This is a genomic window from Rhizobium sophoriradicis, assembly GCF_025200795.1.
GTDB classification, from domain to species: Bacteria; Pseudomonadota; Alphaproteobacteria; order Rhizobiales; family Rhizobiaceae; genus Rhizobium; species Rhizobium sophoriradicis.
Genome location: NZ_CP104152.1, coordinates 338,396 through 396,066 on the forward strand (window position 1 = coordinate 338,396; position 57,671 = coordinate 396,066).

Here is a 57,671-nt window from a genome sequence, read left to right on the forward strand (position 1 = left end):
GCACGCCCTTGGATGCGGCGGCGCGCAGGCGTTCCAGATAGCGCTCGCGGTTTGGCTTGGAGCGTTCGACGATGCGATCGGTGATCGCAGATATGCGTGCGTGAGCGGACATGGAAAATCCCTGCCTTGTTCGTTGTTCTATCTGTTTCGCGGCTCTCGCCTGAATCTCGCCGGATCCGAGCTCGATCAGGGAGCCCAGTAGATCTCGACCGGGGAAGTGGCCCGGCGCAGAACGGCGCGGATCGGCATGTCTGCCTCGTCACCGCTGCCTTCCGCCTTGGCGAGAACGTCTTTTTTGCCTTCGCCCTCGATATGGAGAACCAGGAGTGCGGCATCCTGAAGACTGGAGAAGGTGAAGGTCAGCCGCGGCTCGCCGGCTCCTTCCGCCTCCATGGTGATGACGCCGCGCGGCGTCGAGGCATCGAGCGCCTCGGCAAGATTGCTGCCGCCGGGAAAGAACGACGCCGTGTGGCCGTCGCCGCCCATGCCGAGGATGACCACATCGAAGGGGATGCCGATCTCGGCGCTTTTTTCCGTCGCCAGCCTTGCCGCCTCCTCGACCGAGGCTGCCGGCTGGTACAGCGGCACGAACCGCGCCGCCGTCGCCTTGTTCTGCAAGAGGTTGGCATCGACCAGCAGATGGTTCGAGCGCGGATTGTCGGCCGGCACGAAACGTTCGTCGACCAGCGTGATCGTCACCTTGTCCCAGGCGATGTCGCGTGTCGAAAGCGCCTGGAAGAAGGCCTTCGGCGTCGAGCCACCGGAAACGGCGATGGAGGCGGCGCCGCGGGCGGCGATCGCCGCCGAGAGCCTGTCGGCGACCTTGTCGGCGAGGCTGCCTGCGAGGTCTGCGGCACTGGCGAAGGAATGCAGGGTCGATGCCATCGATGTCGTCCTAGATATCGTCATGCCAGGTGCGGCCGTCGCGCTCGATCAGCGCGATGGCCTGGCTCGGGCCCCAGGTGCCGGCCGTATAGCCCTGCACCTGCTGGCCGGTGGTTTCCCAACCTTTCAGTATCGGGTCGACCCATCTCCATGCTGCCTCGACTTCGTCGCGGCGCATGAACAATGTCTGGTTGGAGCGGATCACGTCCATCAGCAGGCGTTCATAGGCGTCGGGATTGCGAACGTTGAAGGCCTGGGCGAAGCTCATGTCGAGCGAAACGTTGCGCAGGCGCATGCCGCCCGGACCCGGGTCCTTGATCATCAGCGACTGCTTGACGCCCTCGTCCGGCTGCAGGCGGATGATCAGCTGGTTCTGGCTGATGCGGCCGGCGGCCTGATCGAAGATCGCATGCGGGATCGACTTGAAGGTGATGACGATCTCGGACATGCGCCCGGTAAGCCGCTTGCCGGTTCTGATGTAGAAGGGAACGCTGGCCCAGCGCCAATTGTTGATCTCGGCCTTGATGGCGACGAAGGTCTCGGTGTTGGAGACGCCGCCTTCGAGCTCTTCGAGATAGCCCTTGACCGGGCCGCTGCCCGAGGCGCCGGCGCGATACTGGCCGCGCACCGTCGCCTGCTCGACATTCGAGGCATCGAGCGGCTTCAGCGCCCGCAGCACCTTCAGCTTCTCGTCGCGAACGGCTTCCGAATCCATCGACGAGGGCACTTCCATCGCCGTCAGGCAGAGCAGCTGCAGAATGTGGTTCTGCACCATGTCGCGCAGCGCGCCCGCCGTATCGTAATAGCCTGCGCGGCCCTCGAGGCCGACCGATTCGGCCACAGTGATCTGCACGTGATCGATGTAGTTGGCATTCCACAGCGGCTCGTAGAGCGCATTGGCAAAGCGCAGCGCCATCAGGTTCTGCACCGTTTCCTTGCCGAGATAGTGGTCGATGCGGAAGATCTGCTCTTCCTTGAAGGCCCGGCCGATCATGTCGTTGAGCTGCAGCGCCGAGGCGAGGTCGCGGCCGATCGGCTTTTCGACGACGATGCGGGTCGATTTGGTAATCAGCTTATGGTCGGAGATCTTCTGCGAAATGTCGCCGAAGATGCCGGGTGCGACCGCCAAATAGAAGGCGCGCACCCGATCCTTGCTTTCGTCGAGCAGCTTCTTCAGCTGATCCCAGCCGCTGTCGGAGCGGGCATCCACCGAGACGTAATAGAGGCGGGCGCAGAACTTCTCGACTTCATTCTCGTCATATTCGCCCTTCTTCAGGTGTTCCTGCAGCGCGTCGCGGGCGAATTTGCGGTATTCCTCGTGCGTCAGCGGGCTGCGCGAAGCGCCGATCACCCTGGTCGGTTCGCCGAACTGGCCTTCGATCTGGCGGTGATAGAGGGCCGGCAGCAACTTGCGTTCGGCAAGGTCGCCGCTGCCGCCGAAGACGACGTAATCAAAAGGCTCAACGGGAATGATCTGGCTGCTCATGAGCTTGGTCTCTCAATCAGGCTGGTTGGCGGCCCTTTTAATCTAATCGATTTAAAAAAGCCAGTGTGCAGTGCAATGAATCTGTCAGGCACCGGTTTTAAAGCGAATTTCCATGAGAGGAAATCCGCAATCGGACTAAAACTTGTCGCGAAGCGCAAACCACGACAAGGCGAGGAAAAGCAGCGGCGCTCGCATACGGGCTCCACCGGGAAAGGCCGGAATATCGAGCGATTTGAACAGATCCAGATCGCCGGATTTGCCAACAACCATTTCCGCATAGAGCTTGCCACAGTAGTTTGACAGCATGACGCCATGGCCGGAATAACCGCCGATCGAGGTGACGCCGGGCATCACCTCGCGCACGAAGAGCTGGCGTGGCATGGTGATGCCGACGCTGCCGCCCCAGGCATGGGTGATTTCGATGTCTTTCAGGGCGGGATAGATTTCGCCGATCTGTCGGCGGATATGCTGCGAAATGTCTCGCGGATTGTCGGCCGTATAGGCCTCGCGTCCGCCGAACAGCAGACGGCCTTCGAATCGGCGGAAATAACGCACGACGAAGCGCGAATCGGCGACGGCCTCGCCGCCCGGCAGCACTTCGGGATGTTTATCGAGCGGGGCGGTGGCGCCGATGAAGGAGCGGATCGGCATGACATGGCTTGCCGTCACCGGTTCGAGGCCGTCGATATGCCCGTCGCAGGCAATCAGCGCCCGATCGGCGGTGATCGTGCCCCTTTCGGTTTCGACCGTCACCTTGCCGCCGCCCTGGCGGATCGCCTTTGCCGGCGTCATCTCGAAGATGGCAGCCCCCGCATCGGCGGCCACCCGCGCCAGCCCGACGAGCAGTTTCAGCGGATGGATGTGGCCGGTGCCGACATCGCGCACACCGCAATAAAAACGCTTCGAGCCGAGCCGCTCCTGTGTCTCTTTCTTGTCCATAAAGCTGATGTGCGGATAGTCGTACCGCCGCGCGGCGATTTCGGCATTCTCGCGATAGTCGCGTTCATAGCTTGCCTTGTGCGCGACGTTGAGCTGGCCGGGCACATAATCGATCTCGATCCGATGGTCCCGAGCGAAATCGAGAAGATGGTGCTTGGCCGCCTCGGCAACGTTAAACAGCGCCTTCGAGCGTTCATAGCCGATCTTTTCCTCCAGCTCTTCCGGCCACCATCGCTGGCCGGTACCGAGCTGTCCGCCATTGCGCCCGGACGCCCCGTCGCCGAAGCGCCAGGCCTCGATCAGCACCACAGAAACGCCTGACTTGGCCAAGTGATAGGCGGCCTGCAGGCCGGTATAGCCACCGCCGATGATGGCGACGTCGCATGTTCTCGAGCCGTCGAGAGCGGCATAGGTCGGCCGCTCGCCGACGGAGGCCTGATACCAGGATAGCCCGGGCGCGATCGGGCTTTGCCACATCTCATCAGATGCCATCCTATCCCTCACACGTTGAGCAGAAGGAATTCCCGCTCCCAGGGGCTGATCACCTGCATGAAGGTCTCGAACTCGCCGCGCTTGACGCCGGCATAAAGGCCGATGAACTGCTTGCCGAACACCTCTTCGAAGGCGGGCTCATCCTCCATCAGCGCCACCGCTTCCAAGAGGCCGCGCGGCAGGTCGATCGAGCCCTCATTGGCAGAATCCTCCGTCGGCGCCGTCGGCTCGATCTGCTTCATGATGCCGAGCAGGCCGGAAGCGAGCGAGGCGGCGAGCGCCAGATAGGGATTGGCGTCCGAACTCGGCAGTCGGTTTTCCACCCGCCGTGCCTGCGGATCGGACACCGGGACACGGAAGGCGGTGGTCCGGTTGTCGTAGCCCCAGGCATTGTTGACAGGGCAGGACATGTCCGGCTGCAGGCGCCGGTAGGAATTCACGTAAGGGGCAAGCATCGCCAGCGCGCTCGGCACGAATTTCTGCATACCGCCGATGAAGTGGAAGAATTCCTTCGATGCCGATCCATCCGCATTGGAGAAGACGTTCCGGCCCGTCTCGATATTGACCACCGACTGGTGGATATGCATTGCCGACCCCGGCTGGCCCTGCATCGGCTTGGCCATGAAGGTCGCATAGATGTCGTGTTTTAAGGCCGCCTCGCGGATCGTGCGCTTGAACAGGAACACCTGGTCGGCAAGCTCGATCGGATTGCCGTGGCGCAGGTTGATTTCGAGCTGGGCCGGTCCCTCTTCATGGATCAGCGTGTCGATCTCCAGCCCCTGTTTCTCCGAGAAATGGTAGATGTCGTCGATCAATTCGTCGAATTCGTTGATGCCGGCGATCGAATAACCCTGGCCGCCGAGGATCGAGCGGCCGGAGCGGCCCTTCGGCGGATGCAGCGGATAGTCGGGGTCGTCATTCTTGGCGACCAGGTAGAATTCGATCTCGGGCGCAACGATCGGCTTCCAGCCGCGGTCGTGATAAAGGCTCATGATCCGCTTCAGCACGTTGCGCGGCGTATAGGGCACTTCGCCGCCGTCCGAATCGACGATGTCGCAGATCACCTGCGCCGTCGGGTCACTCTCCCAGGGCACGACCGAAAGCGTCGAAAGATCGGGCATCAGCTTCAGGTCGCTGTCGCGCGGCTCGTAGCGGAAGCTCTCCGTCTCTTCCGGGTACTCGCCGGAAATCGTGTGCCGGTAGATCGCGGAAGGCAGCGCCAGCGAGGTGTTGGAGGTGAATTTCGAACTCGGCATCATCTTGCCGCGCGGCACGCCGGCAAGGTCGGGCGTGATGCATTCGATGTCTTCGATGCCCCTGGCTCTCAGCCACTGCGCCGCTTCCTTCCAGTTCGCAACGCCGCGCAGGGATCCGGGTTCCGGGGGAGTTTTCGTCGAGGCGGGTACGGTTCTGGCAGGCTTCAGCGTCGTCTTTTTTGGGGACATGACACACCGGTTTGGTTGATCTTGGCGCCATCATAGCCGGACTTTGCCAATTGGCGAGAGGTCGAGAACGTTGACTTTCGCTCTTCGATGGAAAAGAAGACGCCGGATTTGATTAAGGAAACGGGTTTGCAGCGCAAAAGCGACGTCATCGTCATCGGCGCCGGGGCGGCGGGCATGATGGCGGCCATCCGCGCGGGAAAACGCGGTCGCTCGGTCTTGGTTCTCGACCATGCGCGAGCGCCCGGCGAGAAGATCCGCATCTCCGGCGGCGGCCGCTGCAATTTCACCAATATCCATGCCGGGCCGAAGAATTTTCTGTCCGCCAATCCGCATTTCTGCAAGTCGGCGCTTGCCCGTTTCACGCCTGCCGATTTCATCGCCATGGTCGAGCGGCACGGCATTGCCTGGCATGAAAAGACGCTCGGCCAGCTTTTCTGCGACGACAGCGCCAAGGACATCATCCGCATGCTCTTGGACGAGATGCGCGCCGTCGGCGCGGTGCTGCAGCTCGGCACCGATATATCGGCCGTCGAAAGGCTGGAGACGGGTTTCCGCGTCTCGACCGGCGACGGGGTTTACGAAGCCGCATCTGTGATCGTCGCCACCGGCGGCAAATCGATCCCGAAGATGGGAGCCACCGGCTTTGCCTATCGCCTTGCCGAGCAGTTCGGCCTGGCCGTGCTCGAAACCCGCCCGGCCCTGGTGCCGCTGACGCTCGATCCGGGCCTGCTCGCAAGCATTGCGCCGCTTGCCGGCATTTCCGCTCCGGCCGAAATCCGCCATGGCAAGACAGCCTTCCGCGAAGCACTGCTGTTTACCCATCGCGGCTTGAGCGGACCTGCCATCCTGCAGATCTCCTCCTATTGGCGCGAAGGCGACGAGATCGTCCTTGCCATCGAACCGGATATCGACATCGCCGCGCAGCTGAAGAGGGCAAAGCAGCTGAACGGCCGCCAGTCGGCCCAGACCGCGCTTGGCGAGATCCTGCCGAAGCGGCTGGCGCAGTTTCTCGTCGAGCGCGAAAAGATCTCAGGCAATATGGCCGACCTAGCCGACAAGGCGCTGCTGCGTCTTGCCGCGAGCGCCCAGAACTTTGCGGTCAAGCCTTCCGGTTCTGAAGGCTATCGCACCGCCGAAGTGACGCTCGGGGGCATCGATACGGCTGCGCTCGACTCACGCAGCATGGAGGCCAAGGCCGTGCCCGGCCTCTATTTCATCGGCGAATGCGTCGACGTCACCGGCTGGCTCGGCGGCTATAATTTCCAATGGGCCTGGGCCTCGGGATTTGCCGCGGGCGAATGCGCCTGAAGCTTTCGCTGCCTGCATATCGGCGGAACTGCTGCCGCATATATTAGCAATACGATTCAAGACTTCTTAAGAGAGGTGCGCCATCCTGTCTCAATTGGCGGTTTGCAAAGCTCTTCCTAGATTAAGCTTTACCCGCAAGCCGTTTTGTTGGATTGTTGTGTCAGAAGAGTGAGGTTCGAGCATGACCAGAAACGCACGACGCGCCCGCGCCATCGCAATCACCCAGGCAAAGCCTGACATCAGGATGGCCGTCCTGCGATATTTGATGCTCGCAGCCGGCGCCACAGCCGCCAGCCTGGCGCTGTTGCTCGCGCACCTCCTCTGACCTGTCCTCGCATCTGAAAGTAACCTTGGCGCCTTCCGATCGCGGCATCGCGGTCCTGTGGCGCCTAAATTGCAACTATTTCACCGTCTTGGCGGAACCCGCCGTCACCGCTTATCCGAAAATTAATACCTAAGCTGACACAATTGCCCGCGTTATTTGGGCATCTCCAACTTGCTTGGGCATGAACCGGCAATGACTGCCGCCTGGCTTCCGGGTCCCCCGATGTAAAAAGAATAGCTCGATGTGCACTCGGCTGGCGCGCCTGATGGCTGCCCGCGGGAGGAGTTGTGTATGAAAGGCCCGGAACGCCATGTTGATTGACAAGATTCTTTCCCGCTTCAGGATCAAGACGAAGGTTCTGATCTTCGTTCTGCCCTTCGTTGTGACCATTTCGGCGGTGGGCCTGACGGGCCTTTATGCTTCCGGACTTCTGCAGGGCCGCATGGAAATCTCCAACAGCGTGCTGCAGTCGCTGAGCGGGTTCAAGGATCTCTACGGTTCGATGGACGATTTCCTGCGCATTACCAGTCAGCAGGCGCGCGACAAGCTGCTCACCGATCTGAAGACTCAGCAGGGCGTGCTCGACCAGACGCTGAACCAGGTGGGCGAAGAGGCTGCCGGCCGCGACAGCCTTGCGGAAGCCTCGAGCCGTACCAAGGATATATCGGGCGTCGTCGACAAGCTCTGGGCCCTGCATGAGCAGGAAGTCGCGCTGCACGAGCAGATCGACGCAGCGCAGAAGAGCCTGATCAGCACCCGCTTCACGGTCTCCTACCAGGCCGAGGAATTGCAGACCGCGCTCCAGCGCGATGAGAGTGCTGCCACCGTCACTCTTCGCACCGCCGACCGCCTGCTGAAGGGCGGCGATTTCCTCGGCACAGTCGCCAGCGGCTTCAGCAAGCCGCAGACGCCGCAGGACAAGATCGCCTTCATCAACGAGCAGATGCCGGAGATCATCAAGGCCCAGCGTCTGATCGCCATTTCGGTCCCAACCAACCAGAAGAACGTCATCGACGCCCTGGCGGCGACGATCGACAGCATCAAGGCGATTGCCCAGATGCCCGCGCCGACCGACGAGAACGTCGCCGAACTCGGCCGTCTCGTCTCCCGCTTCCGCCAGACCTCGACCTATACGCAGCTCACCGCGACGCAGAAGATGCGCGAGGCAACCCAGCGCTTCGCCGAGCTCGAGGGCCGCATCGCCCAGACCAACTCCGTCCTTCAGGACACGCGGCGCCTGGAAAATTCCGTCTATGCGCTGCAGATCGTGCTGTCCGACTTCCTCTCCAATTCGAGCAAGGATAATCTCGTGCGCCTGCAGCAGCAGGCCGGCACGCTCGGCAAGGACATGCAGGTTCTGACCACCAGCGCCAAGGGCATGGGCTTTGCCGAAGGCATCTCCGGCGCGATCCAGCCGGCGCTGGACGCCATTTCCGGCGGTGGCTCGAAGATCGTCGATACGATCGGTGAGCGCGTCTCGGCCTATGCCGCCGCCCGCCAGGAACTCGACCAGATCTGGACGAAGCTGACCGATTTCGCCGAGCTGCAGAAACAGACGGCCGGCACCGAGCGCACCCAGGCAAACAGCATCTCGGTGCTCACCACCGGTCTCGGCATCTTGCTGTCGATCCTCGGCGGCATCGCCCTGGTGCTGACGCTGCAGCGCCCGATCAGCCAGATCACGGCCGCCATGCGCCGCATCGCCGAAGGGTCGCTGGATACCAGGATTTCAGGCGAGCAGCGCTACGACGAAATCGGCGACATGGCCCGCGCGCTCGGCATCTTCAAGGAGAATGCCATCTCGAAGATCCGCATCGAGGAGCAGAGCGACGAGGAACGCGCCGCCGCCGAACACGAGCGCCAGCGCAACGACGCCGAAAAGCGCGAGATGGACCGGCAGATCGAATTTGCCGTCAACGCGCTTGCCGCCGGCCTCGAACGCATGTCGCAGGGCGATATCTCGACGACGATCGAAACGCCCTTCATCGGCCGCCTCGAACAGTTGCGTCAGGACTTCAACGGTTCGATGCTGCGCCTGCAGGCAACGATGAGCCAGATCCGCGACAATGTCGAACTGATCCAGGGCAACGGCAACCAGATGGCCCAGTCGGCCGAGGATCTCTCCAAGCGCACCGAACAACAGGCGGCTTCGCTCGAAGAGACGGCGGCTGCCGTCGATCAGATCACCGTCACGGTGCGCTCGTCGGCCGAACGCGCCAAGGATGCCGACCAGATCGTCCGGCAGGCCAAGCGCAGCGCCGACGATTCCGCCGTCGTCGTCAGCAATGCGATCGACGCAATGGGCCGCATCGAGGATGCCGCGCGCCAGATCGAGCAGATCATCGGCGTCATCGACGAGATCGCCTTCCAGACCAACTTGCTGGCGCTCAACGCCGGCATCGAGGCGGCGCGCGCAGGCGAGGCCGGCAAGGGTTTCGCCGTCGTCGCCATGGAAGTCCGGGAACTCGCCCAGCGCTCCGCCGCCGCGGCGCAGGAGATCAAGGGACTGATTAACAAGTCGACCAACGAGGTCAGCTCCGGCTCACAATTCGTGCAGGAGACCGGCACGGTGCTCGCCAAGATCAGCGCCCAAATCGTCACGATCAGCCAGCATGTCGAGATGATCGCCCGCGCCAGCCACGACCAGTCCAACGCGTTGCAGAGCGTCAACTCGACCGTCAACCAGATGGACCAGATGACGCAGAAGAACGCCGCCATGGTCGAGGAGACGACCGCCGCCAGCCGCGAACTGGCCGACGAGGCCGATGCGCTGCGCCGCCTCATCCAGCAGTTCAAGATCGACGGCGGGGTGGGTGAAGCGCGGGTCTACCGCGCCGCCTGATCAGCGCTTGATTTCCATTGTTTCGACGGCCCCGGTTTTCCGGGGCCGTTTGCGTATTGGTAAGGCACGATCGGCCGCCTTGGCAGGCCGATCGGAATGTCCGAAAACGGGGCGGTTATTATCCCGGCCAATTCAGATTTACGGAAAATTTTCCTTAACGCTTTTCCTCTAATTTAGCCCTTGTTGTGTCGCCGGGGGTTTTGATGCCGCGCCTTTTCTCTACATCCATCGTCCGCCAGATCGTTGCGATCACGCTGTTTCTGCTGGCGATCAGCACGGCGGCGATTGTCGGCGTGACCTATTACAATCTGAGTGGCCATGTGATGGATGGCGCCGTCTCCGACGCCAGGGACGCCGCCCGCGCCATGGCCGTCCTCTACGGCGCGGCCGATCAGGCCGCCAAGGTCGAGGTCAAGGACAACAAGCTCTCTGCCGTCACCGAAGAGGCCATTCCGGCCCTTGCCGATCATTCGCTGGTCGACCGCACCGCTCAGTCGATTGCCGGCGTTGCGACGATCTTCCAGAAGCAGGGCGGCGACTACGTCCGCATATCCACCAACGTCAAGAAGGAAAACGGCGACCGCGCCGTCGGCACCAAGCTTGCAGCCGAGCACCCGGCTCAGAAGGTCCTGGCGCGGGGCGAAGCCTATTTCGGCCCGGCCCAACTGTTCGGCCGCGAATTCATGACCGGTTACTTCCCGATCAAGAACGCATCGAATGCCAATGTCGGCATTCTCTTCATCGGCATTCCGATGGAATTCTATTATCAGCGCATGAATGAGCTGCTGATCCTGGTTCTCGGCATCGGCGCCGTCGTCATGCTCATCGTCGGTGTTCTCGCCTTCTATGCGATCCGCTGGTCGGTTAAGCCTTTGCAGACGCTGACCGCGAGCGTCCACTCAATCTCCTCGGGCAATCTCGAAGGGGCGATCCCCTGTCTCGAGAAGAAGAACGAGTTCGGCGAGATCGGCCGCGCCCTCTCGCTCTTCCGCGACAGCGCCCGCGCCCGCCGCGACCTGGAAACCGAGGCGGCCGAACAGCGCGCGCTCAGCGATGCCGAGCGCGCCAGGAACGATGCCGACAAGCGTTCGCTCGACGGCCAGATCGACTTTGCCGTCAACCAGCTTGCCGCCGGCCTTGGGCGTCTATCGCAGGGTGATGTCTCGCAAACGATCGGCACGCCTTTCGTCGGCCGGCTGGAGCAGCTGCGCGTCGATTTCAACGCCTCGCTGCTGCGGCTGCAGGATACGCTCTCCGGCATCCGCGACAGTGCCTCGACGATCCAGCGCAACAGCGGCGCCGTCTCGGCTTCCGCCGATGAGCTTTCGAAACGCACCGAAGCGCAGGCGGCAAACCTCGAGGAGACCGCCGCCGCAGTCGAAGAGATCACCGTCACGGTTCGCTCTTCCGCCGAGCGCGCCCGTGAAGCCAACAGCGTCGTCGCCGCGACCAAGAAGACGGCCGACAATTCCGGCGCCGTCGTCGGCGATGCCGTCGCTGCCATGGGGCGCATCGAAGAGGCTTCGCAGCGGATTGAACAGATCATCGAAGTGATCGACGATATCGCCTTCCAGACCAATCTTCTGGCGCTCAATGCCGGCATCGAGGCGGCGCGGGCCGGCGAGGCCGGCAAGGGTTTTGCCGTCGTCGCCCAGGAGGTTCGTGAGCTTGCCCAGCGTTCGGCCGATGCGGCGCGCGAGATCAAGTCGCTGATCGAGACATCCAGCCGCGAAGTGACGGCCGGCTCCGAGCTGGTCCAGAAGACCGGCAGCGTTCTTGCCTCGATCAGCCAGGAAATCATCGCGATCAGCGGCCATGTCGAGACCATCGCCACCGCCAGCCGCGACCAGTCAGCGGCGCTGCAGGAGGTCAACGGTTCGGTAAACGCCATGGACCAGATGACCCAGAAGAACGCCTCGATGGTTGCCGAGACGACGCAGGCAAGCCGCCTGCTCGCCGGCGAAGCCGATACGCTGATGACACTGATCGAGCGTTTCCGCATCGGCGCAGAACCGGCGGCCGCTCACCTCGGCGCAAGGAAAGTTGCCTGAGGAACGCGGCCGTGACGGCCGCAGGATTGCGCCGCAACGCTGCGGCGCCTTCCGTTCGATGCGACCCCCCTTAACATCAGGTCGAGCGAGGTAATCCAGGCGGCGAAGCGAACGATGCTGCTGTCTCCGAACTCGGCATAGAACCGCTCTTCATCCGCCTTGGAACCGCTTGGCTTGCAGGAATGCCGGTATCCGTGGACGCCGGCGATGGTGATCATGTCGAACATGGCGATGTCCTTTCTGTTAGACATCACGTCATTTAGGCCTCAAAATTCTCTTCATAAACAGAGAAAATCCCGCTATGTTTTTCATCAATGAAAAACGCGAATTGGGATTCCTATCAGCTTTTCCTGCAGGTCGCCCGGCTCGGCGGCCTGACGGGAGCAAGCGCTGCCAGCGGGCTCAGTCCCGCGACCGTTGGCCGGCGCATGCTCGATCTCGAGCAGGAGGTCGGCCGCGCCTTGTTTTCGCGCAGCCAGACCGGTTATCGGCTGACGCAGGATGGCCAGGCGCTGCTCGATCATCTTCAGGAAATGGAAGCTGCTGCCCGCAAGGTGGAGGCCTGGCGCCAATCCGGTGAGGGCGGCACGACGGTCAGGATCACCGCCGGCACCTGGCTCGCCTGGCTGCTGACCGAAAATTTCGCCGCAATCCGCATGCCGGGCGATGCCTTCGCGATTTCGCTGTCCATCGGCGAGGCGCGGGCGAGCCTTGCCTATCGTGAGAGCGATATCGGCATTCGCGCCTTCGAGCCGGAGGAGGCCAACCTGGCCGCCCGCCTGCTCGGGGAGGTGGCCTATGCCGTCTATGCCAGACGCAACGCCGCCGAGACCGACGAGCGCTGGATCGCCGTCGGCGAGGAGGAGGCGATCTCGGCCTATCTGCGCTGGCCGCACGCCCATGCCGCATCCGGGATCGTTGCCACCGTCAATCGGCCGCGTTCGCTGCCGGATCTGGTGCGTGCCGGCGCCGGCAAGACCGTGCTTCCCTGTTTCGTCGGCGATCTCCACCCGGAATTGCAGCGCCAGGGCGGCGAGTTGCCGGAATTGCGCCACCGCCAATGGATCGTCATGAATGCCGAGGACCGTCATCGCCCCGAAATCCGCACGGTTGCCGACCGAATGACCAAGCTCATCCGAAGTTATGCCGATCTCTTCGCCGGAAAACGGCCGAGCCGCGGCTGATCGTCAAGGCATTTTATGTTTACGGCAAAGCGCCCGCACACTCATCGAATGCGCGGGCGCTTTGGTTGAAAGTCGGGCCGCGTCGGCCGTCCCGGTCAATGCCGGTTGGTGACGACGACCGGAATGAGCAGGTCGCCCCAGTTGCCGTCGCCGCCGTGATGACGGGCCGAGCGTACCAGTTCGACCGAGACGCCGGCCTCGACGGCTTTCATGACCGACTGGTTCAGCCGGTGCAGGTCGTTGGCGAGCATGCGGATCGTCGTCTGCTGATCCTCGCTCATGCTGGTCGTCTGCTCTTCGGCCCGTTCCCGGACGCGTGAAATGGATGCCATGGTCTTGCCCTCCTCTTCGGGTTATTCCGCAGCCGGTTTGAACTGCGCATGTTCGGTTGAATTGTGCATGGCGGTGGTCGACGACCGGCCGCCGGTGATGGCGAGCGACACGGCGTCGAAATAGCCGGTGCCGACCTCGCGCTGATGTTTGGTGGCGGTATAGCCGTAGTCCTCTGCGGCGAATTCCGCCTCCTGCAGCTCGGAATAAGCCGACATCTGTCGCTGCCGGTAGCCGCGCGCCAGTTCGTACATGCCGTAGTTCAACTGGTGGAAGCCGGCGAGCGTGATGAACTGGAACTTGTAGCCCATCGCCCCGAGTTCGCGCTGGAACTTGGCGATCGTCGCCTCGTCGAGGTTCTTCTTCCAATTGAACGAAGGCGAGCAATTATAGGCGAGCAGCTTGCCGGGATGGACCTTGTGCACGCCCTCGGCAAAGCTGCGCGCCTGCTCGAGATCCGGCTTGGAGGTCTCGCACCAGATCAGATCGCAATGCGGCGCGTAGGCGACTGCCCGGGCGATGCACGGCTCGATGCCGCTTCTGACCTGGTAGAAGCCTTCGACCGTGCGCCCGGCATCGTAATCGACGAAGGGCTGGTCGCGCTCGTCGATATCCGAGGTCAAGAGCTTTGCCGCTTCCGCGTCGGTGCGGGCGATCACCAGCGTTGCCACGCCCATGACGTCGGCGGCAAGCCGGGCGGCGTCGAGATTGCGGATATGGGCGGCCGTCGGGATCAGCACCTTGCCGCCGAGATGGCCGCATTTCTTCTCCGAGGCGAGCTGGTCCTCGAAATGCACGCCGGCAGCACCTGCCTCGATATAGGCCTTCGTGATCTCGAAGGCGTTGAGCGGTCCGCCGAAGCCGGCTTCCGCATCGGCAACGATCGGCGCGAACCAGGTGTCGACGGAAAGCCCGTTGCCTTCCGAGGTCTCGATCTGATCGGCGCGCTGCAGCGTGCGGTTGATGCGCTTGGCAAGCTCGGGCCCGGCATTGGCGGGATAGAGCGATTGATCGGGATACATCGCCGATGCCGTATTGGCGTCGGCCGCCACCTGCCAGCCAGAGAGATAGATCGCCTTCAGCCCGGCCCGTACCATCTGCATCGCCTGGTTGCCGGAAAGGGCACCGAGCGCATTGACGAAATCCTCCTGGCGCAGCAGCCGCCACAACCGGTCCGCCCCCATTTCGGCCAGCGTGTGGGTCAGCGCCACCGAGCCTCTGAGCCGCTGCACGTCATCGGCCGAATAGGGCCTTTCGATGCCATCGAAGCGGCCCGCCGGCGCATTGGGAACAAGTTTGTAAAAATCGGTCATGCTGATCTCCTCACTACAAAACCTTTATCAGGGGTATTGATGACAAGATTGACAACATCGTGCGGGATGGCCAGAAAAACCTTTGATTTCCTGGCCAGAAAGAGGTTAAGATGACGAGGATTGACAGAGTGGCGCTGTGAATTTGTAAAATTTTGTAAACGTTGGCGCCGCTTGCTTGTCAAAGGGTGTGACAATGGCGGAACGGAAGATATTCGCAGGCCCGAAATTGCGGCGCATCCGCAATGCGTTGGCGCTGACGCAGACCGCCATGGCCGAGGCGCTCGAAATATCACCCTCTTACCTGAACCTGATCGAGCGCAACCAAAGGCCGTTGACGGTGCAGCTGCTCTTGAAGCTCGCGGCCGTCTACAGGGTCGATCTGGAGGAGTTGCGCGGGCAGACCGGCGGCAGCCTCGGTCAGCTCAAGGAGGTCTTCGCCGACCCGCTGCTTTCGGGTGAACTGCCCGGCGACCAGGAACTGGTGGAAGTGGCCGAGGCCGCACCCAATGCCGCGGCCGGCATGATCAAGCTCTATCGCGCCTATCGCGAACAGGCCGCCCGGCTCTCGGACCTGACGGCGCTGATGGCCGCTGAGGGACATGCACCCGTTGCCGCCGGCCGGTTGCCGCTCGACGAGCTGCGCGAGGCGCTGGAGCGCAGATCGGCCTATTTCGAACGGATCGAGACGGCGGCGGAAGCCTTTGCCGCGACGCTTCCCGGTGGCGCCGATCTTGCCGCCGGGCTGAAGGACTGGCTGCGCGCCGAGCGCGGCATTGCGGTGCGCGTCCTGCCGGTGCACGTCATGCCGGATCTGCGCCGCCGTTTCGATCGTCATTCGATGCGGCTGTTCATTTCCGAGCGGCTGTCGCCGGCCGACCGTGCGCATGAGATCGCAATCGAGGCGGCCAACCTGGCTTTGCTGCCGGCCATCGATGCCGAGCTCGACGATCTCTCGCTCTCCTCTGCCGAGGCGCGCCGCATTGGCCGTTTCGAGCTGGCCCGCATCGCGGCCCTAGCGCTCGCCATGCCCTATGAGGCCTTTCTGTCGGCGGCCAAGGCGACGCGCTATGACATCGATATTCTTCGTGCCCGCTTCGGCGTGTCCTTCGGCCATGCCGCCACGCGTCTGACCATGCTGCAGCGTCCTGGGGCGGCGGCCATCCCCTTCTTCCTGATGGAGATCGATGCCGCCGGCCACCGGCTGCGGCGAGGCGGCGCCCAGGGCTTTCCGCAGGCCCGTTTCGGCGGCGGCTGTCCGAAGCTCAATATCCACGCCGCCTTCCTGCAGCCGGGCCAGATTCTTGCCGAGACGGTGGTTATGCCGGATGGAGCATCCTTCCTGACGGTTGCCCGCACGCTCGAGGGGCCGAGCGTCGAATTCGGCGAAAGGGTCAGGCGCACGGCGATGCTGATCGGCTGTGACGCCGCCCTTGCAGACAGCCTGGCCTACGGGCAGATGACGGCGGTCGATCCGGTCGCGATCGGCCCGGCCTGTCGCCTCTGCGAGCGGCGCGGCTGCCTTTCCCGCGCCGAGCCGCCGGTGACGAGACCGCTCGGGCTCGACGAGATGGTGGCGGGGCTCAGCGCCTTCGACTTCCAGTGATTGTGAAATCGTCGACAGCGCAGTTTTTGCGCTTGTGGGCTTAGAAATTCCTTCTTAGTCTGCGGGCAAACCAGAGGGAAAAGACGTCCGGGAATGCGGACGCTTTGAACAAACAGGAGAAGTCATGAGGTCAACCATCGCAAATGTGACGGCCGCCGCCATTGCCGCGCTCTTTGCCGCCGCTCCGGCCTTCGCCCAGGAGCGCGTGGTCAATGTCTACAACTGGTCGGATTATATCGACGACAGCATCCTGACCGACTTCACCAAGGAAACCGGCATCAAAGTCGTCTACGACACCTTCGATTCGAACGAGACCGTCGAAACCAAGCTGCTTGCCGGCGGCACCGGTTATGACGTCGTCGTTCCCACCGCCGACTTCCTGCAGCGCCAGATCCAGGCCGGCGTCTTCCAGAAGCTCGACAAGTCGAAGCTGCCGAACCTGTCCAACATGTGGGACGTGATCCTGCAGCGCACCGCTGCCTACGATCCGGGCAACGAATATGCGGTCGATTACATGTGGGGGACCGACGGTATCGGCTACAACGTCAAGAAGGTCGCGGAAATCCTCGGGCCCGACGTCAAACCCGGCCTCGAAGTGATCTTCGATCCGAAGGTCGCCGAAAAGTTCAAGGACTGCGGCATCTACGTGCTCGACACGCCGAAGGACGTCATGACCACGGCGCTGCGCTATCTCGGCCTCGATCCGAACTCCACCAAGGCCGAAGATTTCAAGAAGGTCGAGGAACTGCTGACGGCGGTCCGCCCCCATATCCGCAAGTTCCATTCGTCCGAATATATCAATGCCCTTGCCAACGGCGATATCTGCATCGCCTTCGGCTATTCCGGCGACATGCTGCAGGCCCGCGACCGCGCCGCCGAAGCCAAGAATGGCGTCGAGGTCAACTATTCGATCCCCGCACAGGGCGCCCAGATGTGGTTCGATATGATGGCGATCCCCGCCGATGCCAAGCATGTGGCCGAAGCGCATGAGTTCCTGAACTACATGATGAGGCCCGAGGTGATCGCCAAGGCGAGCGACCACACTTTCTATGCGAACGGCAACAAGGCTTCGCAGCAGTTCATCAGCAAGGAAGTGCTGGAGGATCCGGCTGTCTATCCGACCGAAGAGGTGATGAAGAACCTGTTCACCGTCAAGCCGTGGGACCCGAAGACCCAGCGCACGGCGACGCGGATCTGGACGAAGGTCGTCACCGGCCAGTAAGTCAATGCCAGGCCCGGACGGCAACGTCCGGGCCTTTCAATTGGCGGCCGAATACGCATATTTTTCGGGGAATAATATGAAATCCTTAGGCAATATCCGCCGCGCTTTCGCGCCCTGGACCGATCCGTCCGCAAAACCTTTCATTGCCTTCAAGAATGTCACCAAGCGCTTCGGCGATTTCACCGCCGTCAATGATCTGTCGCTTGATATCTATCACCGCGAGTTCTTCGCACTGCTCGGCGCGTCCGGCTGCGGCAAGTCGACGCTTCTGCGCATGCTCGCCGGCTTCGAACAGCCGACATCGGGCGAAATCGTTCTCGATGGCACCGACCTCGCCGGCACGCCGCCCTACAAGCGGCCGGTCAATATGATGTTTCAATCCTACGCGCTTTTCCCGCATATGACCGTCGAGAAGAACATCGCCTTCGGCTTGAAGCAGGACGGCATGCCGAAGGACGAAATGGCCGAGCGCGTCGCGCAGATGCTGAAGCTCGTCAAGCTCGAGCAGTTTGCGTCGCGCAAGCCGAACCAGCTCTCCGGCGGCCAGCGCCAGCGCGTGGCGCTCGCCCGTTCGCTCGCCAAGCGCCCGAAAGTGCTGCTGCTCGACGAACCGCTCGGCGCGCTCGACAAGAAGCTGCGCGAGGAAACCCAGTTCGAGCTGATGGACCTGCAGCAGAGCCTCGGCCTCACCTTCGTCGTCGTCACCCACGACCAGGAAGAGGCGATGACCATGGCCGACCGCATCGCCGTCATGAGCCACGGCAAGGTGGTGCAGGTGGCTACGCCGGCCGAAATCTACGAGGCGCCGAATTCCCGCTTCGTCGCCGATTTCATCGGGGACGTGAACATCTTCGACGGCAAGGTGACGACATCGGGGAACGGCGCAACCGAGATATCAGTCGACAGCGGATTCACCATCCGCATCACCGCGCCCGACGCTCCGGCGATCGGCAGCACGGCCGGGTTTGCCATCCGCCCCGAGAAGATCCGCGTCAGCCGCGCGGCGCCGGCGAACGCCGCGGTCAACGCGGCCAAGGGCGAGATCTGGGATATCGGCTATCTCGGCGACATGACCGTCTTCCATATCAAGCTGGCGAGCGGCCAGTTCGTCAGAGCCTCTTTGCTCAATGCACAGCGCTCCGTCGAAGACCCCTTCACCTATGATCAGGACGTCTGGGTCTCCTTCGATGAGGATGCCGGCGTGCTGCTGAAGGATTGAGATCATGGGAACGCTGGCCTCACGCTTCTATAACCGCCTCGTCATCGTCATTCCCTATGCCTGGCTGCTGCTCTTCTTTCTGGCGCCATTCTTCATCGTCTTCCGCATCTCACTGTCGACGACGGCGATTGCCATACCGCCCTATGAGCCGGTCTTCTCCCTTGCCGATGGCTGGGCCGGCTTCTGGAGCAAGGTCGCGACCTTCTCCTTCGACAATTACGGTTATCTCACCGACGATCCGCTCTACTTCAACGCCTATCTGTCGAGCGTCATCATCGCTGGCATCTCGACCTTGCTGATGTTGTTGATCGCCTATCCGATCGCCTATGGCATGGCGCAGGCGCCGCGCACCATCCGCCCGACGCTGCTGATGCTCGTCATCCTGCCGTTCTGGACGAGCTTCCTGATCCGCGTCTATGCCTGGATTGCCATTCTGAAGCCCGAAGGCCTGCTGAACCAGCTTCTCCTGTCGCTGCATGTCATCGACACCCCGCTGATCATTCTCAACACCCCGACGGCCGTCTATATCGGCATCGTCTATTCCTACCTGCCCTTCATGGTGCTGCCGCTCTATTCGGCGCTCGAAAAGATGGACGGCACGCTGATCGAAGTGGCCCAGGATCTCGGCTGCACGCCGATCCGGGCCTTCTGGCGCGTCACTTTCCCGCTGTCGATCCCAGGCGTGGTGGCGGGCTGCATGCTGGTCTTCATCCCAGCCGTCGGCGAATTCGTCATCCCCGATCTTCTCGGCGGTTCGCAGACGCTGATGATCGGCAAGACGCTCTGGAACGAGTTCAATGCCAATCGCGACTGGCCGGTTTCCTCGGCGGTCGCAACCATCCTGCTGATGATCCTGGTGATCCCGATCGTCTTCTTCCAGAATGCACAGGCCAAGGCCGAAGAGCGGGGGAGATAGACCATGCTGCGATGGACCCGTTTCAACATCATCTCCGTCGTGCTCGGCTTTGCCTTCCTCTATCTGCCGATCGTGCTGCTGGTAATCTTTTCCTTCAACGAGTCGAAGCTCGTTACCGTCTGGGGCGGCTTCTCCACCAAATGGTACGTCTCGCTGCTGTCGAACCAGGCTTTGCTCGATGCCGCCTGGGTGACGATCCGCGTCGGTCTGCTGTCGGCCACCTTCGCCACCATCCTCGGCACCATGGCGGCGCTGACGCTGGTGCGTTACACCCGCTTTCGCGGCCGCATGCTGTTCTCCGGCATGGTCTATGCGCCGCTCGTCATGCCCGAGGTCATCACCGGCCTGTCGCTGCTGCTGCTTTTCGTGGCGATCGGCTTCGACCGCGGCTTCTGGACGATCACACTGGCGCACACGACGCTGACCATGTGCTTCGTCGCCGTCGTCGTGCAGTCACGGCTTTTAAGCTTCGATCAGTCGATCGAGGAAGCGGCGCAGGATCTGGGGGCGCCGCCGGTGCGCACCTTCTTCGAAATTACCCTGCCGATCATCTCGCCGGCAGTGTTTTCCGGGTGGATCCTGGCGTTCACGCTGTCGCTGGATGATCTCGTGATCGCAAGCTTCACCTCAGGCCCGGGCGCAACCACGCTGCCGATGAAGATCTACAGTCAGGTGCGCCTGGGGGTGACGCCGGAGATCAATGCGATCTGCACCATCCTGATCGGCATCGTCGCGGTCGGCGTCATCTGCGCCTCGATCATTACCAAGCGCCGCGAAATCCAGCGGGACCGGGACGAGCGGGCGGCTGCCGCCGCGGCCTGATTTACTGCGCGTGAGGGCTGTTGCCGAAAAGCGGGACCGGCGAAATGACAGGGTTTGGCCAGGAGCCACCGATGAAGAACGGCAGAAGCGGCAGCTCGGCCGCCTTTGCCGGATCGGTTGCCTCCAGCGATCCGGAAAGCGCCAGCCCGTTCGACTGATAGGTGATGACACCGGAGAGCGTCAGCGTCTGTGCTGGCCCGGTGATATGAGCGTCGTGGATCTCGGCCGAACCATTGGCGAAATCGGCCTGAAGGTCCAGCCGGCCGAAGGCAAAGGCGCCGCCTGCCGCCGCACTTAGCGGGAAGAACTGCTTTTCGGCCGCCTGGCTCCGCAGTGCTGCGGCGTCGATGCCGGGGAGCGTGCCCTCTTTCGTCCAGAAGTGCAGCCTGCCGGTAACGTCGGCAAGGCCGGTCGTCCAGATCGCCTTCGGCGACTGCAGGTCGAGATCGAGGGATCCCGTCGCAAGCGGCAGCGGCCCTTTGAGCTGCAGGCGCTCGGCAAGGGCTGCGAAGTCGGCGTCGCGGATCGACAGCTGCAATTTGCCGCCGCCGTCGAAATCACGCTGCGTCGCCTCCAGATGGGCGGTCATCTCACCGCCTTCGAAGGCGCTGTCGCCGATATCGAATTTCGCCTCGCCACCGGTCACGATCATGCTGGCGCCGACGTCGGAAAGCTCGAAGAGGCCCATCTGCGCGCGTCGCGCCGAAAGCCTGACGTCGATGTCGAGCAGTTGCAGCGGTTCGCGCATGCCCGAGATTTCCTCCGCCTCGCCGGCGGCAAGTCTCAGCGCAAAGGCGTCGAGGAATGGCTTGAGGTTCATCTGGTCGAAGGCAAGCGTGCCGCCGATCTTCGGACGTTTGCCGGGTTGGGTCGAAAGATCCATGACGCCGGTGGCGCTTGCCTCGTTCAGCGACAGGCTGAGGTCGTTGAAACGCAGGCCGCTGCCCGACGACACAATGTCGGATTCCAGCGACGCGCTCTTCAGTGTCCCGATGCCGGGGATCGACCTGCCCGACCATGTGAGAAGCGCCGGCACATCGGGAATGCTGGCGGCGATATTGCCGGAAAGGGCTGAAAGGCTGGCGATGCTGGCAATCCCCCGGAAACGCGCGGTCAGCAGGTTTGACGTCAGCGATGTCCGCATCTCGGCGCTCTTGCCGGCAAAGGCGAGCAGCGGCTGGCGCGAGGCGAAATCGACCTTCAGGTCCTCGCCGTCGCTGCGGGCGATGACGACAGCCGAGATCGCGTCCGAGAGCCGCGGCCAGGCAATATCGGCCGTGATGCTGTCGAAACGGTAGGTCTTGGCGCTCATGATGTCGGTGACGGCAAGCGTGCCGTCTTCGACGGTCACCGCGCCGATCTCGGCGTCGAGAGCGGGATCGAGCACCTCCGCTCCGTTTTCGTAACGCACGCCGTTGATCGCACGGGCAAGCAGGCCGGCATAACTCCAGTCGATCAGCCCCTTTTCGTCACGCGTCAACGCCAGGTTCGGCCGCACCAGATGGAATTCGTGGAAACTGGTTCGGCCTCTCAGCGCATCGATGAGGCTGAAATCGGCCGAGAGGCTTTCAATGCTGCCGAGCAGCTTGTCGCCGCTTTCGCGCGGCTGGCGGATAGTGACCTCGTTCAGTATGATGCGTGGCGTCGGCCAGAATTCGAGAACCGGATCACCTTTGATCTCGGCCTGATAGCCCGTCCATTTCGACAGCGCGTCCTCGATGCCGGAGCGCACGAAACCGGTCGTGATGAGATAGGGCGCGGCCACCCTCAGCGCCACGAAAAGCCCAAGCGCAATCAGCAGCAGCACGGTCGAAACACGCGCAAAAGTCGGCAGCCAGCGCGAAACGGGTCCGATCTTCCTGCGCCACCTGCGATGTCTTGACGTACCCATGATCTCCGCCGGTCATTCAGCCGGTTAAGCCGTTAAGCGCTGATTTCGCCGGATATAGGAAATATCGGGCAGATGCAAATCCCTCCAGCGGCGCGTGTGCGCGGGTATTTTGGTTCGACGCTGAGATGGGATGCGCTTTCCGCCCTGTTCGCCGGGCGTCGGATGCGCTCGGGTTCCGCCCTTTATAATGCAATGCAGCATGATATAAAGGCGAGATTGGGGAGGAGGATTGAATGCAGGACAACAGACCACTTTGGGTGCCATCGGACGAAGCCGTCGCAAAAAGCCCGATCCATGACTTCATGGAGCGCTGCAATAGAGACTTCGGGCTATCGCTTTCAGGCTTTGAGGACCTGCATGCATGGTCTGTCGCCGAGCGGGAGAAATTCTGGTCGACCGTCTGGGATTTCTGCGGCGTGAAGGGAAAACGCGGCCCCGAAGTGCTGATCGACGGCGACAGCATGCTCGGCGCCCGCTTCTTTCCCGAGGCGACGCTGAACTTCGCCGAAAACCTGCTGCCCGGCCGCGGTGAGGGCGATGCCATCCTCTTCCGCGGCGAGGATAAGGCCAGCGATCGCTGGTCGTGGGATCGGCTGCGCGCGCTGGTCTCGAGGCTGCAGCAGGCCCTCAAGGCGCAGGGTATCGGCGAAGGCGACCGCATCGCCGCGATGATGCCGAACATGCCGGAGACCGTCGCCGCCATGCTGGCGGCCGCCTCGATCGGTGCCATCTGGTCGTCCTGCTCCCCCGATTTCGGCGAACAGGGCGTGCTCGACCGTTTCGGCCAGATCGGCCCGAAGCTCTTCATCGCCTGCGATGCCTATTGGTATTCGGGTAAGCTGCAGGATGTCGGCGTCAAGGTCGCCGCGGTGGCGAAAAGCTTGGGCGTGCCGACGATCGTCGTCCACTATGCCGGCGATGCCGAGGCGGTGGCGCGCGTAACGCCTGGCGCTTCGACGCTGGAGACCTTCATTGCGCCCTATGAGGCGAGCGAAATCGAATTCACCCAACTCGCCTTCGCCCATCCGCTCTACATCCTCTTTTCCTCCGGCACGACGGGCGTGCCGAAATGCATCGTCCATTCGGCCGGCGGCACGCTGTTGCAGCACCTGAAGGAGCAGCGGCTGCATTGCGGCCTCGAGGCCGGCGAGAAGCTCTTCTATTTCACCACCTGCGGCTGGATGATGTGGAACTGGCTGGTCAGCGGTCTTGCCAGCGGCGCCACGCTGTGCCTGTTCGACGGATCGCCATTTGCGCCCGACGGCAATGTGCTGTTCGACTATGCCGAGGCCGAGAAATTCGCAATCTTCGGCACGTCGGCGAAATATATCGATGCGGTGCGCAAAAGCGGCCTGACGCCGCGCCAAAGCCACGATCTCTCCAGCCTGCGGCTGATGACCTCGACCGGCTCGCCGTTGTCGCCCGAAGGATTCACCTTCGTCTATGAGGGCATCAAGGCAGATGTGCAGCTCGCCTCGATCTCCGGCGGCACCGATATCGTCTCCTGTTTCGTGCTCGGCAATCCGCTGCAACCGGTCTGGCGCGGCGAGATCCAGGGGCCGGGCCTCGGCCTTGCCGTCGACGTCTGGAATGATGACGGCAAGCCGGTGCGCGGCGAGAAGGGCGAACTCGTCTGCACCAAGGCCTTCCCCTCGATGCCTATCATGTTCTGGAACGATCCCGACGGCGCCAAATATCGCGCCGCCTATTTCGACCGGTTCGACAATGTCTGGTGCCACGGCGATTTCGCCGAATGGACGGGGCATGGCGGCTTGATCATCCACGGCCGCTCGGATGCGACGCTCAATCCCGGCGGCGTGCGCATCGGCACGGCCGAGATCTACAACCAGGTCGAGCAGATGGCGGAGGTGGTCGAGGCGCTGTGCATCGGGCAGGAATGGGACGACGACGTGCGCGTCATCCTTTTCGTTCGCCTGGCAGCGGGCGTGACGCTGACCGAGGATCTGGTCAAGGCGATCAAGACACGGATACGCACCGGCGCCTCGCCTCGCCATGTTCCGGCGAAGATCATCGCGGTTGCCGATATTCCCCGCACCAAGTCAGGCAAGATCGTCGAGCTTGCCGTGCGCGAGGTCGTGCATGGCCGGCCGGTGAAAAATCAGGAAGCGCTCGCCAATCCCGAGGCGCTACAGCTCTTTGCGGGCTTGAGCGAACTCAAGGATTGATAAGGAATGGTAAACCACAAGCTTTCACCATTCAGCAATCCCCTGTCATGGAAACCTTTCGTTAAGAAAGGTTAGGCAAAGGTTGGAGCAACTTGGGGCCGCACATGAACGAGGTGGCCCAAAGCTTTCCGGCTTTCGAAACATGACGTTGATCGACTGAGCTCTTGTTGAACAGCACCAAATTTAAAGGCAGCCTCTGGCTGCCCTTTTTTTTCGCTGCGCCAGAGATTGAGGATCAGCCAGCCAGCACGCGCTGCGACGGGAAGGTGATTTCGACGAGCGTGCCTTCGTTCGGCGCCGAATTGATCGAGAATGTCGCCCGGTTGGCATCGACCATCGCCTTGGTCAGCGGCAGGCCGAGCCCGGTGCCGTCGCCGCGATGACGCGCCTGAGTCGAGGAGACCTGCCGGAACGGCTTCATCGCATGGTCGAGCTCGGCGCGCGTCATGCCGATGCCGGTATCGCGGACCCGCAACACCACGCTGCCATTCGCCTCATAGGAGGTGGAGACGACGATCTGCCCGCCCGAGGGGGTGAAGCGGATGGCGTTCGACAGGATGTTGAGCGCGATCTGCTTGATCGAGCGCAGATCGGCCACGACATCGGGCACCGCGTGCGACAGCGCTGTGCGGATGATAACGCGCTGGCCGTTTGCCTGCGGCTGCACCAGGGCCACCGCCTCCGAGACCGCTTCGTTGAGGCCGACGGCGGCAAAATCGAGATCCATCTCGCCCGCCTCGATCTTCGAAATGTCGAGCAGGTCGTTGACGATATCGAGGACATGCCGGCCGGAGCGGCCGATATCATTGGCATATTCGATATAACGGGGATGGCCGATCGGACCGAAGCGCTCGCCGGCCATCATATCGGAAAAGCCGATAATGGCGTTGAGCGGCGTGCGGATTTCGTGGCTGACGCGGGCGAGGAAATCGGTCTTGTGGGCATTGGCGGTTTCGGCCGCCCCCTTGGCGTTGCGCAACTCGTCCTCGGTGCGTTTCCACTGGGTGATATCGCGGATGACGGCGCAATAGCCGTTCGAGGAGGTAAGCCGGCCCATCGTCATAAACAGCGGCACGAAGCCGCCGGCGGCTTCGCGGCCGATCACTTCGCGCCCGTCATTCAGGACACTGGCGACGCCATGGCCGGAGAGGCCGTTCAGATAGTCGAGAACGGCTTTCTGGCTCTCATGGGCAAACAGCATGACGAAGGGTTTGCCGCGCGTCTCCTGCTCATCGTAATTGAAGAGCGCGCTCGCCGACCGGTTCATCGAGCGGATGTCGCCCTCTGTGCCGATGACGACGACGCCATCGGTCGCCGTTTCCAGGATCGAGCGCAATTCCTCCACTTCGACCTGAAGCTTGGCGACCTTCTCGACCATCCGTTCCGGGCGCGCTTCCGACCGGCCCGCTTCGGCGCGGGCGTCTTCCTTGCGTTCCACCGGCATCAGCGCCAGCATCAGGGCGTTGGCATCTTCCCATCGCACCGATTGTAGCCGCGCGGTCACCGGCGTCAGCGTGTCGTCGGCCTTGACCAGCATCATGGTGCCGGAGCCGGTCGCGTTCTCCTCCAGGTCGCGGCGCTGCAGCAGGGCCTCGATGCCGCCCACCTCGCGCAGCGCATCGAGGGACGCGTAGCCCGTCAGCCGCATGAATTCGGGGTTGGCATGGAGCAGCGCATCGCCGACATGGATGAGCACCGCGACGGGCAGCTGATCGACCGTTCCGGCCGACAGCCCGTCAGTCATCTTGACCCGCGGCGGAATAAAGCTCGTGAGAACCTCGATCTGGCTCACTGTCTCCTCGAGCCCTTCCGTCACCTGGTCCTCTTCTATGGCGGCGGGCTCTTCAGCCTCTTCTCGCAGCACTTCGGCCGCGCTCTCGAAAATTGCTTCCTGCGGCGCCATTTCCTCGGCCGAAGCGATGTCGGCCGCATCGCCGACGGGCGTTTCGTCCGTGAAGGTTTCCGGGTTCGAGCTTTCTTCGTAAGCCGCCGTTTCCGTGGCGCCGGCGTCGCTCGGCGCTGGAGCGGCAGGATCTTCGCTGCGGGCGCCGAAGGCTTCCAGGCGCTTGGCGATCTCGCGGAAATTCGCCTGTTCGGCGGCCGTCAACGCGGCGCCCGTGCTGTGAAGCTGAACGACCTTGTCGGTGAAACGGCGGTTGGGTGTTTCGACGATGCGAAGCGCCGGCGGTTCGTCTGCGGCATTTTCCTGGGCTGATGTCTCGAGGGTCGTCTCTTCGCCGGACACTGCTTCCGCGGCCGTCTCTTCGGCCTGCGGCGCGGCTGCTGCCCGCGTCTCATTCCTGGTCTCAATCCCGTTCTCGTCCGCCGCAGTCGGTTCCGCTGCGGCCTCCCCGGATGTGGCTTCCATGTCAGGCGCCGGGTCGGCGACAGGCTCGGCGATCGGGCCGAGGCTTGCCGCATCATGGCCGACGCCATCCGGGCCGAGCGTCAGGCCAAGCGCCAGCGGATCCTCCTGCGCGTCGGAGAGCCTGACGACGCCGAAGCCGCGGAAACCGTCGAAGTCACGGTTGCGGGTATAGGTCGGCAGTGCCGCGAGATCGACCGGAACGACGAGGCTAGTGCCTTCGACCGGCCAGAGGATCGTCTTGCCCGACCACGTGTCGCGGCGCGCGAGCGCCTCGGACAGCTTACCGTCCGGGTCGAGATTGAAGAGAGCGGCGATATCGCTGAAGGCGGAGCCGATGATGGCGGATGCATGCGGACCGACGGCCTCGGCAAATTCATGGCTGACCTCGTTGAAGCGGCCTTCCGCATCGATCTTCCAGACGAAGCGCGTGGCGCGGCTGTTCGGCCGGAAGACGAAACCAGGCTCCGGTGCGGGTGCCGGGGCAGGGGACGCGTCGGCAACCAGCGGCGCTGCGATGACCGGCTCTTGGTGCATGGTCGCCGGCGCCTCTTCGGCGGGCATCTGACCGGCTTCGGCAGATTCCGCCGTCCCGTTCGTTTCCGCGACCTCGTCAGCGGACTGGGCCGTATCGCCGTCGACGAGGCCGTCAGGTTCGTCGGCCTCATCCGCACTGCTGTCAATCGCGCCGTCATCGTTTTCCGGCGCCGCGTCTTCAGCCGGATGCATCCCCGCATTCATTTCGGCGGGGGCGGCCGCTTCTGCCGGCTGTTCGCTTTCGCCGGCGATCTCCTCAAGGGTCTCTTCGACTTCTTCGATGTCAGACACCGCGTCGATGATCTCGGTGAAGCCGGTTGCTGCGACCGGCTCTTCCGGGGCAGGTTCGGTCGGCGGCGCGCTTGCTTCCGCAACCGGCGCGTCAGCCGCCGGTGCATCGACGGCGTCAAGCACGGGTGCATTAACCGCATCGAGCACGGGCGCATCGACCGGGTCGAGATGACCGATCGCGGTTTCCACGGCAAACAGCAGATTGAGCGCCGGATCGTCGCTGAGTTTGCCGACCGCGGCCGGGAGGTAACCCCGGCCGGTGGCGACGGGGCGTTTCACCAGCCGGTCTGGATGGGCACCGGCAAGGTTGATCAGCGTCTTGGCGGTCTCGGCCGATATGGCGAGCGAGGCAAAGCCCGGCGAGGCGGCGATGACCTCGCCATTGGCGCCGATGACGGCCATATGCGTGTCGGGATCGTCGAGCCCCTGCAGCATCTGGGCGGCCGAGGCGTCTGATGCAAGCGGCCTTGCCGAGACCGGCACCGAAAACAAAATGGCCTTTTCGCCCTGGGAAAGCCGGATCAGTTCGGCCGCCGCCTGCACCTGCGCGCGCTGGAAGCCTTTGGCGACACGGATTATCAGGCTTCTGTTGTCGCCGATATCGGCGAGCTGGCGCGCCGCCGTTTCCAGCTGGCGAAACGTGATATCGGTGCGATCGACACCTTGATCGAGCAGGTCGTAGACCGCCGAATGCCCGAAAAGCTCGGCACCCGCGCCGTTCGCCCAGAGCAGCCGCGCTAGATCGGCCGAAAACAGCACCATCGCCTCGCCGCGTGAAAAGCGTTCCCGCACCCGCGCATGCACGGCGATATCGATGAACGGATATTGGACTGCGGGCATGATCGAACCTTGTCGCTGTAGGCCTTCCAAATTAACGGCTTATTAATAACTGCAGGTCGCATGCCGGTCCAGAACAGCGGGGCAGTTTCGGCCCACAGGGTTAACGGCTTGTGCGCTGCACAATAATTGTTGCAATGCACAATGGAATGCCCTATATAGACGTCATTCGATGATCACAGGCAGCGACCGCCTCAACCCAAAGGAATGCGACATGGCTACCATAAAGACCGATGACGTTTTTTCAATCGCTTCTTTCGACCCGTCCAAGCTCACGGAATCCTTCCGCGAATTCGCTGAAAAGGGCGCACAGCAGTCGAAAGACGCCTACGCCAAGCTGAAGACCGCCGGCGAAGAAGCCGGCAAGACGCTCGAAGCCACCGTCCAGACGGCCCAGGCCGGCACCGTCGAGATCGGCCTCAAGGCAATCGACGTTCTGCGCGTCAACGCCGAGAGCTCGCTCTCGCACATGGAAGCACTCCTCGGCGTCAAGTCCGCAGCCGAGTTTTTCGAACTGCAGACCTCGTTCCTGCGCAAGCAGGCCGAACTCGCCGTCGAACAGGCGAAGTCGATGCAGGAAACCACCAAGCAGGTGGCCGAAAAGCTCGCAAAGCCTTCCAAGGACGCCGCCGAAAAGGCCATGGCCTCCTTCAAGGTTGCCTGATCGGTCTTTGCTGATTGGAAACAAAAGGGCTGGACCTCGCGTCCAGCCTTTTTGTATATTGACGAGGAATGGGGCTTGAATTCATCGCCAAGTCCTCGTATGTGACCCCCATCGCGCCCGGCGCGGTTTATGCGGTTGTAGCTCAGTTGGTTAGAGCGCAGGTTTGTGGCACCTGAGGTCGGAGGTTCGAGACCCCCCAACCGTACCATCTCCCCACGTCAGGTCGCTTTCGATAAAGCCATCCCAGCCAACGTCGTTTCTAACGAAGTTGTCGCAGCAGATGCTGAGGTATTCTGCAAATCGCAAGCTTGGAAGCTAATTGCCCGGCGCCCTCAAGAGTCGACGCTCCGACCGCGAGTGGCTGCTTATTTGCCACATCAAATCGAACATTTGCAAAGGCACAACCGCCCATATGGTGCGATAGTGCCATCTGAGCTACATGTGCAGCACACAGCAGCACCAAGGTCCGCAATTACGACGATCCGCCACTCGATCCGGAAGAATCTCCCCACGCCAGCATGTCGCGGAGGATGCGAACAGCGAAGCCTACCTCGACTCGAGAGAGGCGGGGATAGCGTTCGAAGCATCGAAACATGCGGAGCCGATATCGCAGAGCCTGAGACTTACTAAATTTCAGCACATGAACGTAACGTCAATTTAAGTGCCCTCATGCCAGCAATTGCGGAAGTTCGGACGGGCAGAGCGCAGGATCCTGGAACATGTCTTGTAGCCCTTGAAAGAGGTTGCGGAGGAAGCATTCATTAGCGCTAGTTGCCAAGATCAAAACATTCCTAAATGGAAATAAAGCTTTTAGTTGAAGTTTCCCTCGTTTTGGAGCACAGGGAAGCGGGCATTAGGCGCGGCCGAATGGAATAGGCAAATGGGGATTTTATGACGGACCTAATTACTCCGACGAAGAGCGTCATCTTGACTGGGGATCAGAAGGTAGACGGGCTCTTCAGCGGCACTGCCTGGGACGGAACGATAACCTATGCGTTTCCCACGACCTCATCATCGTATGCCGATGGCGCCGAATTATACTACGAAAAATACTATTCATTCTCTCCTATTTCGTCGCAGCAGCAGTCTCTCGCCTTGTACTTTATGGAGCAATCCTACGGGAGTGCGGCAAATGACGGCTTCTCCGTCGAGGGGTTCACAAACGCTAACTTTGAGGCCGGAAGCGCGAATACCGCAACGGTGCGGTTCGCTCAAACGTCGGATCCCTTGCTGGATACGGCAGGGGCCTATTTGCCAGCCTCAGACGGGCGAGGTGGCGATATCTGGTTCGGGACGGGATATGCTGGCACCGAAGCTGATTATCGCTTCCCGAGGTTCGGCAACTATGCGGGCCAAACCTTGGCGCACGAGCTGGGTCACGCGCTCGGACTGAAACATGCTCACGAAGGGGGAACGGTCGTTCCAAGCGCCTACGACTCCCTCGAATACACGATCATGACCTACCACACATTTATTGGAGACGATGAGAGTGGGGCTAAGTATGAGCAAAATGGCGCGCCACAAACCTTCATGATGCTCGACATAGCCGCCCTGCAGGAAATGTATGGTGCGGACTATACGACGAACAGTGGCGATACCGTCTACACGTGGAATCCGAACCAGGGCATCACCTATGTCAATGGGGTGGCAGCCATCACGCCCGCTGCCAACAGGGTTTTCGCAACAATCTGGGACGGCGGCGGTACCGATACCTATGATCTGAGCGCTTATACCACCGCCCTCAAGATCGACTTGCATGCAGGGGGGTACTCGGTCTTTTCCCAGGGTCAGTTGGCAGATCTGGGGGGTGGTCCGAATGGTGGCTATGCCCGCGGCAACATTTTCAACGCCCTTCTTTATCACGACAATGTCGCGTCGTTGATTGAAAACGTTAAGGCCGGCTCCGGCAACGATACGATTGTAGGCAACGAGGCGGACAATACACTCTGGGGCAATGCCGGAAACGATACCCTTACTGGCGACTCCGGCAATGACACCCTCGATGGCGGTGCCGGAATCGACAAGATGTCGGGCGGGGTGGGCAACGACGTCTACATCACCGACAATTCCACCGATGCTGTAATTGAGAATGTCGATGAGGGGACGGACACGGTCCGGACGACGGGTTCTTATACACTCAGCACCAACGTAGAGAACCTAGTCTACATTGGCACCTTTGGGTTCTCCGGCACTGGCAATGCGGCGGCCAATGTGATCACTGGCGGGACAGGTAATGATTGGCTTGACGGGAAGGCCGGCACCGACACGCTAATCGGCGGTGCGGGCAACGATACCTATACGGTCGATGTTCTCGGCGATGTCGTGGTCGAGGCGGTCGACAGCGGCACTGACACGATCCGGACCGATCTTACGGCCTATTCGCTGGCGGACAATGCTAATGTCGAGGAGCTATACTTCACAGGTAGCGGCAATTCTACCGGTGTCGGAAATAGCCTCGACAATATGATCACCGGCGGGACAGGCGATGATACACTCTCTGGCGGAGCAGGCAACGATACCCTGAGTGGTGGCTGGGGAAATGACTCGCTTGCCGGGGGGGTCGGCAACGATATTTATGTCGTTTACGGTGACAGCGACACCATCATTGAAAACGCTGACGAGGGCATCGATACGGTGAAGGCGTATCTGGCGAGCTTCACGCTGAGCGCGAACGTCGAGAACCTCACTAACGTTGCCTGGACCGCCTTTACCGGCACAGGCAACAACCTCAATAACACGATCACCGGGGGCGCGCTGATCGATATCTTGTCGGGCGGTGCCGGTGATGACACGCTGGACGGCGGGGCTGGCGCCGACAGGCTGATCGGGGGTACGGGCAACGACACTTACATCGTTGACAATGCTTTCGACGTCGTCTCCGAAAACGCCAGTGAGGGGATCGATACGGTTCGCACGACACTGGCAAGCTATGTGCTCGGCAGCAATGTTGACAATCTCACCTATACCGGCATGGCAGCCTTTACCGGGACAGGCAATAGCCTCGCTAACACGATCAAGGGCGGGGCAGGTGCCAACACCTTGGACGGAAAGGCCGGAGCAGACATACTGATCGGCGGTGTGGGCGACGACACCTATATCGTCGACAACGTTGCCGACGTCGTGACTGAAAGGCCGAATGAAGGAGCCGATCTGACCAAGACGACGCTTTCTTCCTATGCTTTGACCAATAATGTTGAAAATCTAACCTTTGTTGGCACCGGCGATTTTGTTGGCACCGGAAACAGACTTGCCAACACGATCAACGGCGGCGCCGGCAACGACACGCTTGACGGCGGCGCCGGCAACGACAGGCTGGTGGGCGGCGCCGGCAACGACATCTATGTGGTCGACAGTGCGAGCGACGTGATCAACGAGGCGGTCAGCGCCGGCACCGACGAAATCCGCACGACGCTTGCAGCCTACTCGATCGCCGCATTGGTCAATGTCGAGAACCTCACCTACACGGGGTCTGCCAACTTCACCGGCACCGGCAATGGGCTCGCCAACGCGATCACCGGCGGCGTCGGCAATGACACGCTTGATGGCGGGGCAGGTGCGGACAGCTTGATCGGCGGTGAGGGCGGCGACACCTACATCGTCGACAATGCCGGCGACCTCGTCACCGAAGCAGCCGATGAGGGGACCGACACGGTTCGCACGGCATTGGCAAGCTATACGCTTGGCAGCGATGTCGAGAACCTTACCTATACCGGCGCGACAGCCTTCGCCGGGACAGGCAATGACCTCGCCAACGCGATCCGGGGTGGTGCAGGCGCCGATATCCTGGACGGGAAGGCAGGCGCGGACAGCTTGATCGGCGGAGCGGGTAACGACACCTACATCGTCGATGAGCTGGCTGACGTCGTCACTGAGGCCATCAATCAAGGCACCGATCTGATCAAGACGGCGCTTTCTGTCTATACGCTGACCAACATTGCCAACGTCGAGAACCTGACCTTTGCCGGGACCGGCGACTTTGCCGGGACTGGCAATGGTCTCGCCAACATCATCACCGGCGGTGCCGGCAACGACACCCTGGACGGTGGCGCCGGCAACGACATGCTGATCGGCGGCGCCGGCAACGACATCTATATCGTTGACATCGTTTTCGACGGCGTCGTCGAGGCGGCCAATGCCGGTACTGACGAGATCCGCACCTCGCTGTCGGCCGGCTCGATCGCCGCCTTGGTCAATGTCGAGAACCTCACCTATACGGGATCCGCCAGCTTCACCGGCACCGGCAATGCGCTTGACAACACGATCACCGGCGGTGCGGGCAATGATGTGCTGAATGGTGGAATTGGCGCCGACAGCTTGATCGGCGGGGCGGGTGGCGACGCCTATATCGTCGACAATGCCGGCGACCTTGTCAGCGAAGCGGCCGATGCGGGGATTGACACGATTTGGACGACATTGGCCGCCTACACACTGGGGGCCGATGTCGAGAATCTCACCTATTTCGGTAAGGCAGCCTTTGCCGGAACAGGCAATGATCTTGACAACATGATCACGGGTGGCGCTGCCGCTGATACGCTTTCCGGCGGTGTCGGCAACGACACGCTGAATGGCGGGGGCGGAGCCGATCGTTTGATCGGCGGGGCAGGCGACGACACCTATATCGTCGATCATGCCGGCGACATCGTCACTGAAGCTGCCGATGAGGGGGTCGACACGGTTCGCACGACAATGGCAAGCTATACGCTTGGCAGCGATGTCGAACATCTCACCTACATCGGCACGGCAGCCTTTGTCGGGATGGGCAATAGCCTTGACAATACGATCACGGGTGGCGCTGCCGCCGATACGCTTTCCAGCGGTGCCGGCAATGATACGCTGAATGGCGGCGCCGGAGCCGATCGTTTGATCGGCGGGACGGGCGACGACACCTATGTCGTCGACAATGCCGGCGACATCGTCACCGAAGCCGCCGACGCCGGGACCGACACGGTTCGCACGGCACTGGCAGGCTATACGCTCGGCAACAATGTCGAGAACCTGACCTATACGGGATCCGCCAGCTTCAGCGGCGCCGGCAATGCGCTCGCCAACACGATCACCGGCGGCGCCGGCAACGATATGCTGAACGGTGGGGCAGGTGCGGATACGTTGATCGGCGGTGCGGGCAGCGACACCTATATCGTCGACAATGCTAGCGATACCGTCACCGAAGCCGCCAATGAGGGAACTGACACGGTTCGCACGGCGCTGGCGAACTATACATTGGGGGCCAATGTCGAGAACCTCACCTTTGCCGGCACAGTAACTTTCGCTGGTACCGGCAACAATCTCGACAATACGATCACGGGTGGCGCTGCCGCCGATACGCTTTCCGGCGGCGTCGGCAATGACACGCTTGATGGCGGGGCAGGTGCGGACAGCTTGATCGGCGGTGAGGGCGGCGACACCTACATCGTCGACAATGCCGGCGACCTCGTCACCGAAGCAGCCGATGAGGGGACCGACACGGTTCGCACGGCATTGGCAAGCTATACGCTTGGCAGCGATGTCGAGAACCTTACCTATACCGGCGCGACAGCCTTCGCCGGGACAGGCAATGACCTCGCCAACGCGATCCGGGGTGGTGCAGGCGCCGATATCCTGGACGGGAAGGCAGGCGCGGACAGCTTGATCGGCGGAGCGGGTAACGACACCTACATCGTCGATGAGCTGGCTGACGTCGTCACTGAGGCCATCAATCAAGGCACCGATCTGATCAAGACGGCGCTTTCTGTCTATACGCTGACCAACATTGCCAACGTCGAGAACCTGACCTTTGCCGGGACCGGCGACTTTGCCGGGACTGGCAATGGTCTCGCCAACATCATCACCGGCGGTGCCGGCAACGACACCCTGGACGGTGGCGCCGGCAACGACATGCTGATCGGCGGCGCCGGCAACGACATCTATATCGTTGACATCGTTTTCGACGGCGTCGTCGAGGCGGCCAATGCCGGTACTGACGAGATCCGCACCTCGCTGTCGGCCGGCTCGATCGCCGCCTTGGTCAATGTCGAGAACCTCACCTATACGGGATCCGCCAGCTTCACCGGCACCGGCAATGCGCTTGACAACACGATCACCGGCGGTGCGGGCAATGATGTGCTGAATGGTGGAATTGGCGCCGACAGCTTGATCGGCGGGGCGGGTGGCGACGCCTATATCGTCGACAATGCCGGCGACCTTGTCAGCGAAGCGGCCGATGCGGGGATTGACACGATTTGGACGACATTGGCCGCCTACACACTGGGGGCCGATGTCGAGAATCTCACCTATTTCGGTAAGGCAGCCTTTGCCGGAACAGGCAATGATCTTGACAACATGATCACGGGTGGCGCTGCCGCTGATACGCTTTCCGGCGGTGTCGGCAACGACACGCTGAATGGCGGGGGCGGAGCCGATCGTTTGATCGGCGGGGCAGGCGACGACACCTATATCGTCGATCATGCCGGCGACATCGTCACTGAAGCTGCCGATGAGGGGGTCGACACGGTTCGCACGACAATGGCAAGCTATACGCTTGGCAGCGATGTCGAACATCTCACCTACATCGGCACGGCAGCCTTTGTCGGGATGGGCAATAGCCTTGACAATACGATCACGGGTGGCGCTGCCGCCGATACGCTTTCCAGCGGTGCCGGCAATGATACGCTGAATGGCGGCGCCGGAGCCGATCGTTTGATCGGCGGGACGGGCGACGACACCTATGTCGTCGACAATGCCGGCGACATCGTCACCGAAGCCGCCGACGCCGGGACCGACACGGTTCGCACGGCACTGGCAGGCTATACGCTCGGCAACAATGTCGAGAACCTGACCTATACGGGATCCGCCAGCTTCAGCGGCGCCGGCAATGCGCTCGCCAACACGATCACCGGCGGCGCCGGCAACGATATGCTGAACGGTGGGGCAGGTGCGGATACGTTGATCGGCGGTGCGGGCCACGACACCTATATCGTCGACCATGCCGGCGACATCGTCACCGAAACCGCCGACGCGGGGACCGACACGGTTCGCACGAACCTGGCCGCCTACACAGTGGAGACGAACGTCGAAAACCTCACCTTTATGGGAACGGGGGCCTTTGCCGGAACAGGGAATGCGCTGAACAACGTTATCGTCGGCGGGAGTGGTTCCAATACGCTGACGGGCGGCGCCGGCAACGATATCCTCACTGGTGGAGCGGCAGCCGACGTCTTTGTTTATTTGGCGAACTGGGGCCATGACACGATCACAAACTTCCTGGCAGCAGGCTCGGCACATGACACGATCTCGATCGATCACGGCATCTTCGCCGACTGGGAAACACTTTTTGCGGCATCCGAGCAGTCCGGCAATGATACAATTATCACGGCCGATTCCGACAACTCCATAACGTTGAAGAATGTTGCTCTTTCAAGCCTGCAGTCGTGGGACTTCTTGTTTGCTTGATTGTTCTTAGAAACTTGCGGCCCGACTTGCCTGAAAGGAGCAGAACCCCTCAGGTTGCACTCTGAAGCGCCGACAGCGCACCGAACACTTTATGAACCCGGTTTCCAAATGACAGTAGTGGCGCCCCATGGTGGCCCCTGCGGAATCGCATTCGTCAGGCAGACCAACCTACTGCGTGCCGTTCCAATTTAACTTGAGCACGCCTGTGTTTGTCCGCAGCTGGCTTGGTCATTCCAGGGCGGTGAGAGCTCAACTTCTAGGTACGTCACTGATTGTCCGCTGAAGCAACTCCAGATGCTCCGAGCACACCGTCTTGACTAATTCAACCAATAACGCGGCTTGCGCTCCAAGCCAACCAAGAGCCTCCTCGCTGATCTCGAAGTGTTTTGAGTAGCGTGCCTTCACATAGGCTTCGTTCAGGGTGTTGAACCACGCGCGCTCGCGATGTTGATCCCGAGGAAACGCCTGGGCCAGACGCCTATCTTGTTCCTCGGCGAGCGAACGAAGGAATTTGATGTTGTGGGATGGTGGACCATAATTCGTCAGCGTCAGAAGGACGCAGGAATAAGCTTGCTCGATCGACTGATGGAGCTCGAAGGCAGCGACACGAAATTGCATTTCTCTGGCATAAAATCCAGAGCCCTTTAGGAACGTTTGAGACAGTGAAAATCGGTCAGCGTAATGCTCCTTTGCCACCCGCAACCGATCTGCCGGCGAGAGCGGCTTCGGTTCCGCAAGTGGCTCATCGTCGAGTTCGTAGAGAACGATCCCCTCCTTGCGAATATCTGAAAAGAAGTATTGTCCCTCTTTGATGTAGGTGTTCACCTCGCGTCTGGAATGGACGATGAAGCTGACCGGCGTCTCGATCGTCTTCTCGTGGATCAGCCGGTCGGCGGCTTTGTACCAATACTCAGCGAACTCGCAGAGCTTACGGTTGTTGACGATGATCAGGAGATCGAAGTCCGATAGATATCCTTTCATCGTAAAAGGCTCGTCTACCCATCCGCCTTTGGCGTAGGAACCGAACAGGATGATCTTCAGGATCCGACCGCGCCTTTTGAACTCCGCCGTACCGTCCTTCAACGCATCCTCGAACTCCTCGTGCAGGATTTGCAGAACGCGGCCGAGCTCACGCTGTTTGCGAAGCGGCATATGATCGAGCGACAATTTCATGAGTAATCCGATAGGCGAAAGATCCTGTACCGTCCACCGGGATTCTTGAGAACAGCCGATGTAAGACTCTTATGTTTCATCCGATTGCCATCCCGCGCGAGGCTTTTGAAAAGCTTCAAGCTGAGCACGAGGATCATTTAACCCACTTATACTATCTTGAATAAGATAGTTAGATTGTCTATTTATCGTAGTCAAGAAGGCCCAGCGCGACAACGATCTGAAATGATCCGGGCGCGTCTCCCGCTCGGGCTGACAAGCTTGATGAGCGACCAACGCCGCTTGTTTGCTGCAACTGCGTGGAAATCAGAGGACAATCATGGCGATCATGTTCATCAAAGCGCGGGTGATCAGCAGGGGAGCCGGGCGCAACATCGTCGCGGCCGCCGCCTATCGCCATCGCACGAGGATGATGGACCAGCAGGCCGGCAGGTCGTTCAGCTATCGGGGCGGGGCTGGCGAGCTCGTGCATGAGGAGCTGGCCCTCCCGGAGCAGACGCCTGCCTGGCTGAGGGCGGCGATTGCCGGTCATTCGGTCGCCGGCGCCAGCGAGGCGCTTTGGAATGCCGTCGATGCCTTCGAGACGCGGGCGGACGCGCAGCTTGCCCGTGAGTTGATCATCGCGCTGCCGGAGGAGCTGACACGAGCCGAGAACGTCGCGCTGGTGCGCGACTTTGTCCGCGACAATCTTACTGCGAAGGGGATGGTCGCCGACTGGGTCTATCACAACAAGGACGGCAACCCGCACATCCATCTGATGACGACGCTGCGGCCGCTGACCGAGGACGGCTTAGGGCCGAAGAAAGTTGCCGTTCTGGGAGAGGATGGCAAGCCGCTACGTGTCGTCACGCCGGACCGCCCGAACGGCAAGATCGTCTATAAGGTCTGGGGCGGCGACAAGGAGATCCTGAAAGCCTGGAAGATCGCCTGGGCGGAAACCGCCAACCGGCACTTGGCGCTTGCCGGCCACGAGATCCGGCTCGACGGCCGGTCTTATGCCGAACAGGGTTTGGACGGCATCGGGCAGAAGCATCTCGGACCGGAGAAGGCGGCGCTGCCAAGGAAGGGCAGGGAGCTCTACTTCGCGCCGGCCGATCTTGCGCGGCGCCAGGAGATGGCCGACCGGCTGCTTGCCGAGCCTGAGTTTCTGTTGACGCAGCTCGTCAACGAACGCTCCACCTTCGACGAGCGCGACATCGCCAAGGCGCTGCATCGTTATATCGACGATCCCTCCGACTTCGCCAATATCCGGGCGCGGCTGATGGCGTCGAATGAGTTGGTCATGCTGAAGCCGCAGGAGATCGACGCAGAGACCGGCAAGGCGATGGAGCTCGCCGTCTTCACCATTCGAGATATGCTGCGCATCAAATATGACATGGCGCAGTCGGCGAAGGTCTTGTCGGAGCGCCGCGGCTTCGCCGTTTCCGAGCGGCATGTAAACGCTGCGATCGAAAGTGTCGAGGCGCGGGATCCGCAACAGCGCTTCCGGCTCGAGCCGGAACAGGTCGATGCTATCCGTCATGTCACCGGCGATGATGGCATCGCTGCTATCGTCGGCCTGGCCGGAGCCGGCAAATCGACGCTGCTTGCCGCTGCACGTCTTGCCTGGGAGAGCGAGAACCGCCGGGTAATCGGTGCCGCCCTTGCCGGCAAGGCTGCAGAAGGTCTCGAAGACAGTTCCGGCATCAAGTCGCGCACACTCGCCTCCTGGGAACTGAACTGGGCGAATGGCCGCGACACGCTGAACCGCGGCGACGTGGTGGTGATCGATGAGGCCGGCATGGTGTCGTCGCAACAGATGGCCCGGGTGCTGAAGATCATCGAACAGGCTGAGGCGAAGGTCGTGCTGGTCGGCGATGCGATGCAGCTGCAGCCGATCCAGGCGGGCGCGGCATTCCGGGCGATCACCGAACGCATCGGATTTGCCGAACTCGCCGGCGTGCGCCGCCAGCGCCAGGAATGGGCACGCGATGCCTCGCGCCTGTTTGCCCGTGGCGAGGTCGAGAAGGGCCTCGATGCTTATGCTCAACACGGTCGCCTGGTCGAGGCGGAGACGCGCGGCGAGATCGTCGAGCGCATCGTTGCCGATTGGACAGAGGCGCGCAGGGAGGCAATCGGTCGGTCTGTTGCCGAGGGCAGGGCCGGCAATCTTCGCGGCGACGAGCTGCTGGTGCTTGCCCACACCAACGCCGACGTCAAGCGCCTGAACGAGGCGCTGCGATCCGTGATGACGGGTGAGGGAGCACTCGGCGAAAGCCGCAGCTTCCGAACCGAGCGGGGCTCACGCGAGTTTGCCGCCGGCGACCGCATCATCTTCCTGGAAAACGCCCGCTTCATCGAGCCGCGCGCCGGGCGTCTCGGCCCGCAATATGTCAAGAACGGCATGCTCGGCACGGTCGTTTCGACAGGCAATGAGAAAGGCGAGGTTCTGCTGTCGGTGCGTCTCGACAATGGCAGCAAGGTCGTCTTCGGCGAGGACAGCTATTCCAATGTCGATCACGGCTATGCCGCGACCATTCACAAGTCGCAAGGCGCGACTGTCGAGCGAGCTTTCGTGCTGGCGACCGGCATGATGGACCGCCACCTGAGCTATGTGTCGATGACGAGGCATCGCGACCGCGCCGATCTCTATGCGGCGAAGGAGGATTTTGCGGCGAAGCCGGAATGGGGACGCAGCGCACGTGTCGATCATGCCGCGGGTGTCACCGGCGAGCTTATCGAAACCGGAGAAACCAAATTCCGGCCCGATAATGAGGATGCCGACGACAGCCCCTATGCCGACCTCAGGACCGACGACGGGGTCGTGCATCGGCTTTGGGGCGTGAGCCTGCCGAAGGCGCTCGAGGATGCCCGCGTCTTGGAAGGCGACACCGTCACGCTCAGAAAGGACGGTATCGAGAGGGTCAAGGTCCAGATTCCCATTGTTGACGAGAAGACAGGCCAGAAGCGCTACGAGGAGAGGGAAGTCGACCGCAACGTCTGGACGGCAAAGCAGATTGAGACCGCCGACGCGCGCCGGGAGCGTATCGAGCGGGAAAGCCATCGGCCGGATGTGTTCAAGCAGCTGGTCGAGCGATTGTCGCGATCCGGCGCCAAGACGACGACGCTCGATTTTGAGAGCGACGCCGGTTACCGCGCACACGCTGAGGACTTCGCCAGGCGCCGGGGGATCGAGCATCTCTCTTTGGCTGCGGCCGAGATGGAGGAAAGCCTGTCGCGGCGCTGGGCGTGGATTGCCGCAAAGCGGGAGCAGGTGGAAAAGCTATGGGAGCGGGCAAGCGTCGCGCTCGGCTTTGCGATCGAGCGGGAACGGCGCGTCGCCTATAATGAAGAGCGGAGCCAGACGATCGCCGAGGCGGCTTCCACCGATGCGCGCTGTCTGATCCCGCCAACCATCTCCTTCGCCAGGAGCATCGACGAGGATGCGCGGCTGGCGCAGCTGTCATCCCCGGCCTGGAAGGAGCGGGAGGCGATCCTGCGGCCGCTGCTCGAGAAGATCTATCGCGACCCCGATGCCGCATTGGTCACGCTGAATGCGCTTGCTTCGGATACCAGCACCGAACCGCGCAGGCTCGCCGATAATCTTGCCGCAGCACCGGATCGGCTTGGCCGGCTGCGTGGCTCCGAGCTGATCGTCGAAGGACGGGCGGCGCGTGACGAGCGCAATGTCGCCATGGCAGCCTTTGAGGACCTGCTTCCCTTGGTTCGCGGCCATGCGACTGAGTTCCGCAGGAACACCGAACGGTTCGAGCTGCGAGAGCAGGCACGGCGCGCCTCCATGTCCTTGTCGGTTCCGGCGCTCTCCGAGCAAGCTATGGCGCGCCTGATGGAGATCGAGGCGGTGCGCACCCAGGGCGGGGACGACGCCTACAAGACGGCCTTCGCACTTGCCGCCGGGGGCCGAGCGGTCGTGCAGGAGATCAAAGCGGTCAGCGATGCCATAACCGCCCGCTTCGGCTGGAGCGCCTTCACCTCGAAAGCAGATGCGATCGCTGAGCGCAACATGGTCGAGCGCATGCCGGGGGACCTCACGGATGAACGACGCGGAGAACTAACGCAACTGTTCGAAGCCGTGCGGCGCTTTGCCGGTGAGCAGCATCTTGCCGAGCGTCGGGATCGCTCGAAGGTCGTCGCCGGCACGAGTGCTGTTGCGGGGATAGAGGCCGCAGCGGGCAAGGACAATGTGGCGTTGCTGCCCATGCTTGCCGCCGTCACTGAGTTCAGGACGCCGGTGGACGAGGAGGCTCGATCGCGCGTTCTCTCCGCCCCCCTCTACCGTCAGGAGCGGGCTGCACTGGCGAACACGGCTAAGACGATCTGGCGCGACCCGGCTGGAGCCGTCGATAAGATCGAAGATCTGCTCGCAAAAGGTTTTGCTGCCGATCGTATCGCTGCTGCGGTGACCAATGATCCGGCCGCCTATGGGGCGTTGCGGGGCTCCGGTCGACTGCTGGACCGGATGCTGGCGTCCGGCCGGGAGCGGAAAGAGGCGGTGCAGGCTGTGCCCGAGGCGTCCGCGCGCCTGCGCTCGCTCGGATCCGCCTATGTCAACATCCTCGATGCCGAACGCCAGGTTATCACAGAAGAGCGCCGGCGCATGGCGGTTGCCATTCCTGGCCTGTCGAAGGCGGCAGAAGAGGTGCTCATGCGGCTGACCGTGGAGGCAAGGAAGAATGATCGTAAGCGGAATGTCTCGACCGTTCCTCTGGATGCAAACATCCGCCGGCAGTTCGCCGACATTAGCGAAGCGCTCCACGAGCGCTTCGGGCGCAATGCCATCATCCGCGGCGACAAGGATCTCGTCAATCATGTGCCGCCGGCGCAGCGCGGTACCTTTGCGGCGATGCGGGAGAGTTTGAAGGTCCTTCAGCAGACTGTCCATCTGCAGCTCAGCGAGCAGATCGTTGCGGAACGGCGTCAGCGCACTCCACACCGCGGGATTGATCTTTGAGCCCCTGACTGGACGGCCATCGTGGTCCGGGCAAGCAGGCGTTCTCCCAGAAATGCTGGGCTGGCTCAGATGCTTCCGGCGTCGCCTATAAGTACGGCGAGATGTGGTTGACCTACGGCCTTGACCAGCATGTGCAACTCCGCCCCCCGCCCACATCGCGCCGGGCATTCGTTCAGTACGGAAAAGTTGCGGCTGGTTTTGCGAGCGAATGGTGGGTCAAAAGGCCAGCCTGACCGGCGAATATCGGCGCGGCGTATTTTCAATGCAGGCCACGGTCCGGGATCGATCCCTGCGCGGAGGGTTGAACGAGCCACGACGGCGCACGGCGATCAGGCTAGATTCCTGAAGAGGAGATATCGCCAAGAGACGGGGAATTTGAACCATAAATGCGCACGTCCTTGCCGTGGCAGGGCCGACTTCCTCAACACATAAGTGACGGGCATCCGCCCGCCGCATGGATTTAATACTCGAATGTTTTGTCGTCCGACTTATATGCCCTTCGAAATTCTTCTTCCCAGGGATCGAAAAATTTCTCACCGTTGGGCAGCGGCGGCTTAGCTGGCCCGTCGTCTTTTTTGTGCTGTTCGTTGGAATCGTTCATGTGTGAGCTTGTAGCCGGAAGAGGCGAATGTGTCGACCTTGTGCAAGGACACGTTTTGCGGACATCGTTAGATTGCGTGATCGGATTCGGCTGTACCTTCTGCGAAATTACCTGTTCGGGCTATAACTCAAACACCAAGCAGCCATTGCCTCAAATCTTCGCGCCACTTGTTCCCCTAGTTCCGAATCTGGCCCATTCTCAGAATCTTCGCGAACCTGATGAGCAGTTTTAGTGAGAACGCCGGCGGCATCCTCACGCGAAATAAGTCCTTTATCCATCAACAAATACAGGGTGTTTATCGCAGCCAACGAATTCGCGCCGAACATGGCGCCATGCCCAGTATCCCACAGATTGCTGGCCAACTGTGCCTCCAAGTTTTGTTATCGAAGCATAAGAGCAGACAGGGGTTCGAAGGTCTAGACGCGGCGAGACCGATCTGATTTTGGATCCTTCTACGCAATGGTGACAATTAATTTGAGCCAAAGCATGATGCTTGGTAGCTTGATGAAGCCGAGGAAACTGGCTGCGAGTTTGTCATAGCGCGTGGCGAGGCGTCGCCATTGTTTGAGCGTGGCGAAGGCCCTAGCGCTGCTTGTAAGCAACGCTGATTCTTGCGATCCCGTCGCGACGGAATGGCCGGTTCACCGCCTCAAGGATGATGTCATGCAGGCTATCGGCATCATAGGTGCGGTCGGCGAGCGCCTGTTTGGCCGGCAGCCACCGAACCGGGTCGTAAGCCGGAGGTATGTCGTTCTGCTGTCCTTGCCCGAAATGAAAAACGAACCGGCAGCTCGAGGGCATCCGCAACAAGATTGATTTTAAGGCTTGACTTCAAAAAGTCAGCTTTGAAACCGAATCTGCTCCTTAAAATCCCAAATCATTAGTTTCTCACCATGACTTAGCCTCAGGTCACTCAGGAACCCGGGGCGGTTCAAAATCGTACTCAACCGTACCATCTTCACTTGGCAGGAATGAAAACCCGACACCAGCCCTTTCCATGGAACCCATGCGTGCCCGCACCGTTCTCCAGACTAACGGGAGAATATGCATGTCGAAAACACTTCTCTACGGCGCGACGAAAATCGATGAGACCAACAGCGCCTACGCGCCGGTCGAGAGCTTGGCTGCCTTCCAGTGGATGAACCGTGTCTTCGTTCTTTTCGCCGACAAGGACAATGCCCGCGCGGCGCGCCAGGAAAACCAGCTGCTTTCGGATCGCGCGGCACTTGAAGAGCGCGATATGGTGATATTGAAGGTCTCGGCCGGCAGGGTGCGGGCGCTGTTCGGCGCTGCCGATGGCCTCGATGGCGAAGCGATCCGCCACGATCTCGAGGGGCCGGAGGCCGGAGAATTCGCCGCGTTCCTGCTCGGCAAGGATGGAACGGTCAAACTCAAGGTCAGCGAGCCGATCACCAATGGCGAGCTCTTCGCCATTATCGACAGCATGCCAATGCGCGCTGCCGAGACGCTGAAGTCGGATAAATAGAACCGACGAACATCGCAAACATAAAAGGGAGGCGGTCATGTCCGTGCCCAACGAACCCATTCCCGATCAGCCGCCGATGCCGGCACCCGGCTGGAAGCCGGTGCCGCCGATCACCGAACCGGAGCCGGACCGACTGCCTGGTGAAGCGCCGGTTCCCAATCCGGATGAGAATGACGAGCCGGCCAAACATGCTTCCGGGAGGTAACTAGTCTAGAGGAAGATCTGCCGTTCGGCGCTGACGAGTTCCTGCAGGAAGTCGACGACACTGCGGACGCGCACGAGGTCGCGCGCCGTTTCGTGATAGGTCGTCCAATAGGCGCGGCGGATCGAAATCTCAGGCAGGATGCGCTGAAGTTCCGGATATTGCCGGGCGATATAATCGTGCAGGATGCCGATGCCAACGCCTGATCGCACCGCCTCCGTCTGGCCGATCGCCGTCGAGATTTCGAAGCTGGCGTCCCAGCTGCGCATCACCTCGCCGGAGAAATTCAGCGAGGCGGTGAAAATCAGATCTTCGACATAGCCGATGCGCGGATGCGCCTTCAGCGCCTCGACATCGCCAGGCCTGCCGTGGCGGGCGAGATAATCGCGCGAGGCATAGAGGCCGAGCGTGTAATCCGTCAGCTTGGACGAAACGAGGCGGCCCTGTTCGGGACGTTCCAGCGTGATGGCGATATCCGCCTCGCGCTGGGAAAGCGAGAAGGAGCGTGGCACCGGCACCAGCTGGATCTTCAGTTCCGGATGGCGCTCGATCAGCCTGCCCATGCGCGGCGCGAGAAACGAGACGCCGAACCCGTCGGGCGCGCCGACGCGCACCGTGCCGGCGATTGCCGTGTCGGTGTGGCCGAGATTGGCCTGCACCGCCAGCATCTCGGTTTCCATACGCTCGGCGGCGTGAAGGAAGATCCCGCCTTCGGCTGTCAACTCGCAGCCGTTCGTGCGGCGGATGAAAAGCCGCGTCTTCAGCGCCTCTTCGAGCGACGTCAGCCGCCGTGAAAGCGTTGCGTGATTGAGTCCCAATCGCTTCGAAGCGGCAAGGATTTGCCCGGTGCGCGCGACGGCAAGGAAGATGCGGACATCGTCCCAGTTCATGGCTTGGCACGCATCGCGATCGGATCGACGTCGATCAGCGTCAGCGAAGTCACCATGCCGGCCGTCTCACGCTTATATTTGAGGAAATGCGATGTCTGCAGATGGGCCTCGTAGGCTTCCTGGTCGGCGTAGACCTCGAGGATGCGGATCTGGTTTGGATTGTCGCGAATGCTAACGGCGCTGAGCGAGAGAACGCCGTCTTCCAGCGCAAGCGATGCTTCGATTTCTTGCGCGAGCAAGGCGCGATAGGTTTCGAGCGTCTCCGGATCGATCTCCAGCTCCGCCATTCTGACGACAGGTTTCCCGCTCATCGCTTGACCTTCCAGGGGTTTGACTTGTCCTCACGCCGTACCAAATTTCACGCAGTAATATGTGGTGATCGGGACTACAATATACGCACAACGGTTCCTTATATCAGCGCATTGATTTGTGCAAATTGAAGTGTGATTGTGGACCATCCCAAAAACAGGAGGAGCATCCATGCGTGAGATCGGTCATTTCATCGGCGGCAAGGAAGTCGCCGGCACCAGCGGCCGCGTGAGCAATGTTTACAATCCGGCAACCGGCGAAGTGCAGGCGACCGTCGCGCTCGCAAGCGTCGAGGAATTGCGCGCCGCCGTCGAAAACGCCAAGGCCGCTCAGCCGAAATGGGCTGCCACCAACCCGCAGCGCCGCGCCCGCGTCTTCTTCAAGTTCGTCGAACTCCTGAACAAGCACATGGACGAGCTGGCCGAAATGCTCTCCAAGGAGCACGGCAAGACGATCGAAGATGCCAAGGGCGATGTCATCCGCGGTCTCGAAGTCTGCGAATTCGTCTGCGGCATTCCGCATCTCGCCAAGGGCGAGTTCACCGAGGGTGCCGGTCCTTCGATCGACATGTATTCGATCCGCCAGCCGGTCGGCATCGGCGCCGGCATCACCCCCTTCAACTTCCCCGGCATGATCCCGATGTGGATGTTCGCGCCGGCGATCGCCTGCGGCAACGCTTTCATCCTGAAGCCGTCCGAGCGTGATCCCTCCCTGCCGATCCGTCTCGCCGAACTGATGATCGAGGCCGGACTGCCGGCCGGCATCCTCAACGTCGTCAACGGCGACAAGGGTGCCGTCGATGCGATCCTCACCGATCCGGATATCGGCGCCGTTTCCTTCGTCGGCTCGACGCCGATCGCCCGCTACGTCTACGGCACGGCAGCGATGAACGGTAAGCGCGCCCAGTGCTTCGGCGGCGCCAAGAATCACATGATTATCATGCCGGACGCCGACATGGATCAGGCCGTCAACGCGCTGATGGGTGCCGGCTATGGCTCGGCCGGCGAACGCTGCATGGCGATCTCGGTTGCCGTCCCCGTCGGCGAAGAAACCGCCAACCGCCTCGTCGAAAAGCTGACACCGAAGATCGAATCGCTGCGCATCGGCCCCTATACCGACGAAAAGGCCGACATGGGCCCGCTCGTCACCAAGGACGCCTATACCCGCGTTCGCGGCCTGATCGACCGCGGCGTCGAGGAAGGCGCCAAGCTCGTCGTCGACGGCCGCGATTTCAAGCTCCAGGGCTATGAAGACGGCTATTTCGTCGGCGGCTGCCTGTTCGATCACGTCACATCCGAGATGGACATCTACAAGACCGAAATCTTCGGGCCTGTTCTCTCCGTCGTTCGCGCCCAGAATTACGAAGAGGCACTGTCGCTGCCGATGAAGCACGAATACGGCAACGGCGTCGCCATCTACACGCGTGACGGCGATGCCGCCCGCGATTTCGCCTCGCGCATCAATATCGGCATGATCGGCATCAACGTTCCGATCCCGGTTCCGCTCGCCTACCACTCCTTCGGCGGCTGGAAGGCCTCGAGCTTCGGCGACCTCAACCAGCACGGCACCGACTCGATCAAGTTCTGGACCAAGACCAAGACCGTCACCGCCCGCTGGCCGTCCGGCATCAAGAGCGGCGCCGAATTCGTCATGCCGACGATGAAGTGATCTGCACGACAGAGCGATCTGCAATTCGGGGGCCTTTCGGCCCCCGTTTTCGATTTAAGGTTGTTGATTTCTCCGGCCTTTGCTTTTCTGTTGCTGCGCCCGACACGTGATTCCGATTATGGTCTGTTGGGCAATGTGCTGGGGAAACAAAGATCATGGATAACAGAGTGTCCGCGGGCGCCGCGGCAAATGCGTTTGAGCGTGCCCGGTTCACGGGAACGGCATCGGAATATTTTGGCATCTGGATCGTCAATGTCCTTTTGACGATCGTAACGCTCGGCATCTATTCAGCCTGGGCGAAAGTGCGGCGCAATCGCTATTTCTACGGCAACACCGTCGTGCTCGGCCGCGCTTTCGAATATCACGCGAGCGGCATGCAGATATTCATCGGTCGCGTGATCGTGTTCGCCTTCATCGTGGTGGCCAACATTCTGGCAGCGATCCATCCGCTGTTCTCGGTCGTGACCACGATCCTTGTGCTCATCGCGCTCCCCTGGCTGATCGTCAGAGGCCTTCGCTTCAATGCCCGCGTGACCAGCTACCGCAACGTGCGATTTGATTTTACCGGCACCGCCGGCGGCGCCTTCGTCTGCGTGATGCTCGGAAGCCTCGTCGCTTTCCTGTCGCTCGGACTGCTTGCCCCCTTCGCCAGCCGGTGGCTCAACCGCTATGTTTTCAACAATCTCCGCTACGGCAATCGGCCTTTCGAGACCGATCCCAAGATCGGCGCGCTCTACCGCGCGCTTCTCATCCCGGCCCTGATGGTCGTGCTGGGCCTGGTCATTCTCGCCGGGTTGGTTGCGATCGCGGTCGTCGGGATGCAGGCGAATGACCCCGGCGCATTCGAACATGACGCCGCTATGTTAATGATAGTGTCGGGAATGTATATTGTCACCTTCGGCCTCCTGATCATCTACGCACTTGCTGGCCTGATCTATCGGGCGGCCGTCCACAACGTCGTCTGGTCCTCGACGCGGATCGACGGCCGGCATCTCTTGCGCAGCGATCTTTCCAGGGCACGTTATGCCTGGATCGCCATATCGAACGTCGTGGTGACGGTGCTCACCCTCGGCCTGATGCGTCCCTGGGCGGCTGTTCGTCTGGCGCGTTATGTCGCCGAGCACACGGCAATTCGCATCGACGGCGAAATCGGCGAGGTCTTTACGCAGTTTCAAGCCAGCGGCGCCGCCGTCGGTGCCGAATATATGAGCATGGAAGGGATCGATTTTGGTTTCTGACGCAGAAATCATCGCGAGAGGGGAATGGTATCCGCCGCATTCGAGCGGCTCCGTTCCCGCCCGCCTGCTGTCGCGCGGGGGGCGCATGCTCGCCGTAACCGAAGAGGATGTCGCTCTTTCGGATAGCGCGGCCGGAGAGGTCTACTTCACATCGCGCGTCGGGTCGATCCCCCGACGTGCCATCTTTGCCGACGGCTCGATCTTCGAGAGTGGCGAGAATGATGCCATCGACGCCTTTCTTGGCGGCGGCGGAAGAAGCGGCTGGGTGCATCGGCTGGAGGAATTTCATCCCCGCATCTTCGTCTTCGCGGTCGCCGTCGTTCTGCTCGCCGTCGCAATTTATCGTTACGCGCTGCCGGCCCTCGTCGAAGTCGCCATCTTCGTGACACCGCCTGTGGTCTCCGAAGCGATGTCCCGTGGCGCTCTCAATACGCTGGATGCGACGGCGCTGTCCCCTAGCCACCTGACGGCCGCCCGGCAGGCCGAAATCGCTGGCCGCTTTAACCAAGTGGCTGCCAGTGCCGAAGGTGGTGCTAACCGCTATGTGCTGAATTTCCGTGATGGCGGTCTGATCGGTCCCAATGCTTTCGCGCTTCCCAATGGCAATATCGTCATTACCGACCAGTTGATCGAACTGGCGGATGGCGATGACGAGATGATAACCGGCGTTCTCGCTCACGAGCTCGGTCATGTCGAATACAAGCACAGCCTCCGGCAGCTCTATCGCGCCGCAGGTGTGGCCGGCCTCGTCATGCTGATTGCCGGCGATGTCGGCTCCGGTGTCGAGGATATCCTGACACAGGGCGGCGGCCTGCTTGCATTGTCATATTCACGCAGTGCCGAGGCCGAAGCCGACCGGCGCTCGGTGGAACTGATGCGCAAGGCCGGCATGGATCCCATAGCGATCGCTCGTTTTTTCGATCTCCTGGAAACGAAACTAGGCGATCATTCCGGAACCAGCATGCTCTCGACCCATCCAGGCACGCCCGAACGCAAGCAGGCCATCCTCGACTATAATGAGACCCTGCAGCGGAATTGACGTCGCGGCATTTGGCCTCATAAGCTGAATGCGAATTTCATATTTTGGAATTGTTCAAAACTACCAAACCGCCTATATAGGTCTGAATAGCACGAGTCAGGAGAATGGCATGCGGTTGACGAAGCAGACCAACTATGCGGTGCGCATGTTGATGTATTGTGCTGCCAACGACGGGCAGCTGAGCCGGATTCCGGAAATCGCCAAGGCTTACGGCGTTTCCGAGCTGTTTCTTTTCAAGATTCTCCAGCCGCTGAACAAGGCGGGCCTTGTCGAAACCGTGCGCGGTCGCAATGGCGGAGTGCGTCTGGGCAAGCCGGCGGCCGACATCACCCTCTTCGACGTCGTGAGGGTGACGGAAGACAGTTTCGCCATGGCTGAGTGCTTCGAGGATGACGGCGTTGTCGAATGCCCGCTGGTCGACAGCTGCGGCCTGAATTCGGCGCTGCGCAAGGCGCTCAACGCCTTCTTCGCCGTGCTTTCGGGCTATTCGATCGACGACCTCGTCAAGGCGCGTCCGCAAATCAATTTTCTTCTCGGGATCACCGGCGAGCAGCCCTATCGCAAACCCGAAATCATTGCGCCCGCCGCCTGAATTTGAAGAGCAGGACAGAATTGTTAAAACCGCGGTTGCTCCGGCAATTGCGGTTTTTGCTTTTCTGAAATTGACGTGGGGATTGCCGTCGGTGCCGCGTTTAAGAGGGCAATTATCCAAAATGCGACGAAATTGCGGTGATTTTTATCCGAATATTTCCGATTGATGCCGGTTTTCGACGGAAAATTTCTAAAATTGTCCAGATGGAAAAATTTTCTCCGTAGCCCGTTGCTTTCAGTAGATAAATATCGTTCCATCAACCTTCGATCGGGATGCCATTCTACGATCTCCAGACATCAAATAAGAACAACCGGGAAACAATATTATGAAAAAGATCTCTGTCCTGTTGGCAGCGACGGCCCTGATGTCAGTCATGGCGACGTCAGCCTGGTCCAAGACCCTTGTTTATTGCTCCGAGGGTTCGCCGGAAGGCTTCGACCCGAGCCTCTATACGGCAGGCACGACCTTCGACGCGTCTTCGCGCACGGTCTACAGCCGCCTGGTCGAATTCAAGCACGGCGGCACCGAGATCGAACCCGGCCTGGCCGACAGCTGGAGCGTTTCGGCTGACGGCAAGGAATACACCTTCAAGCTTCATCCCGGTGTCAAGTTCCAGACCACCGACTTCTTCACCCCGACGCGCGATTTCAATGCCGACGACGTCGTATTTTCCTTCGAGCGTCAGCTGAAGTCCGACAACCCCTGGAACAAGTATGTCGAGGGCGGCTCCTACGAATACGCGGCCGGCATGGGCTTTCCCGAACTGATCAAGTCGGTCGAAAAGGTGGATGACCTCACGGTCAAGTTCACGCTCAACCATCCTGAAGCGCCGTTCCTGGCCGACCTCGCCATGGACTTCGCCTCGATCGTCTCCAAGGAATATGCCGACAAGCTTGCCGCCGACGGCAAGATGGCGCAGCTGAACCAGCAGCCGCTCGGCACCGGCCCCTTCACCTTCGTTGCCTACCAGCCGGATGCCGTCATCCGCTACAAGGCGAACGAAACCTATTTCAAGGGCAAGGAAAAGATCGACGATCTGGTTTTCGCCATCACCTCTGATGCGGCCGTCCGCGCTCAGAAGCTGAAGGCCGGCGAATGCCACCTCATTCCTTATCCGAATGCCGCCGACGTTCCCGAACTGAAGAAGGATGAAAATCTGGTCGTTCAGGAGCAGGCCGGTCTCAATGTCAGCTACCTCGCCTACAACACCCAGATGCCGCCGTTCGACAAGCCGGAAGTTCGCCGCGCGTTGAACATGGCGATCAACAAGCAGGCGATCGTCGACGCCGTTTTCCAGGGTGCGGCCACCGTTGCCAAGAACCCGATCCCGCCGACGATGTGGTCTTATAATGACGCCGTTGAGGACGACAAGTATGATCCGGACGCCGCCAAGAAGGCGCTCGCCGATGCCGGCGTCAAGGATCTCAGCATGAAGGTCTGGGCGATGCCGGTGTCGCGTCCCTACATGCTGAACGCGCGCCGTGCCGCCGAATTGATCCAGGCCGACTTCGCCAAGATCGGCGTCAAGGTCGAGATCGTCACCCATGAATGGGCCGAATATCTGAAGCTGTCTTCCGACGTGAAGCGCGACGGCGCCGTCATCCTCGGCTGGACCGGCGATAACGGCGACCCTGACAACTTCATGGATACGCTGCTCGGTTGTGATGCCGTCGGCGGCAACAATCGCGCCCAGTGGTGCAACAAGGAATATGACGACCTGATGACCAAGGCCAAGCTGACCGCCGATGTCGGCGAGCGTACCAAGGCCTATGAGCAGGCCCAGCTGATCTTCAAGAAGGAAGCCCCCTGGGCGACCCTCGATCACTCGCTCGTCTTCGTTCCGATGAGCAAGAAGGTCTCCGGCTTCCATATGGACCCGCTCGGCATTCACCGCTTCGACGGCGTCGACGTATCCGAATAACAAGAATAATGTAAGAATGCCCGGCAGAGCTGGGCGCAGCCGGCGGTCAGGAACCCCCTGACCGCCGGAAACTATTGGACATCTGCCATGTTGCGTTTTTTCATCGGCCGCCTTGCGGTGCTGATCCCGACATTCCTCGGCGTTTCCCTGATTGCCTTCTCGTTCATCCGCCTGCTCCCCGGCGATCCCGTCATGCTGCTCTCGGGTGAGCGTGTCATGGCTCCGGAGCGGCACGCCCAGATCATGCACGACCTCGGCTTCGACCGGCCCATGTATGTGCAATATTTCGATTATCTCGGAAATGTGCTGCAGGGCGATCTCGGTACCTCGATCGTCACCAAGCGACCAGTGCTCGGCGAATTCCTGACGCTGTTTCCGGCGACGCTGGAGCTTTCCTTCTGCGCCATCATCCTCGCCGTCTGTCTTGGCGTGCCCGCCGGCATCTTTGCCGCCGTCAAGCGAGGCACGTGGTTCGATCAAAGCGTGATGGGCATCGCCCTGGTCGGCTATTCCATGCCGATATTCTGGTGGGGCCTGCTGCTGATCATCTTCTTCTCCGGCTATCTCGGCTGGACGCCGGTGTCCGGCCGCATTTCGCTGATGTATTTCTTCAAGCCGGTGACCGGCTTCATGCTGATCGACAGCCTGCTGTCGGGTCAGAAGGGGGCGTTTGCCTCGGCCGTCAGCTATCTCATCCTGCCGACCATCGTGCTCGCAACCATCCCGCTTGCCGTCATCGCGCGCCAGACGCGCTCGGCGATGCTCGAGGTTCTCGGCGAGGACTACGTCCGCACGGCGCGCTCGAAAGGCCTGAAGCCGCTGCGCGTCGTCGGCGTGCACGCGCTGCGTAATGCGATGATCCCTGTTATCACCACCATCGGCTTGCAGATCGGCGTTCTTCTTGCCGGCGCCATCCTCACCGAGACGATCTTCTCGTGGCCGGGCATCGGCAAATGGATGGTCGATTCGGTGTTCAAACGCGATTACGCCGTGGTTCAGGGCGGCCTTCTGCTGATCGCCGGCGTCATCATGCTGGTCAATCTGATTGTTGATGTCCTTTACGGCTTCATCAATCCGCGCATTCGTTACTAGGAGCGGTCCATGAGCACGGTCACCGTCAAAACCGGCCAGCCATCCGCTCTTGCGGAATTCTGGCATTACTTCTCCCGCAACAAGGGCGCCGTCATCGGCCTCGCGATTTTCATCCTCATTCTGGTCGTTGCTGTCTTCGCGCCGGTCTTTGCGCCGCATGCGCCGAACGAGCAGAACCGTGAGGCGCTGCTGGCCGTGCCCGCCTGGATGGAGGCTGGCAGCATCTCCTTCCCGCTCGGAACCGATGCCGTCGGCCGCGATATCCTCTCGCGCCTGATTTACGGCGCGCGCTTCTCGCTCTTCATCGGCGTCGTCGTCGTCACGCTTTCAGTCATCTGCGGCGTTCTGATCGGCCTTGTGGCCGGCTATTTCCGCGGCAAGATCGATACGGCGATCATGCGGCTGATGGATATCATCCTGGCCTTCCCGTCGTTGCTGCTCGCTCTCGTGCTGGTGGCGGTGCTCGGCCCGGGTCTTACCAATGCGATGATTGCGATTTCGCTGGTCAACCAGCCGCATTTCGTGCGGCTGACGCGCGCCTCGGTTATTTCGGAGCGCGAGAAGGAATATGTCATCGCCTCGCGTGTCGCCGGTGCCGGCACGCTGCGCCTGATGTTCAAGACGATCCTGCCGAACTGTCTCGGGCCGCTGATCGTGCAGGCGACGCTCGCCTTTTCGGCGGCGATTCTCGATGCCGCGGCTCTCGGCTTCCTCGGCATGGGCGCTCAGCCGCCGACACCCGAATGGGGCACGATGCTTGCCGAATCGCGTGAGTTCATCTCGCGTGCCTGGTGGGTGGTGACATTCCCGGGCCTTGCTATCCTCATCACCGTTCTCGCCATCAACCTGATGGGCGACGGCCTGCGCGATGCGCTTGACCCCAAGCTGAAGAGGTCGTGATGCCACTTCTCGAAATCGAAAATCTAACCGTCGAATTCCAGACCTCTTCCGGTCTCTTCCGCGCCGTCGACGGCGTCTCGCTTGCCTGCGACAAGGGTGAGATCCTCTCGGTCGTCGGTGAATCCGGCTCGGGCAAATCCGTCGCCATGCTGGCGCTGATGGGGCTTCTGCCCTGGACGGCCAGGATTACCGCCGATCGCATGCAGTTCGACGGCCAGGATCTGCGCGGCATTTCCGGCCGCCAGCGCCGCAGGATCGTCGGCAAGGACATGGCGATGATCTTCCAGGAGCCGATGTCGAGCCTTAACCCGTGCTTCACGGTCGGCTTCCAGCTGGGCGAGACATTGCGTGTCCACATGGGCCTCAACCGGAAGGAGCGCCGCGAACGCTCGATCGAGCTGCTGAACCTCGTCGGCATTCCGGCGCCGGAAGATCGGCTGTCGAACTTCCCGCACCAGATGTCGGGCGGCATGAGCCAGCGCGTGATGATCGCCATGGCGCTCGCGTGCAATCCGAAGCTCCTGATCGCCGACGAGCCGACGACGGCTCTCGACGTGACCATCCAGGCGCAGATCCTCGATCTGCTGGTGCGCCTGCAGAAGGAGCAGGGCATGGCGCTGGTGCTGATCACCCACGATATGGGTGTCGTTGCCGAAACCGCCGAACGCGTGCAGGTGCAATATGCCGGCCAGAAGGTCGAGGAGCAACCGGTGAAGGCGCTGTTCCGCGATCCGCACCACCCCTATACCGCAGCCCTGCTCGCCGCCCTGCCGGAACGGGCCAAAGTCGGCCAGCGCCTTCCCTCGATCGCCGGCGTCGTGCCCGGCCAGCATGGCCGCCCGACAGGCTGTCTTTTCGCGCCGCGCTGCGGCTACGCCACGGTCGAATGCGATCGCGGCGTCGTGCGCCAGGGGCCGGAGTTCGGACTGGCATTGTGCAATTATCCTTTGAAGGACGGCAAGCCGCTCGGGCATCCCGGCGTCATGGTCAATGAAACTGCAGGAGACCTGGTATGACGGGCGCTGTTCTCGAGGGCAGGGATCTCGCCCGCTTCTACACCGTCAATCGCGGTCTTTTCAAAGCCGACGCCACCGTCAAGGCGCTGAACGGCGTCAGTTTCAGCCTCCATTCCGGCAAGACGCTCGCCGTCGTCGGCGAATCCGGCTGCGGCAAGTCGACGCTCGCCCGCTTGGTCACCATGATCGAGGATCCGACGGCCGGGGAACTGCTAATCGACGGCAAACCTGCGCGCATCGGCGACCGCAGCCTACGCAGCCAGGTGCAGATCGTCTTTCAGAACCCCTACGGCTCGCTCAACCCGCGCCAGAAGGTCGGCGCGATCCTCGAAGAGCCGCTGAAGATCAACACCGATCTCAATGCCGCCGCCCGCCGCCGCAAGGTGGAGGAGATGATGGCCCGTGTCGGCCTGCGTCCGGAACACCATGGCCGTTATCCCCATATGTTCTCCGGCGGCCAGCGCCAGCGCATCGCCATCGCCCGCGCCCTGATGCTGCGGCCGAAGGTGCTGGTGCTCGACGAACCGGTTTCGGCCCTCGACCTGTCGATCCAGGCGCAGGTATTGAACCTGTTGATGGACCTGCAGAAGGAGATGGGCCTTGCCTATCTCTTCATCTCGCACGGCCTCTCCGTCGTCCACCACATCGCCGACGAGGTGATGGTAATGTATCTCGGCCGTCCCGTCGAAACCGGTCCCGCCGCCGAGGTCTTCGCCCGGCCGCGCCATCCCTATACGGCAGCCTTGCTGTCGGCGACGCCGATCGCCGACCCCGAGCGCGCCAAGAACCGCATCCGGCTCCAAGGCGAGCTGCCGTCGCCGCTGAAGCCCCCGTCCGGTTGTCACTTCAACCCGCGCTGCTGGAAAGCGCAGGACTATTGCCGTCAGGTTTCTCCCGAACTAAGTGGAGAGGGTGAGCAAAAATATGCCTGTCACTTCCCCCTCGATTGAGCGGGAAGCCGGAGCCTCGGAGGGATCATGCCGGAAGAGCGGTTGAACGAGCCCCATGCGATCATCGTCATGGGGGTCAGCGGCTGCGGCAAGTCCTCCGTCGGTGAGAAGCTGGCGGCAGCCCTGCACCTAGCCTTCATCGAAGGCGATGCGCTGCATCCGGCCGCCAATGTCGAGAAGATGTCGAAGGGCGTTCCGCTGACCGACGAGGACAGGATGCCCTGGCTCGATCGCATCGGCGAAGACATCCGGGCCTCGCTGGAAAAAAGCGAGGGCATCATCGTCTCCTGCTCGGCGCTGAAGCGCATCTATCGCGACAGGCTGCGGGCTGCGGCCGGCGGCAACCTGTTTTTCGTTTACCTCGAAGGCTCCAAGGCGCTGCTGACCAAACGGATGGGCGAGCGCAAGGGCCATTTCATGCCGGTCTCGCTGCTCGAAAGCCAGCTGGCGACGCTGGAGGTGCCGACAGGCGAGCAAGGCGTCGTCACCGTCGATATTGACGACACGGTGGAAGGCATCGCGGCGACGGCCCTGAACGGGCTTGCCGCTCTCGGCGTCACGGGTTGAAACGCTGCGGCGAATAGGCCGCAATATCGATGAACGGTTTTTCGCCGGTGATCAGCTCCGCCAGCACGCGCCCGGTCACCGGCCCGAGCGTCAGCCCGTGATGGGCATGGCCGAAAGCGAACCACAGGCCTTGATGGCGCGGCGCTTTGCCTATGATCGGCATCATGTCGGGTGTGCAGGGACGCGCACCCATCCACGGTTCGGGATCGAGCCTGTCGCCGAGCGGGAAGATCGTGCGGGCGACGACCTCGGCCCTGTCGAGCTGGACCGGCGTCTTCGGCGCGTCGAGCGTTGCGAACTCCGCTCCCGTCGTCAGCCGGATGCCGCGCCGCATCGGCGCCAGGAGATAGCCACGTTCCGCATCGAGCATCCAGTTGTTGAGCACGGCAGCGCCCTTGGCGGCATAATGCATGTGATAGCCGCGCTTGACGCCGAGCGGGAAGGAATAGCCGAGCCTGCGTGTTGCGACGGCCGCCCAGGGGCCGAGCGCGATCACCG

41 protein-coding genes, 1 tRNA gene and 1 pseudogene (2 of these 43 running past the window's edge) are annotated in these 57,671 nt (G+C 61.5%); 27 read left to right on the forward strand and 16 right to left on the reverse strand.

What is annotated here, in order from left to right; all coding sequences use genetic code 11:
- From edd to N2597_RS01705, 5 genes are all read right to left on the reverse strand, one after another.
- Window positions 1-112, reverse strand: the start of a protein-coding gene (edd, locus tag N2597_RS01685; protein WP_183597493.1) for a phosphogluconate dehydratase. 1,709 nt of this gene lie to the left of the window's left edge; the window shows 112 of its 1,821 coding nt (coding positions 1-112); its start codon is at window positions 110-112; its stop codon lies off the left edge, out of view.
- A 74-nt stretch (window positions 113-186) separates the two neighbouring features.
- Entirely contained in the window at window positions 187-885 is a 699-nt protein-coding gene (pgl, locus tag N2597_RS01690; protein WP_038686950.1) for a 6-phosphogluconolactonase, read from the reverse strand.
- A gap of 10 nt (window positions 886-895) precedes the next feature.
- The gene (gene zwf, locus N2597_RS01695) at window positions 896-2,371 is read right to left on the reverse strand and encodes a glucose-6-phosphate dehydrogenase (protein WP_183597491.1); all 1,476 of its coding nucleotides are present in this window, start codon (window positions 2,369-2,371) and stop codon (window positions 896-898) included.
- 135 nt (window positions 2,372-2,506) lie between these two features.
- Window positions 2,507-3,802: an NAD(P)/FAD-dependent oxidoreductase gene (locus N2597_RS01700; RefSeq protein WP_183597489.1), complete on the reverse strand. Its 1,296-nt coding sequence runs from the start codon at window positions 3,800-3,802 to the stop codon at window positions 2,507-2,509.
- Between the two features lie 8 nt (window positions 3,803-3,810).
- Entirely contained in the window at window positions 3,811-5,247 is a 1,437-nt protein-coding gene (locus N2597_RS01705; protein WP_038686957.1) for a glutamine synthetase family protein, read from the reverse strand.
- Between the two features lie 87 nt (window positions 5,248-5,334).
- Between N2597_RS01705 and N2597_RS01710 the strand changes: the two genes are divergently transcribed.
- From N2597_RS01710 to N2597_RS01725, 4 genes are all read left to right on the forward strand, one after another.
- Window positions 5,335-6,555 (forward strand): BaiN/RdsA family NAD(P)/FAD-dependent oxidoreductase, encoded by a 1,221-nt coding sequence (locus N2597_RS01710; RefSeq protein WP_183597487.1) that lies wholly within the window; start codon window positions 5,335-5,337, stop codon window positions 6,553-6,555.
- Between the two features lie 181 nt (window positions 6,556-6,736).
- A complete protein-coding gene (locus N2597_RS01715; protein WP_170961360.1) occupies window positions 6,737-6,880 on the forward strand; it encodes a hypothetical protein in 144 nt (47 codons plus the stop codon).
- A 310-nt stretch (window positions 6,881-7,190) separates the two neighbouring features.
- Window positions 7,191-9,722, forward strand: a complete 2,532-nt coding sequence (locus tag N2597_RS01720; RefSeq protein WP_106796791.1) for a methyl-accepting chemotaxis protein — start codon at window positions 7,191-7,193, stop codon at window positions 9,720-9,722.
- A gap of 203 nt (window positions 9,723-9,925) precedes the next feature.
- Window positions 9,926-11,773, forward strand: coding sequence for a methyl-accepting chemotaxis protein (locus N2597_RS01725; RefSeq protein WP_183597485.1), 1,848 nt, complete (start codon window positions 9,926-9,928; stop codon window positions 11,771-11,773).
- Here the strand turns inward: N2597_RS01725 and N2597_RS01730 are convergent.
- The gene (locus tag N2597_RS01730) at window positions 11,746-12,000 is read right to left on the reverse strand and encodes a hypothetical protein (RefSeq protein WP_183597483.1); all 255 of its coding nucleotides are present in this window, start codon (window positions 11,998-12,000) and stop codon (window positions 11,746-11,748) included. The genes N2597_RS01725 and N2597_RS01730 overlap by 28 nt on opposite strands.
- 87 nt (window positions 12,001-12,087) lie before the next feature.
- Here N2597_RS01730 and N2597_RS01735 point away from each other — a divergent pair, with 87 nt between their 5' ends.
- Window positions 12,088-12,957 (forward strand): LysR family transcriptional regulator, encoded by an 870-nt coding sequence (locus tag N2597_RS01735; protein ID WP_038686966.1) that lies wholly within the window; start codon window positions 12,088-12,090, stop codon window positions 12,955-12,957.
- A gap of 95 nt (window positions 12,958-13,052) precedes the next feature.
- On the opposite strand, the gene N2597_RS01740 is transcribed toward N2597_RS01735, so the two are convergent.
- Together N2597_RS01740 and aceA are read right to left on the reverse strand one after the other, a co-directional pair.
- Complete coding sequence (locus tag N2597_RS01740; RefSeq protein WP_004673767.1) at window positions 13,053-13,289, reverse strand: SMc00767 family acetate metabolism repressor; 237 nt, start codon at window positions 13,287-13,289, stop codon at window positions 13,053-13,055.
- A gap of 21 nt (window positions 13,290-13,310) precedes the next feature.
- Window positions 13,311-14,600 carry an isocitrate lyase gene (gene aceA / locus N2597_RS01745; RefSeq protein ID WP_183597481.1) on the reverse strand — a complete coding sequence of 430 codons (1,290 nt, stop codon included), beginning with the start codon at window positions 14,598-14,600 and terminating at the stop codon, window positions 13,311-13,313.
- A 193-nt stretch (window positions 14,601-14,793) separates the two neighbouring features.
- On the opposite strand from aceA, the gene N2597_RS01750 reads away from it, so the two are divergent.
- From N2597_RS01750 to N2597_RS01770, 5 genes are all read left to right on the forward strand, one after another.
- Window positions 14,794-16,203: a helix-turn-helix domain-containing protein gene (locus tag N2597_RS01750; RefSeq protein ID WP_183597479.1), complete on the forward strand. Its 1,410-nt coding sequence runs from the start codon at window positions 14,794-14,796 to the stop codon at window positions 16,201-16,203.
- Between the two features lie 124 nt (window positions 16,204-16,327).
- Complete coding sequence (locus N2597_RS01755) at window positions 16,328-17,425, forward strand: polyamine ABC transporter substrate-binding protein (RefSeq protein ID WP_183597477.1); 1,098 nt, start codon at window positions 16,328-16,330, stop codon at window positions 17,423-17,425.
- Window positions 17,426-17,501: 76 nt separating this feature from the next.
- Complete coding sequence (locus N2597_RS01760; protein WP_038692239.1) at window positions 17,502-18,644, forward strand: ABC transporter ATP-binding protein; 1,143 nt, start codon at window positions 17,502-17,504, stop codon at window positions 18,642-18,644.
- A gap of 4 nt (window positions 18,645-18,648) precedes the next feature.
- Window positions 18,649-19,560, forward strand: coding sequence for an ABC transporter permease subunit (locus tag N2597_RS01765; RefSeq protein WP_183597475.1), 912 nt, complete (start codon window positions 18,649-18,651; stop codon window positions 19,558-19,560).
- 3 nt (window positions 19,561-19,563) lie between these two features.
- Window positions 19,564-20,382, forward strand: a complete 819-nt coding sequence (locus N2597_RS01770; RefSeq protein ID WP_106796787.1) for an ABC transporter permease — start codon at window positions 19,564-19,566, stop codon at window positions 20,380-20,382.
- Between the two features lies 1 nt (window position 20,383).
- Here N2597_RS01770 and N2597_RS01775 read toward each other — a convergent pair whose 3' ends face one another.
- Entirely contained in the window at window positions 20,384-22,273 is a 1,890-nt protein-coding gene (locus tag N2597_RS01775; protein WP_183597473.1) for an AsmA family protein, read from the reverse strand.
- 233 nt (window positions 22,274-22,506) lie between these two features.
- On the opposite strand from N2597_RS01775, the gene N2597_RS01780 reads away from it, so the two are divergent.
- A complete protein-coding gene (locus tag N2597_RS01780; protein ID WP_183597471.1) occupies window positions 22,507-24,459 on the forward strand; it encodes an acetoacetate--CoA ligase in 1,953 nt (650 codons plus the stop codon).
- Window positions 24,460-24,694: 235 nt separating this feature from the next.
- On the opposite strand, the gene N2597_RS01785 is transcribed toward N2597_RS01780, so the two are convergent.
- A complete protein-coding gene (locus N2597_RS01785) occupies window positions 24,695-28,492 on the reverse strand; it encodes an ATP-binding protein (protein ID WP_183597469.1) in 3,798 nt (1,265 codons plus the stop codon).
- 211 nt (window positions 28,493-28,703) lie between these two features.
- Between N2597_RS01785 and N2597_RS01790 the strand changes: the two genes are divergently transcribed.
- From N2597_RS01790 to N2597_RS01800, 3 genes are all read left to right on the forward strand, one after another.
- Window positions 28,704-29,153 carry a phasin gene (locus tag N2597_RS01790; protein ID WP_039617976.1) on the forward strand — a complete coding sequence of 150 codons (450 nt, stop codon included), beginning with the start codon at window positions 28,704-28,706 and terminating at the stop codon, window positions 29,151-29,153.
- 131 nt (window positions 29,154-29,284) lie between these two features.
- Window positions 29,285-29,361, forward strand: a tRNA-His gene (locus tag N2597_RS01795).
- 683 nt (window positions 29,362-30,044) lie between these two features.
- A complete protein-coding gene (locus tag N2597_RS01800) occupies window positions 30,045-36,581 on the forward strand; it encodes a M10 family metallopeptidase C-terminal domain-containing protein (protein WP_183597467.1) in 6,537 nt (2,178 codons plus the stop codon).
- Window positions 36,582-36,830: 249 nt separating this feature from the next.
- Here N2597_RS01800 and N2597_RS01805 read toward each other — a convergent pair whose 3' ends face one another.
- Entirely contained in the window at window positions 36,831-37,754 is a 924-nt protein-coding gene (locus N2597_RS01805; protein WP_183597465.1) for a nucleotidyltransferase and HEPN domain-containing protein, read from the reverse strand.
- A gap of 316 nt (window positions 37,755-38,070) precedes the next feature.
- Between N2597_RS01805 and traA the strand changes: the two genes are divergently transcribed.
- Window positions 38,071-42,702, forward strand: a complete 4,632-nt coding sequence (gene traA / locus N2597_RS01810; protein WP_183597463.1) for a Ti-type conjugative transfer relaxase TraA — start codon at window positions 38,071-38,073, stop codon at window positions 42,700-42,702.
- Window positions 42,703-43,410: 708 nt separating this feature from the next.
- Here traA and N2597_RS01815 read toward each other — a convergent pair.
- Together N2597_RS01815 and N2597_RS33680 are read right to left on the reverse strand one after the other, a co-directional pair.
- A complete protein-coding gene (locus tag N2597_RS01815; protein ID WP_183597461.1) occupies window positions 43,411-43,665 on the reverse strand; it encodes a hypothetical protein in 255 nt (84 codons plus the stop codon).
- A gap of 90 nt (window positions 43,666-43,755) precedes the next feature.
- A pseudogene (locus N2597_RS33680) lies at window positions 43,756-44,168 on the reverse strand (transposase family protein); the annotation flags it as partial.
- Window positions 44,169-44,351: 183 nt separating this feature from the next.
- On the opposite strand from N2597_RS33680, the gene N2597_RS01825 reads away from it, so the two are divergent.
- Together N2597_RS01825 and N2597_RS01830 are read left to right on the forward strand one after the other, a co-directional pair.
- The gene (locus N2597_RS01825) at window positions 44,352-44,789 is read left to right on the forward strand and encodes a DUF4174 domain-containing protein (protein ID WP_183597459.1); all 438 of its coding nucleotides are present in this window, start codon (window positions 44,352-44,354) and stop codon (window positions 44,787-44,789) included.
- A 37-nt stretch (window positions 44,790-44,826) separates the two neighbouring features.
- On the forward strand, window positions 44,827-44,994 hold the full coding sequence (locus tag N2597_RS01830; RefSeq protein WP_183597457.1) for a hypothetical protein: 168 nt from the start codon (window positions 44,827-44,829) through the stop codon (window positions 44,992-44,994).
- A gap of 5 nt (window positions 44,995-44,999) precedes the next feature.
- On the opposite strand, the gene N2597_RS01835 is transcribed toward N2597_RS01830, so the two are convergent.
- On the reverse strand, window positions 45,000-45,881 hold the full coding sequence (locus tag N2597_RS01835) for a LysR family transcriptional regulator (protein WP_183597455.1): 882 nt from the start codon (window positions 45,879-45,881) through the stop codon (window positions 45,000-45,002).
- Complete coding sequence (locus N2597_RS01840; protein WP_183597453.1) at window positions 45,878-46,192, reverse strand: putative quinol monooxygenase; 315 nt, start codon at window positions 46,190-46,192, stop codon at window positions 45,878-45,880. Before N2597_RS01840 ends, N2597_RS01835 begins: the two co-directional genes overlap by 4 nt.
- 169 nt (window positions 46,193-46,361) lie before the next feature.
- Between N2597_RS01840 and N2597_RS01845 the strand changes: the two genes are divergently transcribed.
- The 10 genes from N2597_RS01845 (at window position 46,362) to N2597_RS01890 (ending at window position 57,173) form a co-directional block, all read left to right on the forward strand.
- Window positions 46,362-47,858 carry a CoA-acylating methylmalonate-semialdehyde dehydrogenase gene (locus tag N2597_RS01845; RefSeq protein ID WP_183597451.1) on the forward strand — a complete coding sequence of 499 codons (1,497 nt, stop codon included), beginning with the start codon at window positions 46,362-46,364 and terminating at the stop codon, window positions 47,856-47,858.
- Between the two features lie 155 nt (window positions 47,859-48,013).
- Window positions 48,014-49,096, forward strand: a complete 1,083-nt coding sequence (locus N2597_RS01850) for a YjgN family protein (RefSeq protein ID WP_183597449.1) — start codon at window positions 48,014-48,016, stop codon at window positions 49,094-49,096.
- Entirely contained in the window at window positions 49,086-50,135 is a 1,050-nt protein-coding gene (locus N2597_RS01855) for a M48 family metallopeptidase (RefSeq protein WP_009994419.1), read from the forward strand. Before N2597_RS01850 ends, N2597_RS01855 begins: the two co-directional genes overlap by 11 nt.
- A 109-nt stretch (window positions 50,136-50,244) precedes the next feature.
- Window positions 50,245-50,727, forward strand: a complete 483-nt coding sequence (rirA, locus tag N2597_RS01860; RefSeq protein ID WP_183597447.1) for an iron-responsive transcriptional regulator RirA — start codon at window positions 50,245-50,247, stop codon at window positions 50,725-50,727.
- A gap of 325 nt (window positions 50,728-51,052) precedes the next feature.
- Entirely contained in the window at window positions 51,053-52,648 is a 1,596-nt protein-coding gene (locus tag N2597_RS01865; protein WP_077991445.1) for an ABC transporter substrate-binding protein, read from the forward strand.
- A gap of 87 nt (window positions 52,649-52,735) precedes the next feature.
- Window positions 52,736-53,740, forward strand: coding sequence for an ABC transporter permease subunit (locus N2597_RS01870; RefSeq protein WP_183597445.1), 1,005 nt, complete (start codon window positions 52,736-52,738; stop codon window positions 53,738-53,740).
- Window positions 53,741-53,749: 9 nt separating this feature from the next.
- Window positions 53,750-54,640: an ABC transporter permease subunit gene (locus tag N2597_RS01875; RefSeq protein ID WP_039618001.1), complete on the forward strand. Its 891-nt coding sequence runs from the start codon at window positions 53,750-53,752 to the stop codon at window positions 54,638-54,640.
- The gene (locus N2597_RS01880) at window positions 54,640-55,656 is read left to right on the forward strand and encodes an ABC transporter ATP-binding protein (protein ID WP_183597443.1); all 1,017 of its coding nucleotides are present in this window, start codon (window positions 54,640-54,642) and stop codon (window positions 55,654-55,656) included. Before N2597_RS01875 ends, N2597_RS01880 begins: the two co-directional genes overlap by 1 nt.
- The gene (locus N2597_RS01885; RefSeq protein WP_039618005.1) at window positions 55,653-56,606 is read left to right on the forward strand and encodes a peptide ABC transporter ATP-binding protein; all 954 of its coding nucleotides are present in this window, start codon (window positions 55,653-55,655) and stop codon (window positions 56,604-56,606) included. Before N2597_RS01880 ends, N2597_RS01885 begins: the two co-directional genes overlap by 4 nt.
- A gap of 27 nt (window positions 56,607-56,633) precedes the next feature.
- On the forward strand, window positions 56,634-57,173 hold the full coding sequence (locus N2597_RS01890; protein WP_183597441.1) for a gluconokinase: 540 nt from the start codon (window positions 56,634-56,636) through the stop codon (window positions 57,171-57,173).
- On the opposite strand, the gene N2597_RS01895 is transcribed toward N2597_RS01890, so the two are convergent.
- Window positions 57,163-57,671: the final stretch of an NAD(P)/FAD-dependent oxidoreductase gene (locus N2597_RS01895; protein ID WP_183597439.1), read on the reverse strand. Its footprint extends 739 nt past the window's final position; 509 of the gene's 1,248 nt are visible here — the last part of the coding sequence; its start codon lies beyond the right edge, outside the window — the gene reads right to left on this strand; the stop codon is at window positions 57,163-57,165. The two genes, N2597_RS01890 and N2597_RS01895, sit on opposite strands and share 11 nt — an antisense overlap.

Coding starts and splice junctions, on each gene's coding strand:
- N2597_RS01740 (WP_004673767.1), bottom strand. CDS start 13,289: ATGGCATCCATTTCACGCGTCCGGGAACGGGCCGAAGAGCAGACGACC.
- N2597_RS01800 (WP_183597467.1), top strand. CDS start 30,045: ATGACGGACCTAATTACTCCGACGAAGAGCGTCATCTTGACTGGGGAT.
- N2597_RS01805 (WP_183597465.1), bottom strand. CDS start 37,754: ATGAAATTGTCGCTCGATCATATGCCGCTTCGCAAACAGCGTGAGCTC.
- N2597_RS01875 (WP_039618001.1), top strand. CDS start 53,750: ATGAGCACGGTCACCGTCAAAACCGGCCAGCCATCCGCTCTTGCGGAA.
- N2597_RS01710 (WP_183597487.1), top strand. CDS start 5,335: ATGGAAAAGAAGACGCCGGATTTGATTAAGGAAACGGGTTTGCAGCGC.
- N2597_RS01825 (WP_183597459.1), top strand. CDS start 44,352: ATGTCGAAAACACTTCTCTACGGCGCGACGAAAATCGATGAGACCAAC.
- N2597_RS01730 (WP_183597483.1), bottom strand. CDS start 12,000: ATGTTCGACATGATCACCATCGCCGGCGTCCACGGATACCGGCATTCC.
- N2597_RS01735 (WP_038686966.1), top strand. CDS start 12,088: ATGAAAAACGCGAATTGGGATTCCTATCAGCTTTTCCTGCAGGTCGCC.
- rirA (WP_183597447.1), top strand. CDS start 50,245: ATGCGGTTGACGAAGCAGACCAACTATGCGGTGCGCATGTTGATGTAT.
- N2597_RS01765 (WP_183597475.1), top strand. CDS start 18,649: ATGGGAACGCTGGCCTCACGCTTCTATAACCGCCTCGTCATCGTCATT.
- N2597_RS01720 (WP_106796791.1), top strand. CDS start 7,191: ATGTTGATTGACAAGATTCTTTCCCGCTTCAGGATCAAGACGAAGGTT.
- N2597_RS01845 (WP_183597451.1), top strand. CDS start 46,362: ATGCGTGAGATCGGTCATTTCATCGGCGGCAAGGAAGTCGCCGGCACC.
- N2597_RS01760 (WP_038692239.1), top strand. CDS start 17,502: ATGAAATCCTTAGGCAATATCCGCCGCGCTTTCGCGCCCTGGACCGAT.
- N2597_RS01835 (WP_183597455.1), bottom strand. CDS start 45,881: ATGAACTGGGACGATGTCCGCATCTTCCTTGCCGTCGCGCGCACCGGG.
- zwf (WP_183597491.1), bottom strand. CDS start 2,371: ATGAGCAGCCAGATCATTCCCGTTGAGCCTTTTGATTACGTCGTCTTC.
- N2597_RS01865 (WP_077991445.1), top strand. CDS start 51,053: ATGAAAAAGATCTCTGTCCTGTTGGCAGCGACGGCCCTGATGTCAGTC.
- N2597_RS01750 (WP_183597479.1), top strand. CDS start 14,794: ATGGCGGAACGGAAGATATTCGCAGGCCCGAAATTGCGGCGCATCCGC.
- N2597_RS01755 (WP_183597477.1), top strand. CDS start 16,328: ATGAGGTCAACCATCGCAAATGTGACGGCCGCCGCCATTGCCGCGCTC.
- N2597_RS01830 (WP_183597457.1), top strand. CDS start 44,827: ATGTCCGTGCCCAACGAACCCATTCCCGATCAGCCGCCGATGCCGGCA.
- N2597_RS01700 (WP_183597489.1), bottom strand. CDS start 3,802: ATGGCATCTGATGAGATGTGGCAAAGCCCGATCGCGCCCGGGCTATCC.
- N2597_RS01850 (WP_183597449.1), top strand. CDS start 48,014: ATGGATAACAGAGTGTCCGCGGGCGCCGCGGCAAATGCGTTTGAGCGT.
- N2597_RS01890 (WP_183597441.1), top strand. CDS start 56,634: ATGCCGGAAGAGCGGTTGAACGAGCCCCATGCGATCATCGTCATGGGG.
- N2597_RS01715 (WP_170961360.1), top strand. CDS start 6,737: ATGACCAGAAACGCACGACGCGCCCGCGCCATCGCAATCACCCAGGCA.
- N2597_RS01840 (WP_183597453.1), bottom strand. CDS start 46,192: ATGAGCGGGAAACCTGTCGTCAGAATGGCGGAGCTGGAGATCGATCCG.
- N2597_RS01705 (WP_038686957.1), bottom strand. CDS start 5,247: ATGTCCCCAAAAAAGACGACGCTGAAGCCTGCCAGAACCGTACCCGCC.
- N2597_RS01770 (WP_106796787.1), top strand. CDS start 19,564: ATGCTGCGATGGACCCGTTTCAACATCATCTCCGTCGTGCTCGGCTTT.
- aceA (WP_183597481.1), bottom strand. CDS start 14,600: ATGACCGATTTTTACAAACTTGTTCCCAATGCGCCGGCGGGCCGCTTC.
- N2597_RS01790 (WP_039617976.1), top strand. CDS start 28,704: ATGGCTACCATAAAGACCGATGACGTTTTTTCAATCGCTTCTTTCGAC.
- N2597_RS01780 (WP_183597471.1), top strand. CDS start 22,507: ATGCAGGACAACAGACCACTTTGGGTGCCATCGGACGAAGCCGTCGCA.
- N2597_RS01870 (WP_183597445.1), top strand. CDS start 52,736: ATGTTGCGTTTTTTCATCGGCCGCCTTGCGGTGCTGATCCCGACATTC.
- N2597_RS01725 (WP_183597485.1), top strand. CDS start 9,926: ATGCCGCGCCTTTTCTCTACATCCATCGTCCGCCAGATCGTTGCGATC.
- traA (WP_183597463.1), top strand. CDS start 38,071: ATGGCGATCATGTTCATCAAAGCGCGGGTGATCAGCAGGGGAGCCGGG.
- N2597_RS01785 (WP_183597469.1), bottom strand. CDS start 28,492: ATGCCCGCAGTCCAATATCCGTTCATCGATATCGCCGTGCATGCGCGG.
- N2597_RS01775 (WP_183597473.1), bottom strand. CDS start 22,273: ATGGGTACGTCAAGACATCGCAGGTGGCGCAGGAAGATCGGACCCGTT.
- N2597_RS01885 (WP_039618005.1), top strand. CDS start 55,653: ATGACGGGCGCTGTTCTCGAGGGCAGGGATCTCGCCCGCTTCTACACC.
- pgl (WP_038686950.1), bottom strand. CDS start 885: ATGGCATCGACCCTGCATTCCTTCGCCAGTGCCGCAGACCTCGCAGGC.
- N2597_RS01880 (WP_183597443.1), top strand. CDS start 54,640: ATGCCACTTCTCGAAATCGAAAATCTAACCGTCGAATTCCAGACCTCT.